27 protein-coding genes and 1 pseudogene are annotated in these 42,490 nt (G+C 49.9%); 15 read left to right on the top strand and 13 right to left on the bottom strand.

Annotated features, from left to right (window positions below; translation table 11 throughout):
• Positions 1–210 precede the first annotated feature (210 nt).
• From NT002_04195 to NT002_04175, 5 genes and pseudogenes are all read right to left on the bottom strand, one after another.
• Complete coding sequence (locus NT002_04195) at positions 211–651, bottom strand: DcrB-related protein (protein MCX6828464.1); 441 nt, start codon at positions 649–651, stop codon at positions 211–213.
• A gap of 36 nt (positions 652–687) precedes the next feature.
• Positions 688–1,485, bottom strand: a complete 798-nt coding sequence (locus NT002_04190; protein ID MCX6828463.1) for a hypothetical protein — start codon at positions 1,483–1,485, stop codon at positions 688–690.
• Positions 1,486–1,543: 58 nt separating this feature from the next.
• Positions 1,544–2,659 (bottom strand): PQQ-binding-like beta-propeller repeat protein, encoded by a 1,116-nt coding sequence (locus NT002_04185; GenBank protein ID MCX6828462.1) that lies wholly within the window; start codon positions 2,657–2,659, stop codon positions 1,544–1,546.
• Positions 2,660–2,672: 13 nt separating this feature from the next.
• Positions 2,673–6,011 (bottom strand): hypothetical protein, encoded by a 3,339-nt coding sequence (locus tag NT002_04180; protein MCX6828461.1) that lies wholly within the window; start codon positions 6,009–6,011, stop codon positions 2,673–2,675.
• Positions 6,012–6,777: 766 nt separating this feature from the next.
• Positions 6,778–7,071 (bottom strand): annotated as a pseudogene (locus tag NT002_04175) (PAAR domain-containing protein).
• 169 nt (positions 7,072–7,240) lie between these two features.
• Between NT002_04175 and NT002_04170 the strand changes: the two are divergent.
• From NT002_04170 to NT002_04140, 7 genes are all read left to right on the top strand, one after another.
• On the top strand, positions 7,241–9,526 hold the full coding sequence (locus NT002_04170) for a thiamine pyrophosphate-dependent enzyme (GenBank protein ID MCX6828460.1): 2,286 nt from the start codon (positions 7,241–7,243) through the stop codon (positions 9,524–9,526).
• A gap of 113 nt (positions 9,527–9,639) precedes the next feature.
• The gene (locus NT002_04165) at positions 9,640–9,987 is read left to right on the top strand and encodes an SH3 domain-containing protein (protein ID MCX6828459.1); all 348 of its coding nucleotides are present in this window, start codon (positions 9,640–9,642) and stop codon (positions 9,985–9,987) included.
• A 216-nt stretch (positions 9,988–10,203) separates the two neighbouring features.
• Complete coding sequence (locus NT002_04160; protein MCX6828458.1) at positions 10,204–11,142, top strand: ATP-binding cassette domain-containing protein; 939 nt, start codon at positions 10,204–10,206, stop codon at positions 11,140–11,142.
• A gap of 1 nt (position 11,143) precedes the next feature.
• Complete coding sequence (locus NT002_04155; protein ID MCX6828457.1) at positions 11,144–11,854, top strand: ABC transporter permease; 711 nt, start codon at positions 11,144–11,146, stop codon at positions 11,852–11,854.
• On the top strand, positions 11,851–13,446 hold the full coding sequence (locus NT002_04150; protein ID MCX6828456.1) for a Gldg family protein: 1,596 nt from the start codon (positions 11,851–11,853) through the stop codon (positions 13,444–13,446). Before NT002_04155 ends, NT002_04150 begins: the two co-directional genes overlap by 4 nt.
• Positions 13,443–14,372, top strand: coding sequence for a DUF4340 domain-containing protein (locus NT002_04145; protein MCX6828455.1), 930 nt, complete (start codon positions 13,443–13,445; stop codon positions 14,370–14,372). Before NT002_04150 ends, NT002_04145 begins: the two co-directional genes overlap by 4 nt.
• A 97-nt stretch (positions 14,373–14,469) precedes the next feature.
• The gene (locus NT002_04140) at positions 14,470–14,754 is read left to right on the top strand and encodes a GYD domain-containing protein (protein MCX6828454.1); all 285 of its coding nucleotides are present in this window, start codon (positions 14,470–14,472) and stop codon (positions 14,752–14,754) included.
• A gap of 145 nt (positions 14,755–14,899) precedes the next feature.
• Here NT002_04140 and NT002_04135 read toward each other — a convergent pair whose 3' ends face one another.
• A complete protein-coding gene (locus tag NT002_04135) occupies positions 14,900–16,972 on the bottom strand; it encodes a hypothetical protein (GenBank protein MCX6828453.1) in 2,073 nt (690 codons plus the stop codon).
• Between the two features lie 183 nt (positions 16,973–17,155).
• On the opposite strand from NT002_04135, the gene NT002_04130 reads away from it, so the two are divergent.
• A complete protein-coding gene (locus NT002_04130; protein ID MCX6828452.1) occupies positions 17,156–17,650 on the top strand; it encodes a DUF2250 domain-containing protein in 495 nt (164 codons plus the stop codon).
• Between the two features lie 18 nt (positions 17,651–17,668).
• Here NT002_04130 and kbl (NT002_04125) read toward each other — a convergent pair whose 3' ends face one another.
• The 5 genes from kbl (NT002_04125) to tdh form a co-directional block, all read right to left on the bottom strand.
• A complete protein-coding gene (gene kbl, locus NT002_04125; GenBank protein ID MCX6828451.1) occupies positions 17,669–18,931 on the bottom strand; it encodes a glycine C-acetyltransferase in 1,263 nt (420 codons plus the stop codon).
• Positions 18,932–19,105: 174 nt separating this feature from the next.
• Positions 19,106–20,353, bottom strand: a complete 1,248-nt coding sequence (gene kbl / locus NT002_04120) for a glycine C-acetyltransferase (protein MCX6828450.1) — start codon at positions 20,351–20,353, stop codon at positions 19,106–19,108.
• 7 nt (positions 20,354–20,360) lie between these two features.
• Complete coding sequence (locus tag NT002_04115; protein MCX6828449.1) at positions 20,361–20,612, bottom strand: acyl carrier protein; 252 nt, start codon at positions 20,610–20,612, stop codon at positions 20,361–20,363.
• A gap of 21 nt (positions 20,613–20,633) precedes the next feature.
• The gene (gene acsA, locus NT002_04110) at positions 20,634–22,337 is read right to left on the bottom strand and encodes an acetate--CoA ligase (GenBank protein MCX6828448.1); all 1,704 of its coding nucleotides are present in this window, start codon (positions 22,335–22,337) and stop codon (positions 20,634–20,636) included.
• 84 nt (positions 22,338–22,421) lie between these two features.
• A complete protein-coding gene (gene tdh, locus NT002_04105; protein MCX6828447.1) occupies positions 22,422–23,468 on the bottom strand; it encodes an L-threonine 3-dehydrogenase in 1,047 nt (348 codons plus the stop codon).
• A 341-nt stretch (positions 23,469–23,809) separates the two neighbouring features.
• Here tdh and NT002_04100 point away from each other — a divergent pair, with 341 nt between their 5' ends.
• Entirely contained in the window at positions 23,810–26,713 is a 2,904-nt protein-coding gene (locus NT002_04100) for a leucine-rich repeat domain-containing protein (GenBank protein ID MCX6828446.1), read from the top strand.
• Positions 26,714–27,632: 919 nt separating this feature from the next.
• Here the strand turns inward: NT002_04100 and NT002_04095 are convergent.
• Together NT002_04095 and pckA are read right to left on the bottom strand one after the other, a co-directional pair.
• The gene (locus tag NT002_04095; protein ID MCX6828445.1) at positions 27,633–28,763 is read right to left on the bottom strand and encodes an ATP-dependent 6-phosphofructokinase; all 1,131 of its coding nucleotides are present in this window, start codon (positions 28,761–28,763) and stop codon (positions 27,633–27,635) included.
• A gap of 24 nt (positions 28,764–28,787) precedes the next feature.
• Positions 28,788–30,359 carry a phosphoenolpyruvate carboxykinase (ATP) gene (pckA, locus tag NT002_04090; GenBank protein MCX6828444.1) on the bottom strand — a complete coding sequence of 524 codons (1,572 nt, stop codon included), beginning with the start codon at positions 30,357–30,359 and terminating at the stop codon, positions 28,788–28,790.
• A gap of 220 nt (positions 30,360–30,579) precedes the next feature.
• Here pckA and glgP point away from each other — a divergent pair, with 220 nt between their 5' ends.
• From glgP to NT002_04060, 6 genes are all read left to right on the top strand, one after another.
• On the top strand, positions 30,580–33,144 hold the full coding sequence (glgP, locus tag NT002_04085; GenBank protein MCX6828443.1) for an alpha-glucan family phosphorylase: 2,565 nt from the start codon (positions 30,580–30,582) through the stop codon (positions 33,142–33,144).
• A gap of 181 nt (positions 33,145–33,325) precedes the next feature.
• The gene (locus tag NT002_04080; GenBank protein MCX6828442.1) at positions 33,326–34,621 is read left to right on the top strand and encodes a pitrilysin family protein; all 1,296 of its coding nucleotides are present in this window, start codon (positions 33,326–33,328) and stop codon (positions 34,619–34,621) included.
• Positions 34,618–35,931 carry a pitrilysin family protein gene (locus tag NT002_04075; GenBank protein MCX6828441.1) on the top strand — a complete coding sequence of 438 codons (1,314 nt, stop codon included), beginning with the start codon at positions 34,618–34,620 and terminating at the stop codon, positions 35,929–35,931. Before NT002_04080 ends, NT002_04075 begins: the two co-directional genes overlap by 4 nt.
• Positions 35,932–36,139: 208 nt before the next feature.
• Positions 36,140–37,642, top strand: coding sequence for a pitrilysin family protein (locus NT002_04070; protein MCX6828440.1), 1,503 nt, complete (start codon positions 36,140–36,142; stop codon positions 37,640–37,642).
• An 18-nt stretch (positions 37,643–37,660) separates the two neighbouring features.
• On the top strand, positions 37,661–39,796 hold the full coding sequence (locus NT002_04065; protein ID MCX6828439.1) for a pitrilysin family protein: 2,136 nt from the start codon (positions 37,661–37,663) through the stop codon (positions 39,794–39,796).
• 252 nt (positions 39,797–40,048) lie between these two features.
• On the top strand, positions 40,049–42,490 hold a 2,442-nt coding region (locus NT002_04060), incomplete at its 3' end, for a hypothetical protein (protein ID MCX6828438.1).

The following is a 42,490-nucleotide window of genomic DNA, read 5'->3' as shown; positions in this document are numbered from 1 at the left end:
GGCAACCCACAACCCGAGTTGCCTTTATCTGTGGAACAGAATAAATATACCATTTTTCAACATTTTGTCAAGGACATTTTTGTCCAATATTGCCGACCACCTGACATCATCAATGTCGATTGAATCCCCCAAAAGCCATGGAAATTGCCGCCAAAGATATGTATACGAAGGCAATGAAATTGACGACCGGCGCACAGACGCCGCCGCCGACTAGCCCAATGTTGCCGGAATCGTCGGCTTGAAACTGCTTATCATCCGCTCGACATCGACCCCAATCGTCTTCATCGATTGCTTGCTGAACGTCCCCGAAAATATATACCCCACCCGATCAATTATCATATAATAATGCCGCTGAAATAGTACTTTCCCATCCAGTGGAACCCACTTGCAGGCCATTTCAAACACCCGCATCCCGTTATCCAGCGTCCGCTCTTCTTCTTTCAGTATCTCCATCCCTTGAAGCGTATTCGCCATGACATCTATCCGGTCGCGGGCATAAAACTTAAGATTGTCGTCCTGAATCTTGCGGTCGATCGTCAGCGTCACCAAATGCTGGACGCCGTTCTCTTCCGGCCCCATGAAAGTATACGCCGTGCGGTCATCCCAGCCGTCGGGGAGCTCCATCGTAAATTGATTATTCATCTCTGCCATATATTATCACTTTCCCTTGGAAATATTTTCATCCGTCTATTTGTGCCCCAGACCATCCATTTCACCCCAGAGTTCCTCGAAATACTTCTTTCCCTCAAAATCGCCCGGGTAAGAGAACTGAAGTACAACCTTCCCCTCTATCGCCGCTCTCAAACCGCATATCGTATCACTCGGCAAGGCCGCCGGTATTCCCGGCTCCAGCGACCCATACGAGCGATTAAATACTTTCGATTCCTGCACTCTCTGCATAAAGACCCTAAATTGTTCAGGACTAATCGTTACTCTTCCCTTCCCGCCGGATCGCATAAAGAGAATCGTATCGCTCTTTACTATTAATTGTACTCCCGCATCCACCCCTGGCCCCTTTCGCGAAAGAGCCAGTAGGAATTCATTCGGCACATACGGCTCCCGGCTCCGCTGGTCGAACTTCTTGCCGAGCAGTACCAACAGGCTGTCCAGTGCTGCGCGCACAGATTTAATCAGCCGTTTTGAGGGATACGACCATTCCGTTACACTCTGGCTGTCAATAACCAATTTTAAGTGCTCGGTATAGTTTACATCGGCGGCCGTCGCCTCCAATTGCTCATCCTTAGGTTCAATGAGGGACTCAAAGTCAATTCCCTTTATGTAACTCCACAGCTCTTCAAAATCTTTCAGACCTATGAAAACCGAACTCGGGGTTCGGTCAAAGTCCGCGCCCGCGCGGCGCTGTGCATTTGCCCAGCGCGGGGTAATCTTCAGAGCTATATAATTGTGCTCTTTATAAAGCGATGCGCTTCCGGTGAATTCATATATTAGATTCTCCGGCACTTTATCCGCCTGTGAACATGACATTTTCGCTCCCGCAAAAAAAGATAACAAAATAATCGCCACGATTACGGTCATACCCCGTTTAATCGATAGCATAAAGTGTCTCCGGGCCGGCCAGATAAATTCTCCCGTTTTTATCAATCACGGGAGCCGAAACCGGCGGTTCATCGAGCTTTATGTCGAATAATATTTCTCCCGCTTCATTGAGATGGTACAGCGTGCCGCCGCTCGTCAGAAGAAGCGTCCCATCGGCCAGTGCCGTGCAGGCTCGCAGCGCGCTTTGAGCCAAGGCAAAACGCCAGAGAACCTTACCCTGACTCAGAGCGAGAAGATATTCCCGGGTCAGGATATGCGCGCACTTCGCGGAAAGTATCGGCGGCGCAATCGGCCAGAGCGGCGGCACCGCCGGATTATCAGCCGAGCTCCAACTCCAGATTTGGTTGCCGCCGAAATCGGTGACCATCAAATGCAGACCCTGTTCATCATGGCCCACCCAGTAGAGACTTCCCTCTGCACCGCAGCTGACCCAGGCGGTTCCCTTCTTGAAAGGCAAAGGAAACCGCGCCGCCGGCTCCGGCATAGGTACCGCTGCATCGATATCCAACACGATTGCCTCCCACGGAATCGTTGTCACGAGGCGGCGATGTTCGAACGAAACCAGCGGCACCAGCGGGCTCTGGCTTCGCTGAAACCCGCGGCACCAATCATAATCAAAACCTTTTCTAGGCGAATGAAACACGACAAAGGAGGCGGTTCCCATATCGGGCTGGCTGGCGTATTGCACCTGCGCGATCAAGCCTTTCTCAGTCGGTTCGAAAAGTACAATATATGAGCGGTTCCCCACATCAGGAATCAAGAAATTTTCCAGCCGAACGCTATTATTCAAATCGACCGCCTCCATTCGGTCTTTCTTGCCGGCCGTAGTATAATAAAGCATGCCGTCCTGAAGGGCCACCTGTGTACCATAGTATTTACGCCTTCGCCACAGTCGCCGCCCATCCGGGCTGAATGCAAATATCTCATTCATGCCGTCGATGATAACAATCTCGCCCGAACTCAGTACCAGACGCGCCTCGGCCTGCCCGCCGACCTCATCGATCGGCCTTATCCAGGCCAACTCACCCGCCGCGGCCGTGGACCCGCTGATATAACCGCTATGTCGCGAATCACCGAAATATTTCGTATATAAACCAGCCATTGATAATCTTCTCTTATAAATCACTCATGACAAAGCCATTATCCCCGCACTGTGTCTTGACCCACTCAACGATCGGCCCGAAATCGGTCTTGGTCAGATCATTGGTCCCCGAAACTTTGCCAAAGCAGTATCGAATAATACGTTGCATCAGCTGTTGGCCCTTGTCGGCGCCGGCTCCCCAGTCACACTCAATATCTTTCCCCGAAACAGTAACCGTGCTGCCAATTCGATAAGTCACCTCAATATTGAAATGGGAATCTCCCGGAGCTCCGCCCGTATATACTGAAAAGTGCGGCACAAAATGTACATAGATGTTCTTGAAATCATTATTATTGGTGCAGCATATTTTGAACTTATCCTGCAGCATTGCTTTCATCTGGTTGTTCAACTTCCCTGCCCAGGCTAACGAGCGATTGAAATCCCAGACATCAGGTGCCGCGGCATCGATAAACTTCAAAGCGAATCTTGTCTTTACCGCCAGAATTCCGTTGAAAACCGTCCCTGCCTTTAGTAGATGCGCTAATTCATCGTCTCCCAGCTTGTACAGCAGCATATCCGCCCGGATATCGGGATACATCTCATAATTCGACTCCTTCTTGCCGGGAAAAGAAACTTTTTTATAGCTGTCCGCCAATTCGAAATTATGGACAAATCCCGTCGCCCGAAAGGTCAATTTAAACTTCGTGTTGCGGAAGAAGGGGTTCAGTATTCCCCCGGCTTTCGCCGCATCGTGCAGCCAACAGACATATTTCCAGTAATTGCGGAGCCGCGGAGTACGGTTGCTGTTCATGCGGGATATCTTATCGCACGTATAAGGTCCGCCCTCGGCGGTGAAAGGTTGATCATACCGAGGCAAACCGCCCCAGGTATTAGTGCCATCCTCGAAATCATACAAGTAGTCATCCCAATTGCCGGTGGCGTGTCCAAATTCATGGTGATTGGTCAGCACGCAGTAAGTATTGCCATCGGTATCCTTGAAACTATTCATCGGATCGTTATTATCGAAATACTGTGGATCATCCTCATAGTCGCGACACCGCAGCTGTGATTCGTTGGGCCTCATCCAGGCGCCCGAGTCGGCGCCGCTTATCGCGAAATCCTGCACGATATTCACCATTGCTTTGTGCTGACCGCCTCTGGTATCATTCTTGGCTTCAGTGAAAAAAATGATGCGTATGACAATATCGCAATCGCCGCTGCTTTTCTCGACCAGATAGTTCTTATTCAGACGTTCCATCGCATTCTTCATCCCCTCTTTGCGATGATTGATAACATCATTGGCCGTCCCGGGATTTATAGTCACGACCGGATTGCCGGTATTCGGATCGATCTCGGTCACATTGTTAAGGGAAAAACGACAGGACCAGTGGATAAAAAGATATCCCAGCATTTTGCCGTCCAATTCATCACAGCGGTCGAAATAGTGCATGTCATAATTGCCGCAATTATCGAGAACATAGGTGTTTGTGAGATCGGAGGCGGTTCCCTCATTGACCGACTGCTTGGCCTGAAGCAGCGGATCCTCCAATACCGCGAGCCGCGCTCCCAGCACATGTCCCTTGGCAAAATCAAAACCCATGTCGGTGAAACCGGAACGCTTGGTATAGACATCATAAAAACCGTTGCAGAAATAGACAATCCGGGTATGACCGGGAACATCGGTTATCAGATTCTGCGGAAGAGCTCCCGTTGTGAAACTGCATTCATTGGCATCCTGTTTATATATCTTCAGCCGGCGCATATTCTTCTGCACCCCGTCAATATTCTCCATGGTGTCATGATCGATATGAAACAGCGTGTGGCGCGAGTCGGCGCTGAGAGGCTTCGCGGCGTCATTCTGATCCTTGTCACCGAGCGTCTGATTACGCGCCTGATCGACCAGAACAATATCATCAAGCGAGAACACGAGCGGCTCGTTGGCCGTCGTCAGATTACCGCCGTAAGGCTTGATCCCCTTAACCGATTTCATGACCACTTCGAACCGATCCCCTTTATCCATCGATCCGCTGTGGCGCGTCCAATAGTTCTTTGAGGACCATTGAGTCGGAAGATCGTAATACTTCATCCGCTCAACCGGTGTAAGAGCGTCAATCTGATCCGGGGTCATCGTGATCAAGACCGGATCGGTGCTTGCATCCGCCGTGTAAATATACTGATTGACCGTCTCGAACGTAAAATTCAATTCTTTGCGCGCCGGATTATCCTGTATTTTCAGCGTATAGATACCGCCGCTGAAAGATTTCTGCAGCTGCACCTCCTGATTGCCGTCCTCGAAAGCCCTTATCGTGACGCCGTCGGGAACATCCCGCCACTCATTACGGATACGGTTGAAATAAGCGAACTTGAGATGATACGGTACTATAGTCAGATCCTTCGGATCGATATAAACCGGGAAATAACTGCGGCGGTTCCATATAGGGCATTCCTCCGGCTTATGTACCGTGCTTCGGGGCGACGGGCAGAGGATTATCGGAACCTCGTCCTGGTCGAAGAAAAGAAACTCCACGCGCCGGTTCGACTGTGATTTATAGTTTGATTTATCGGCTTGGTCAATCGGGAACGATTCGCCGCAGGCGACATAAAGCGAAATCGGATCGGCAAACTGCAGAAGCGAGGTCCGTTTCCCCTCCAGTTCCGCCGGAGTCAGTTTAAGAGTACTACAGATGACATCGTTATATAAATAGAATACCGCCTGCCAAGCCTCTACCGGCCACCGCTTCTTGGAATCCTTAACTACACGCCCCGCCAGATCGGGCGGCAGCAGCGGCCGTTTGTTGGCCGGCGCATACTTGGTGTTGTAAAGAGAAAAGAAATTTTCCACCGCCCTCTTGGTCTTGGGTCCCCAGGTATTATCCAGCTTGCCGGGATCGCAATCCCAAGACTTGCTGACCGCGAAATATTGCATGATTTGCTGATAGTCTTCAATCTTCTGTTTCTCAAAAGATATGTCGGCCCACAGCTCCGGCTCGCCGATCAATAGATAAAGCACACCCTGCGCCCGAAGATCCGACAGCGTAAAATTATACAGCGGATCGCCGCTGGTATCGGTATGAGCCGCTATCAATAGCCTCTTGCGCGAATCTATCTCAAATTCCCTGAAAACCACGGCGATCACTTGAAGACCATTGATTCTCTCCTGATTGGCCTGGGCGCCCCCGCCCTGCGTCGAGCTCTGCCCCTGTGGACGATCCGGCATCATCACCGCGCTGTTGTGATGAAACAACACATCCTCCATCTCCAGTATCTCAATCTTTATCGGAACAAGGTTGAAAATGGTCTCTTGGCCGCTCAGAAGGCCCGCGCCGTTAATCAGCCTATTAAATGATTCTGTGATATTATCAGGTGGCGGCATATTCCTCAATATCCAATTACTTTATATCAAAGGCAACCTTGGGACGCCCCGGCGGAATATTCTTTTCCTTGGCATATCCGTTGGCGTCCAGTTTCCCTTTGCGAATCTCACCGTTTGGCAGGTGGACCCGATAACCTACATTCCCTATTGGCTTTCCATCCTTATCTTGAAGTTTTATTTCAAGGAAATCCTTGAGCTTGAGAAGATTCGAGCGAGCCAACAGATTCCCGGCCTTGACCATAAAATAAAATGACGGCGATGAATATTTCTTCTGTTTGCTTTTGTCATCACAGACTTCCAGATAACTCTTGTCAACCTCAAAAACCCACGTCGCTTCGATCTTATCATTATCAACCTTCGATTCCAGCGTGGCTAAAGAACGATCGGCAAAATTCGTATCTTTGATAAAAATCTCAAACGTCCCCTTTTCGCCATTGTCGATATTTGAGGTATCAGCGGTTAATTTTATCTTATCGCCCACTTCCGCGCTGGTCGTTGACCACTTGGCATTGGTAATCGCTTTAAGGGTGATTTCGTAGCTGCCCTGCTCAACCCCATCCTGATATATCTGCCCCGTCAGCGTCCCTTTTTCCACCCTGCCATTCGGCCCCTTAATCGAATATTCGACTCCATAAATAGGCTTTCCCCCTTTGTCGACAAACTTGACATCAAGAAAATGCTTTTCTTTCGGCTTCGTCGCCGCCGCCTGACCCGCGGCCGCTTTGCCGCCGCCACCAGCCGCGCCGCCGCCCCCACCGCCGCCTTCACCTATGAGAACGGTGAAACAGCCGACAATAATGCTGTCCGGTGGGCCGGAGCAGGTGCACATATCACCCACCCTCGCCGCTGGTTGCCCGCCGATAAGAACCATCGGGCTTCCTTTCACTATCGCCATCCCAACATGCGGCGGCGGAGGCGTCCCGGGGTTGACCATCGGGCAGACATGCATATCACCCAGGCGCGCCGCCGGCATCCCGCCGATAAGAACCATAGGCGCCCCGGCCATAATCACGCCGCCATGAGCCGTGCTGTCACCCTGTCTGGCCGCCGGTTGTCCCATAAAGCACCTCCGAAACGGTTTAGCACAAAATAACCATTGATTATACTAAAGAAATGACTATCAATATCTTGTGTCAATAAGAATTTTTCTGTCCGCCCAATATAGACTTCTTCATAATCGTATGGTAAATTGACACATCTTCTTAATTTAAGGCAATTGGAGGTTTGTTTTGGCCTTTTATGAAATAAAAGAGTGGATCAAAGACCTGAAATTTTCCGCGAAAGAGATTTCCTCTCTTGAAGAATATGGCGGACTCGACCGCGATACCCTGCGCAAGATGTATTATACAATGGTGCTGGCGAGACGCATTGAACAGGAAGAAAAAATCCTCCTGCGCAAAGGGGTCTGCAAATTCTTCATCGGCTGCGGCGGCAAGGAATTGGTCGATGTCATTGCAGCACAGGCGCTTAAGCCCGATGATCCCTTTATCGGCTACTACCGCAACAAGGCCTTCGACCTCTATCGCGGCGTCAGCATCAGACAGAAAATCCTCGAGGCAATCGGCGATCCCCGCTCGGAATCGACCGGAGGGATGCTGCAGCCGGCCCACTCTTCCTATCCTGAACTCGGCATCATGCCTCAGGCCTCTCCCACCGGCTCGCACGCCATGGAAGCGGCCGGACTGGGTGATGCCATTAAGAATCCTCTTCCGATAAGAGGCGATATCAGCGGCCTTCCCGGCGGACGATTCAAGAAAGATTCTGTCGTTTTCTGTGCTATCGGTGAGGGCGCCACTTCCTCTCCCGAATTCGGCCGGGCTGTTTTCTACTCCACATTCGCCGGCACCCCCAATATTTTCGGCATTTACAACTGCGGCTGGGCCATCGCCACCAGCGTCCATGAACAGTTCCCCGATGGCAACCCTACTTCCTGTTATATAGGAATGCAAAAATATGGACTCAAAATTGAGGATTTCGATGGCACCGATATTAAAGAGTCGATTCTCAAATTCCGCGCGATGACCGAATATGTCCGTTCCGGTAAAGGACCGGCTATTGCCAATATCAGAGTTGTACGTATGGAGTCCCATTCCGGCTCGGATGACCAGGCCCATTACATGGAGCCGTCGGAGCGCGAATATCATATCGAAAACGACCCTCTGAGAAAAGTCGCGCGGACTTTTATAGAAGACGGCTTATTCACCCCTGAGGAACTGCTCGCCATTTTTGATGATATTGATAACGAGGTCCGCAAAGTCTCGACCGAGACCGTGGCCGATCTGCGCCCCAAAACCGCCGCTGATGTCCTGACCAAAGTCTATAGCTACCAAAAAGAAACGGCACAGGAAAAATGGAATAAATTGATTTCCGATAAAGGATCGATTCGCCGCGATAAATATATAGAATTCCACCGGAAAGGCTTTTTTGATACCGACACTCTCCCCGAAAACCAGCCGCCGATGACCATGCGCAAGGCGATCAATTATTCTCTCTTTGATCTCTTTCTCTTGTCTGATGATACCCTGCTCTTTGGCGAGGATGTCGCCGATTTCCCCATTGAGACTTTCGACAAAGGGCCCGAGGTCACCGATAAGCTTAAAGGGAAAGGTGGTGTCTTCCTCGTCACCCAGGACCTTCAGCGAGCTTTTGGCCCTAAACGGGTTTTCAACACTCCCCTTGATGAGGCCGGCATCCTCGGACGCGCCGTCGGACATGCCTTTCAGGGGCGCATTCCGTTTCCGGAAATCCAGTTTATCGATTACATGAGCCCCGGCTACCAGCAACTGAAAGATCGCATTGCCACCGCCTATCAGCGTTCCAACGCCCGGGTGCGGGTTCCTATGATTATCCGCACTTCTTACGGCGGCTATAAACAGGGAGCCGGCGCGATGTGGCATTCCGAGGCCAACCTCGGCGCTTTTATTAATATCCCCGGCCTGCATGTGGCCATCCCCTCCAATGCCGCCGATGCCGCCGCTCTGCTCCGCACCGCCTTCGTTTGCGGCGATCCGGTGCTTTTCTGTGAGGCGGTCGCGCTCTACAACCGCCGCGATTGGGAGGGATATAATATTCTCGCCAAATACCCGCCACTCGAAAAATTTCTCCCCTTCGGTCAGGCACGAATCTATAATCCCGAGGCAAAAGACCTGGCGATCATCAGCTATGGCATCACCCTTCCGATGTCTCTTCGCGCGGCGGAAATATTATCTCAAAATGGCCTTAATTGCCGGGTAATCGACTTGTGCACGGTCAAGCCGATCGACTGGGAGACAATCGGCGAGGCGGTAAAAGAATGCGCCCGCGTTCTGATTGTCTCTGAAGACCGCTTTCATGGCGGCGTGGGGCCGACCATATCCGCCTATATCGCCGACCATCTGTTTGATTATCTTGATGCTCCCGTGCGGCTTCTGACCGCTCAGGATTGCCGCGTGGCATACGGCCTTGATGGCGATTCCATCTGCTTGCCGCAGACCGAAAATGTTGTTAAAGTTGCAAAGGAATTGGCGCTTTATTAAGTTGACGCGGGTGGTAACCCGCCGGAATATATATGTAGATTTTTGGTAGGACAGGAGCCGGAGGCACGCCGCCAGGCGGCCAACAGTGCTCCTGCCAAAAAGGATACACAATTATGGAACAAAAAACCTGTAAAGTCATTAAAGCTCACATCAACACCTTCCCCGATCCTCTTAAAATCAAGATCGGCCAGTCACTCACTATTATTCCAAAAGAGAGCGAATACCCCGGATGGATCTGGTGTGTCGACCGCGATGGGAAAGATGGCTGGGTGCCCGCAAGCTATGTCAAACAATATGGCGATTACGGCATTGCCCTGTTCGACTACGATGCTACCGAATTATCGGTGCAGATCGGCGAGGAATTGACCATTCTCAAAGAAGAATCCGGCTGGTTATGGTGTCGCCGGCAGACCGGCAAGCTCGGCTGGGTGCCAAAAGAGAATTTGCAGATCGCAGAGTAATTCCTTTTGGGTCTGAAGATCAGGACTGCCATGCGGCGCAGTGGCCGAAAACGCAGGCGATAATATGCCCGGACTTCAGAGCCGGGAAAAAGGGCCAAAAATTTTTGGAACCTGCCCGCAACTCTCTGGTAAAATGAGTTTTAAAGGATATTGACAATTACGAGGAAATCCGCTTTTTTAGCGGCTGATAAATAAACCTGATAATAGATAGAGAATATGATTTCAGTCCGAAATCTTACCAAGTATTATGGACCGACTCTGGCGGTCAATAACGTCTCCTTTGAAGTCGAGAAAGGAACTGTCGTCGGTTTTCTCGGCCCCAATGGCGCCGGCAAGACCACGACCGTCAGGATCATCACCTGCTATCTCTCCCCTACCTCCGGGACCGTGCTGGTGGATAACCATGATATCCTTACCGACTCGCTGGAGGTCCGCAAGAAAATCGGGTATCTTCCCGAAAACGCCCCCCTTTATTTCGACATGAACGTGGTCGACTTCCTCAAGTTCATGCAGGGGATGCGAGCCGGGTCAGCAGCGGCCAATGGCGAAGGCATCAAGTCAGTCATGGAAAAATGCGGACTCGAGGAAGTTGCCCACAAAAATATCGGTGAACTCTCGAAAGGGTATCGCCAGCGGGTCGGCCTGGCGCAGGCGCTGGTTCACAATCCGGAAATTCTGGTTCTGGATGAACCGACCGTTGGCCTCGACCCCAATCAGATTATCGAAATCAGAAATCTGATCAGAGAGCTGGGAAAAGAGAAAACTATCATCCTCTGCTCGCATATCCTTCCCGAGGTTGAGGCCACCTGTAACCGGGTCCTGATCATAAATGAAGGTCAGATTGTGGCCGATGGTACCCCCTCGGAACTCCAGGCCTCTTTTGAAGGCAAAGGAAAGATCTTCCTTCAGATCAAGAATAATCTGCAGACTTTCACCGAAAGAGTCGTGCAGATCTCCGGTGTGGAAAGAATGGTTTCGGGCAGCCGCCTCAATGATAACCTCCTGCAAATCGAGATCGAAACGGTAAAAGGAGCCGACCCCCGCGAGGATATTTTCAACCTCTGCAAAGACAGCGGCTCGGTTCTGCTTGAATTGAAACGTGAGGAGACCTCGCTTGAGGATGTCTTCCGTAAACTGACCGGGAAGGAGGATTGAAATGCATCAGGTACTCGTCTTGGCCAAAAAAGAATTTCGCTCATATTTCGATTCCCCGGTGGCCTATGTCGTTATTACCCTGTTCCTGCTGATCGCCGGCTGGCAATTCTCCACATCCCTGTTCCTGAGCAATTCCCCCGACTTGCGCACCCTGTTCAGCATTATCAGATTCATCCTCCTTTTCTTCATCCCGGCGGTATCGATGCGCCTCATATCCGAAGAACGCAGGCTGGGGACAATCGAATTGCTGATGACTCTGCCGGTCAAGGAATGGCAGCTGGTGATGGGGAAATTCCTTTCCGCCTATCTATTGATAATAGTCACCCTCTTTCTGACCATTATTCATTATATGACCATAGCGTTGCTCGGGCGCCCCGACCTGGGCGCCACCGTCGGCGGCTATATCGGTCTTGTCCTCATCGTCGGTTTCTACCTTTCCATTGGAATTTTCACTTCCAGCCTGAGTCAGAACCAGATCATCTCTTTCATTTTGTCTTTTGTCATAATCTTCGCCTTTTATATCCTCGACAAAATCGTCTTCTTCTTTCCCGGTTTCCTGGCCACAGTCCTTGAATACCTCTCCACCGATTACCATTTCAACAACATCGCCCGTGGTGTTCTCGACAGTCGGGATGTCATATACTATCTGTCAATGATGTTTTTATTCCTCTTCTTAACCGTGCAAACTCTTGAAAGCAGGAAGTGGAAATGAAAGCGAAAATAATAAAGACCAAGTCCAGCGCCACCGTTCTGATCGCCATCGTGGCCGCCATACTGCTGATAATAAATCTGATTTCTCTGAATATTTTCAGCCGGGCCGACCTGACCGACAACAATATTTATTCCCTTTCCCCGGTTTCAAAAGAACTGGCGGGCAGCCTTAATGACCGCCTCAATGTCAAAGCCTTCATAACCGATGACCTTCCCGCTCCTCATAATAATCATGCCCGATACCTGAAAGATATTCTTGATGATTATCGGGCCTATTCTCACGGCTACCTGCATTACGAATTTATCGATCCGCTCAAAACCGATAAGGAACAAGAGGCCGAGGGTTACCGCATCCCTCCCCTTCAGTTCAATGTCTTTCGGAATGATAAGACCGAATTCATAAAAGGCTACAAAGGGGTCGCCATACTATATGGCGACAAGCAGGAAATCATCCCTTTCATAGAAAATACTGATAACCTTGAGTATGACCTCTCGCAGGCCATAAAGAAACTCACATCGACGAAAACCTCGACTGTTGCTTTTACGACCGGTCACGGCGAGCCGGAGATGTCTAGAGGGCTGCAGTGGGCTTCCCAGCTTCTTCAAAGAGAATATGGCGTGCAGTTCCTTGACTTAAACAACCTGCACACAATCCCTCCTCAGATTGATGTCCTCTTTGTTGTCTCCCCCAGATCACCTTTCAGTGAGTGGGAGAAATATCTCATCGACCAGTTCCTCATGCGCGGTGGCCGGGCCGCTTTTCTGCTCGACAAATTTAATATCGATATCGCCAAGGCTCAGGTCACTCCCATCGATAACGGTTTGGACAGCCTTCTCAATTTCTACGGCGTCGGCCTCAGAGATAAATTGGTTATCGATGTCCAGTGCAATATGGTCCCGGTGATGCGCAGCATGGGCCAGTACCAGATGCAGAGCGTCGTCAAATACCCCTTCTATATCGCCATCTCCAACTTCAATCAGGAAAATCCGGCCGTCAAGGAATTCAAATCGCTGAATATGATTTTTGCCAGTCCTGTTGATCTATCATTTCCCATCGTTTCCGGGAGGAATCGCGCCCCCCTTTTTACTACTTCCGAGCAATCGGGAGCCCTCGGCGCCCCCATTGACATATCGCCGGAACGGCAGTATCAGCAAACCGACTTTTTGATTCCGCAGCAACCTCTGGCCGCCTTTTTAAGCGGGAGCTTTGTCAGTTATTACAAGGACCGCAGTGTACCGGCCTATTTCGGCACCGACACCGTCGCCGCCACTCCCACCCCGGCCGGAATCGATTCCACCGGCGATGCCCGCGTAATCGTCATCGGCAATGGTCTTTTTGCCCAGGATGACAACAAAAGAAATGAGGCCGCATTCGCCCTTCTTCTAAATATCGCCGATTGGCTGACACAGGACAGAGGCCTGATCTCCATTCGCTCCAAACAGGTGGGAGCGCCGGTCCTGAAAGAGACCTCTGATGCTGCCAAGAAAATGGTCAAATATGTCAATATGTTTGTCATGCCCCTTATCGTCATTGTCTTTGGTTTGATTCGCTGGCAACTCAAGAGATCTGTCAGACGGAGGATGGCATCATGAAACGAGTGCTCATTCCGGCCATTATTTTGATAATCATTCTGGCCCTTTGGTACGTGCAGAACAAGATGGAGTCACGGCAGATGTCGGCCAAAACCATCGATAATTTCCTTGCCCTCAATCCGGCCGAGATAAATAAGGTTCTTGTCAGAACCGCACGCGACACCCTGACTTTTACTCTGGAGAATGGCCGATGGATGCTGCAGGGACGAGTGCCCCGTCTTACCGACAGTATGGCGGTCGAAAACACGATCTCAACCGCCGTTGGTATCAAAGTTGGCAGCGTCATCTCCGAAAACCCTGATCGCCAAAAGGATTTCATGGTTGACACCGTCTCCGGCAATCTGATCCAGTTTTATAGCGGTGACCGCCTCCTCAACTCCATTTTTGTCGGGAAAATGACTCCCGATTATACCCATACCTATCTGCGAAAACCGGGCTCAAACGAGGTTTTTGAGGGCGAGGGAATGCTGACTTACGTTTTCAGCCGCGCCCGCAATCAATGGCTTGATCGTTCCATATTTGCCTTCAATCCCGGAAGTATCAGGCAGATCGAACTGGAATATCCGGATAAAGCCTACCGGCTCAATTTCTCCGGGTCAAAATGGTATATCGCCAAGCAACCTTACCGCGACAGTGTTCAGGCCGATAGCCTTAAAGTGGCTTCTTACCTCGCTCGCATCAGTAATATTAATGGCAGCGATTTTGCCGATATTACCGACACCGGCAAGGTCAATTTTGACCGGATTTCTCTTTCGTTGAAAATTACCCCGGAGGGTGAGACCATCCCTCATGTCGTCGATTTCGCCGATACCATTCCAGATGCCAGTCGCTTCTATTGCCGCGTCCCCGGCCGGGAAGACACCCTTGTGGTTTATAGAAGCACTTATGAAAGCATAAGGAAAGCATTCGCCGATTTTCTCCCCTGATGAGGATAAGGGGTTCTTCCGGCTTTCTGATTTTATTTGATTGTTCGCCGCAAAACAACTATTTTCTTGCTATGATCTCTAAGAAGGAGGAATGATTATGGCTACCTTCATCATGGCTATGACAATCAATCCCAGCGCAAAGAAGCTTCATGCCGATTTGTCAAATCAGGTCAATGACTCGCTGGAAATCTTCACTCTGAATAATGTCAAAGTCACCCACCTTTATGCGACTCTGGGAAGATATGATTATCTGGCCATTTTTGATGCTGTCGATCAGACTTTGGCTTTCCGGGTTGCCTCGGCAATCAACAGTAAGGGTATCCTTGAAACCGAAACCTGGCCGGTCATTTCATATGAGGATTTCCTGAAACTGCTTCCCTGAACCGCAGCTTCTCATCTGTGCTCTCAGCATCACTTTGGGCGATCATCTTGGAAAAAGAGATGCTGTCCGACAATTCTATCTCGCGAAGCCTGTAAAATCGGGTTTTTCGACGATAGATTGTTAAACTCTGGGTTTGAATTGGAGCCTACCGGGTCGCCTCATCCGCCTGCTTCCTGGCCAGAGCAATGTCCTCTCCCAGGTATGGATTCAAATCAAGAGCCCGGTTGAACAGCCGCTCGGACTCCGCCAGCATGGCGGCATCATGATTTGTACGGTACAGCTTATAACAGTACACCGCCTTGTCAAACCAAAGTGCAAAATCATCCGGGTAATATTCGAGCAATCTATCGCAAATCGCCAGACCTTCCTTGAACCGGGCCGCCCGAAAATATGCCCCGGCCAGTGTCGATAGACCCGATTTGCTGTGCGGATATACCGTCAGAAAGCGGTTTAAATATATTCCCACACTATCCAACTGGTTTCGGGCATAATAGTATGCCCCAATTTCGAAATCGGAGGGTCGATACGCCCGCCCGTATTTCTTCAAAATCAAATCATCCAGTTTGAGCACTCTTATTCCGATATCCCTTACCCGGTAACGCCCCACCTCAATAACATTCTTGCTCTGTGGATAATCCTTCACCGCCGCGCCCCAGTTGGTGACATCCAGTGCCAGGTGCGTAATCGGGAACTGCTGCAAGAGTGCCGGTTCTTTCCGGGCCAGACCGAACATATAAATGAACGACTTGAGCTTATTATCAATCGTGAGCGCCTGAGCATATGGCCCTATAATGACCGCCTCCGGATTGACAATCTGCGCCAGGTCTTCACCGGTTCTCTTCAGGTCATAAGTTCCTTTATCAAACCAATTGAAAATCAAATATGATTGACTCAACACATAAAGAACGATCAGAACCGTCAAAATTATCTGTTTCTGCTGCATTACCTTCATAAAAGCCTTTCGCAACCAATAAAGAACACCGGTCAGAACCGCCGCCGGAGCCAGTACATACCAGACAGTCTTGTAAGGGGCTTCTGGATTGAGACTCGCCGCAAATACTGTCTGGGTGCAAAAATACCAGCAGACCAGGAAGAAAATAAGAATATGCCATAGCCCCGGTTTCTTCTTCTCTGCCCCCTTTCCCGGAGTAAGTAATACCGCCGAAATAATCCCCGAAAGCGGCGGCAATAGAAACAACTGATACCTCAACGGACGATAGTTGAACAACATTAGAAGCAGGCATCCGGCGGCCAGCCAGCCGATATTGAAGGCCAGCATCCGGTCGTTTTTCAATATTTCGGCGGAGATCTTCGGCCTAAAGACAAGCATTGCCGCCGTCGCGAAAAAAAGCAGAAGCAGAAACGGCGCAAAATGAAATAAGCGCGACTGCCCTGCAAATGTCATCACCCATTCAATAAACTTGATCGGTGAGGTGAAAGCAATCGGCGCTCCATACATCCCCACCGTCTGCTCGCTCAAATAATCATAGACCCGCCCGAAATCCTTACCGTATAAAATCAAAATAAACAGCAGCGCCGATAGAAACGCCGACCCCAGGACAATCCCGAACCGCCGGACAAAACTCCGCCGATCATCGCTCCAGATTACCAGCGCCGGAGGAGCAATCATGACCACACCGAACATCTTGCCGGAAAGGGCGCTTAGTGCAACCAGGACGCCGGAGACGATCAACACCCAGGTCCGGGGATAGTATCTGATAAACAGAAAAAACATAAGCCCGCAGATAAATATCAATCCGTTCTCCAGAAAAGGATAACGGCCGTACACCAGCAGTGTCATGTTGGTGAAAAGCAGCGTTCCGGATATCAGCGCCGCCCGACGCGAATATTTCCACATCCCGGCCGTAAATAACATCAGCCCCCCCAGATTCAATAATATTGCCGAAAGGTTGGCTGTCACCCTGGAGACACCAAAAAACAAGAACACTATGTATGAAAATCCCGAAACCAGCGAATTGCGAAAGACTTCCCACCGATGATAGTCAAACAGATTCCAATCGCCAAAAAGAATCGCATTGCGGGCGGCAAACGTGTATTGGTAGGGGTCGGTCAGAAGGTCCTGCCCGGTGGCGGTGAAAAAAAGAGGCGGATCAATGCCAATGCGAAAGAAACGTACGATAATCCCCGCCGCCATAACAAGCAAGGCGGCGATATAGCCATTCCTGGGAATTATGTCGTCTTGGGTATGGTCGGTCATATTTGGCTTATCGCAATATGATTATCTCAATTGATGGAAGATATTTAAATCGATCGAAAATGTCAAAATTATTTCCGCCGCGTCAGCTCTTTCCAGCCTTGAAATCCTTGGTACAACACGCTATATTGATAATATCAGTGCCGAAATTGCGATTTAAAGGATTATGCCGGTTATGAGACATCAATGAAGCTTAGAGAAAGCTACATCCTCGCCAATTGCTGTCGCCCCGGGACGGATGATGCCATCGTCGGGTACTACAGCCATGACAATTTCATCAAAGTCCACAAATTTGGCCGCGGCAATCTGGACAAAGCTGAAAAGGAAAGGCTGGTCAAATTGGAATGGCCTGATATAACGGCCGTTGACGCTTTCACCCCGGGTCCGGATTATGCTCTTCTGGATGACCTCGACTTCCGGATCCTTAATCACCATCGGCAACTCGGCATCGACTATTCCCTGATGGTGGCGGCGACACTTCAAATACACCGGGAAACCGTTTTTGAAAGACATTCCCGGCTTTTGGAAATGGGTCTATTACAGCGGGTTTCTGCGGTAATGGTGCAATACCGCAGGAATATTGTCAAAGGGAAATGGATAAAGCACCGCAACCACACCTATTATGATTTGACCGAAAAAGGGAGCAAATATCTGGATCACTATCTGAAAAGCAGGCCCTGAGCCCCTATATATCCCGCTCTAAATAACCTTATACTTCTTCCCCACTTTGGCGAAAGCCGCGATCGCCCGGTCCAGATGCTCCTTTGTATGCGCGGCGGAAATCTGCACCCTGATACGCGATTGGCCTTTGGGCACCACCGGGAAGAAGAATCCGACAACATAAATCCCCTCGGCATACAGATCCCTGGAAATATCGCGCGCCAGTTGAATATCATTACCGAACTTCTGGAAAAGCACCGGCACGATCGGATGCTCGCCCGGTACAATATCAAAGCCGAGACGGCTCATCTCGGCCCGGAAATAGATGGTATTCTCCGTCAGCTTCTCTCTTAATTCCCCCTCCCGCTCAAGCAGCTCAAAAGCTGCTATCCCGGCCGCAACCACCACCGGCGGAACGGAATTCGAGAAAATGTACGGCCGTGATTTCTGACGCAGGATTTCAATTATTTCGCGGCGCCCCGCGGTAAAGCCACCCGTGGCGCCCCCCATCGCCTTGCCCAGTGTGGATGTGATTATATCAACTTTCCCAAAGACATCATGATACTCTATTGAGCCTCTTCCTGTCTTGCCCACAATACCGGTGGCATGAGAATCATCAACCATCACCAGAGCGCAGTAATATGACGCCAGGTTGGTAATCTCTTTGAGTTTGGCGATGTCGCCGTCCATCGAAAATACCCCATCGGTGGCGATCAGGATGTTCCTGACCGGCACCGGCTCCTTGTCCAGGCCGGGACTCTCCCACACATCAATCCCCTCGCGCGCTTTTTTGAGCACCGCTTCCAGAGAATTCATATCGGCATGATCATAAATAAACCGTTTCGCCTTGCAGAGACGGATCCCGTCAATTATGCTCGCATGGTTGAGCGAATCGGTGATAATGGCATCCTCCGGCCCCAGAAGCGATTCGAAAAGTCCGCCGTTGGCGTCGAAACATGAGGAGTACAAAATGGCCTCCTCGGTGCGATAAAACTCCGCAATCTTCCGCTCCAATTCCTTATGCAAATCCTGTGTCCCGCAGATAAACCTTACCGAGGAAAGACCGTAACCGTATTTGTCCAGCGCCTTATGCGCCGCTTCGACGATGCGCGGGTGATTGGCCAGCCCCAGGTAGTTATTGGCGCAGAAATTCAGCACCTCCCGAGGCTCGGCGCCGGCGGGAAACGAAACCATGATATTCGGCTTCTGGTCGGATAGAATAATCCTTTCCTCCTTCAGAAGCCCGGCATCCCGTATTTTAATCAATTCCTGATTCAAATCATATTTCACTCTTTGATACATATCATCTCCTTAACTTCCCTCAAATTTAATTCACATTTCGTCCGTAGCAAAGAACTAATTAAATGCATAAACCGGCCCCAATTGCTTTCTATCATTAATTCACCGCAATAGTATCAAATAAAAACCGGCGGGTCACACGACGACGCCGGTAACTGGTTGATTGTGTTGCGATGTTTACATCCCGAACCGGTCGATAATATCCTGTTTCGTCTTATGCAATATATCAAACTTCTTTCCCACCTTGGTGAAAGCCGCCAGCGCCTTCTCCAGATGGTGCATCTCGTGCGCCGCCGAAAGCTGCGTGCGGATTCGTGCCTGCCCTTTGGGTACCACCGGGAAGAAGAATCCCACTGCATAAATCCCCTCATCATATAAAGCCATGGCAACATCCTGGGACAACTTGGCGTTGAACAACATCACCGGAACAATCGGCGTCTCCCCTTCCTTTATAATCAATCCCGCCTCGGTCAGCCCTTTCCGCCAGAAAATCGTATTCCGCTCCAGTTTGTCGCGCCGCTCGGTGGTGCGGCTGATAATATCGAGTACGGCATTCGCGCCTGAAACCACCACCGGAGGGATAGTATTCGAAAATAGATACGGCCTTGCCTTCTGCCGGCATATTTCCACAATCTCTCTTCTCCCCGAGACACAGCCGCCCGAAGCCCCGCCCAGCGCCTTGCCCAGCGTCGTCGTGATAATATCGATCTTGCCGACCACGCCGCAATGCTCATGAGTCCCTCTTCCCGTCTTTCCGATAAAACCCGAGGCATGCGAATCATCGACAAATACCATGGCGCCGTATTTCTCCGCCAGTGCCACAATCTGATCCAGCTTGGCCAGATCGCCGTCCATCGAAAACGCTCCGTCGGTGATAATCAATTTTATCCGCATCTTCTGATGCAACTGCAGCTTCTCCTCCAGATGCGCCATATCGGAGTGCTTGAAAGTATCCGTCTGCGCCTTGCAAAGCCTCATCCCGTCCACAATCGAGGCGTGCACGAGACGATCGGCAATCATCACATCCTGATCGGTCAGGACCGCTTCGAACACCCCCGCGTTGGCATCCATGCAGGAAGGAAAGAGAATGGTATCTTCCGTTCCCAGGAATTTCGTCAGCTTCCCTTCCAGTTCCTTGTGAATATCCTGCGTCCCGCAGATGAAACGCACCGAGGACATCCCGTATCCGCGACGGTCCAGCCCCTTGTGGGCCGCATCGATCACCTCCGGATGCGATGAAAGACCGAGATAATTGTTGGCGCACATGTTGATTACATGCTTCATGGCCGCGCCCACCGGAAATTCCACTTCAATCTCCGAACTCTGCGGCGCACAGATTATCCTTTCCTCTTTGAATATCCCCCCTTGACGAATATTCTCCAATTCCGTCCTGAAAATATCTCTGACACTGTCTTGAAAGGCCATATTTCACCTACTGCACGTTGAAATCTTTTAGAAGTGCATAAATATTATCCACCGTATCAAATGCCTCGGGAGTCGCTTTGGCATCCGGTATCTGAATGTTGTAATTATTCTCCAGAAACCGCTTCAGCGAAACCATGGAAAAGGAATCGACGATACCGCCCGAGATGAGCGGCGTGCTGAATGTTATCTCGCGGTCATCTCCTTCTTCGAGATATTCGTTCTTTACATAAGTTAAAACGATTTTTTTGACGTCCGACATATCTATCTCCTTGGTACAGTTTTAATCGTTCTCCAGCGTCGAAATGTCGCCGATTTCCTCGCCCCATTCCTGGGCCCGCAATACCCGTCGCATAATCTTCCCACTTCTGGTTTTCGGAAGCGAGGCGACAAATTCAATTTCCTGCGGCATGGCCAGCGGCGAGAGTTTCTTGCGGATAAAATTCATTATCTCCAGATCCAGCGACTTGGACGGCTCAAAGCCGGGCTTGAGAGCGATAAAAGCTTTGACTACTTCCATATTGACCGGATCCGGTTTTCCCACCACTGCTGACTCCGCCACCGCCTCATGCTCCAGAAGAGCCGACTCTATTTCAAACGGCCCGACCAGGTGCCCGGCCGTATTTATGACATCATCATCACGTCCCACAAACCAGAAATACCCCTCCTCATCGATACTCGCTCTGTCCCCGCAAATGTACCATCCCTTTTTGAATTTGCTCTTATAGGTCACTTCATTGTTCCAGTACGTCCGGAGCATCGAGGGCCAGCCCGGTTTGAGGGCAATCAATCCCACCACACCCGCTTTCTTTATCGGTTCATGAGTGTTCAAATCGACCACCGTGGCGGTGATACCCGGAAATGCCTTTCCCATCGAACCCGGTTTTACCTTCATCCCGGGATAGTTGGAAATTACTATGGAACCCGTCTCCGTTTGCCAGTACGTATCATAGAAAGGAATACCGAACACCTTTTTCGACCAGTGCACCGCCTCGGCGTTGAGCGGTTCGCCGACCGAGCAAAGATGGCGCAGTGACGAAAGATCATGCTTCCGCACCAGTTCATCCCCTTCCTTCATCAGCGACCGTATCGCCGTCGGCGCCGAATACCAAACCGTGATTTTGTACTTTTCTATGAACTTATACCAGCTTTCCGCCTTGAAACCGCTGTCGAGCACGCATTGTGTGACACCATTGACCCAGGGGCCGATAATGCCGTAGGAGGTGCCGGTCACCCAGCCGGGATCCGCTGTGCACCAGTACAGGTCATCATCTTTCAAATCCAGTACATACTTGGTCGTGATATACTGGGAAATAAGGGAGTAATGGACATGCTGCGCGCCTTTCGGCTTGCCGGTGGTGCCGGATGTATAGTGCAGCACCGAAGGAGTCTCACCCTTTGAAGGAAAAATATCGAACTTATCGATCCGCTCTTCCTTTTCCATGAAGAACGCAATTTCCTTTTCCCGCAACGGCTTGCTTCCGTCATCATCAATAACCAGAATATGTCTCAGATATGGCATCTGCGGTACAATATTGCGCACCTTGGCGAGATGCTTCTTCTGAGTGATAATGGCCGCCGTCTGAGCATCTTCCAGACGAGTGATAAGTGATTCGGAACCGAAAGCCGAATAGAGTGGTTGCGCGATACCGCCCATTTTCAATATCCCTAAGAATCCCAGATACAATTCGGGCACCCGATCCATAAACAGGCAGATTCGCTCTCCGCTCTGAAGGTCCAGCTCTTTCAGGTAATGGGCGATCGTATTGGTGAGAACCCGCAAATCGTCGAAAGTGTACTTCTTGACCGTCCCATCATACCCTTCCCAAATGAAAGCCAACTTGTCCTTCTTCCCCATCCGGCAGATCCGGTCGGTGCAATACTCGCCGATATTGATTATATCCCCCGGTTTGTACCCGAGCTCTTTCTCGGATACCTCCCATGTAAAGTCCTTTACTCTTTCCTCATAACTACCCAGATTATACATGATGCTTCTACCTCTTTGGTTGATCCACTCTATAAGCGAAAATCAAATATTCATAACTCCGGCATGCCGGATTATTCCATTCCCCTACATCATCAAAACCACTTTTGATGCCGGGATCTCCATCGATACCGCCGTTTCCATCGCCTTGATAAAGTCCTTGAACGGAAAATGATGACTTATTACCGGACGGACATCGACCTTGCCGTTGTCTAGAAGGTTCCGCAGTTGATACCAGGTCTCGAACATCTTTCGACCGTTGATACCGATCACCGTCGCCCCCTTGAAAACGATACTGTTGGCAAAATCGAACTCAAACGGCGCCGGGGCGATACCGAACGATGTGAATGTCCCCATCCGCCGCAGAATCGAAAACCCGTCTTGCACGGCATTCTTGTTTCCGGCCATGTCGAGCACTACATCCACTCCCCCGCCGGTTTCTTCCACCACCCGCTTGACATAATCCTTTTCGGTGGTGACATTGATACTGATATCCGCCCCCATTTTGCGGCAGATATCCAGATTGAACGGCATCATTCCCAAATTGTAAATCCTGGCCGCGCCCACCGCCCGCGCGATTCCGCAGGCAAAAGCGGCAATCGGGCCGTCGCCGATAATGGCAATCTTCTTGGCCGCCACATGGCTCTCCATAACGGTATAGGTGGCGTTCCCAAACGGCTCCTGCACCGAGGCGATATCCGCCGGCAGTGACGGATCGTTCTTCCAGCAGCAAATTTCAGGAATGACCGCATACTCCGCAAAAATGCCGTTCACATCGACCCCCAGTATGGAAAGATTCCGGCAGAGGTGCATACTCCCGGTGCGGCATTGATAACAATGGCGGCACGGTATATGCGTTTCCGCCGAGATAAAATCCCCTACTTTGACACTCTTCACGAACGCGCCGACCTCGACCACCTCGCCGCAGCATTCATGCCCGAACACCATCGGCGGTTTGATACGCCCCTGCGCCCAGAGATCCCAGGTATAGATATGCTTATCTGTCCCGCAGATAGAACAGGCCTTTATCTTAATCAGCACTTCATCCGGTTTGGGCCGGGGGATATCTATTTCGGCCAGTTCGGCTCCGGGGGCTGCCCGCATTTTCATGGCCGCTATCATTTTTCCCGACATTTATGTTCCTTTCTCAAGCAAAGTCATAACATCGTTCAAGCTTGTGAAAATAATAATTTGCCGCCCAAAAGTCAATCTGAATAGCCCGCTCTTTTTCTCCCCCTTTCCCGTCAAACCGACAAGAATCCAACCCAAATGCCGCCACATTTCTCCACAGTCCCAGCCCCACTTTTCCAATATTTCACATTGACCTTCAAATATGAACATAATATTTTACAGCCGGGAAATGGTCAAATTGGCAAGAAACGTCCGTCGTGCGATAGGCGATAGGTCACTTGCTTCATTGCCCAAAAATGTTATGGGAGAATAGGCGCGACAAAAATCGGGAGCAACATAAAACTATGTCTGAACTTGATATTATAAAGCAAATCGAAAAAAAGCTCGATATAGAACTGAAGGAACTACATAGCATAGAATGGGGCGGTAAAGGCTATACCATAGACCATGAGAAGCACATAACAAGCTTAACTCTACGTTCATGTGTGATAAAGGATCTAGATTCCATTGTCGCCCCTCTCACCGCATTGACCAATTTGACCGAATTAAGGTTGGTGAATGATCGACTCAGCGATCTTTCCCCGCTTGCTGCGCTGATCAATTTGACCGATTTAGACGTAAGCTCTAATCAACTCAGCGATCTTTCCCCGCTTGCTGCGCTGTGCAATCTAACCCGATTGGATTTACGTTTCAGTCAAATCACCGATCTTTCCCCGCTTGTTGCCCAACGCAATCTGACCCAATTAATTGTAAGCTTTAATAAGATCAACGAACTCTCCCCGCTTGCTGCGCTAGCCAATTTGACGCAATTGGATGTAAGCTCCAATCTTATTACCGATCTTTCCCCGCTCGCTACGCTCAGCAATTTGACCCACTTATATGTATTTAACAATAAAATCACAGATCTTTCCCCGCTTGCCGCGCTGGGCAATTTGACCCAGTTATATATATTTTCCAATAGAATCGCCAATCTTTCCCCGCTTACTGCATTGAGAAATTTGACCGCATTATATACAAGCGATAATGAAATCACCGACCTTACCCCGCTGAAGCGCCTTAAAAATTTAAGACAATTGCAACTGCAAAGAAATCCCATTACCCAACTGCCGTCTTGGATTACAGAGTTTGACATGGATATCGGATGGATGGAATATGGTTCGGAAGGAAATTACATAGCTTTCTACGATAATCCATTGATTACCCCGCCGCCCGAAATCGTCAAACAGGGGAAAGAACCTGTCAGAAATTATTTTGAGCAATTGAAGGAGCAGGAAGAAGATTATTTATTTGAAGCAAAAATATTGATCCTCGGTGAGCCGGGGGCAGGCAAAACCTCTATGGCACGCAAAATGCAGAATCCCGACTGCGATTTGCCCAAGGTGGATGAAACCACCAAGGGTGTCGTCGTTAATCAATACCATTTCCCCCTGCACGAAGAAGACTTTAAGGCATTTAAACACCCCGATAAATTGCAGGATCGCAAATTCCGCCTTAACCTGTGGGATTTTGGGGGTCAGGAAATCTACAGGGCCACGCACCGTTTTTTTCTCTCCAAACGAGCCATCTACGCGCTGGTAGCCGACAGCCGCAATGAAGATACCGACTTTAATTACTGGCTCCATATTGTAGAAATATTCGGTGGCGATAGTCCCTTGCTCATTGTCCTCAATGAAAAATATCAACGCAAGCGGAACCTCGATATTACCGCTATGAGGAAAAGGTTTTCCAATGTTCGCGAAGTACTGGATGTTGATTTTGCCGAAACCGACAAAACCCGTCTGAGTAAGCTAGAGCGGGCAGTCAAATATCTTGCTTCCCAACTGCCGCATGTCGGCAGCCCTGTTCCTTCCAGATGGACGGTGGTGCGCGAGGCTTTGGAAGACGATAAGCGCAATACCATCACTCTGCAGGATTACTTAAAGATCTGCCAGTACAACGGGATCACAAAATCCAAAGATGCCTTGGTCCTTAGCCAGTATTTCCACGATATCGGTGTCTTTCTTCATTTCCAGGACGATCTTTTGCTCAATAACACTATTTTTCTAAAACCTAATTGGGCAACTACCGCCGTCTATAAAGTGCTCGATGACCCCCTGCTCAACCAACAGCATGGTCGTTTTAATAAGAAAGATGCCAAAACGATATGGTGCGAGGAGGAATATGCCCTTGTCTGCAGTGAACTGCTGAAATTGATGCAGAAGTTCTTCCTCACTTACGAGATCGGCAATACCGGCGAGTATATCGTACCCGAACGTCTTATTGCCGTTCAGCCGCAGTATCCCTGGGATGACAGCGACAATCTCCTCCTGCAATATAAATACGATTTTTTCATGCCCCGCGGTATTCTGTCCCAATTCACCGTTCAAATGCACCGTTATATCACCAATCATGATTACGTCTGGAAACGGGGTGTTGTAATTATGCGCGATAACGCCACCGCCGAGATTACCGAAAGCTACGATACCCGTTCTATCAATATCAGAATTGCCGGTAAGAACAAGCGCGATTTCATGACGATTATCACCGAACAAATGGACCAGATCAATGCACAATACGAAAAAATGCCGGTCGAGAAGATGATTCCCTGCAATTGCTCGGAATGCAAGAGCGCGAAGAAACCTTATTTCTTTGAGCAAAAAAAATTGAAGCGCCGTCTTGAGAATAATATATTTGATGTACAGTGCGAAATCAGTTTTCAAAACGTTAGCATCCGTAATCTTATTGATGAGACCTTTATCGAAGAAAGACGTCGGCATTTGGGGGAAGAAATGTCGGTTAAGTCGGGAATAATCAAACGGAACAAAGTGTTCATATCCTATTCCCATAAAGATGAAAAATGGCTTAGACGTGTGCAGACACATTTGAAAGCATTGGATAATCTGGGCATTGTGGTCAATTTATGGGATGACACCAAAATCAAGAGCGGAACGAGATGGCGGCCGGAAATCGAAAAGGCTTTATCCGAGACGAAAGTTGCGATCTTACTGGTCAGTACCGATTTCTTGGCCTCAGATTTTATCCAAGAAGATGAACTTCCTCCATTACTTAAGGCCGCCGAGAATGAAGGCGCTACCATCCTTTCGGTTATTATTGAGCCATGTCTATTCGACAAAGCATCGAAACTCGCAGAGTTTCAAGCGGTAAATGAACCCTCAAAGCCGTTATCCGGTTTGAAGAAAAACGAACAAGAAGAAATATTGGTGTCTCTGGCAAAAAGAATTGCTGAATTGATGAATGAAGATGCATGACGCGCTATAAAGGTGGCCTATAGAAAAGGCGGCCCCAAAAGCCGCCTTTCATACCTGAGTCCGACAAATTCTATATATCCGCACTGGATAGAACAACTTCACCCAGGTTTAACCGGGTAACCCTCAGCTTGCTGAGGGAATTTTGTTTCAAGTTGCATATGTCGCAACCCCCGCGCCTGTCCCGTACCCTTGGTCGGGGGTTTCGACCATTCCTATTTCTCCTCTGCTGCATTCCCTTGGTCATATGATATAAATATCAACTATTTTAATTGTCAAGCTATCACATTAAGTCGCCATGTGCCCCTCTCCCCTGGGAGAGGGATCAAGGGTGAGGGCAAACAAAAACACTACAGCTTCGATGGTAAATTGGCCACTCCCCCCTATTATAAAGAGCAGAGTGATTTATATGTATGCTGAAGAAAAACTATTTATTGCCAATTCCACTGTCAAAAACTGTCACTCCGGAGGCCTATACGCTCCAAAATCGCTACAAGATCACTACAACAGAATACAAAAATGAAGAAACGAACTCCCCCCGGGCGTGGGGCCATCGGGCTCCATCCCGCAAAATCAATGCAACCTCGAAAGATCCCGGAAATGAAGAACAAAGCCAAATTTGTTGCCCTAAAACGGACCTCCCAAAACCTATGCAACTCTTGCTCCGATAATAATATGGCAAAGCATTACCATTTCCATCCGAATTATGCGGAAAATTCAAAATACGAACCCAAATATCGACATCTGATTGTCATGCAACCGCTTCACTGTAAATATTCTGGCTTCGCTCCCTTTCCGGCACCTACCCGGAACAACCAAATACTTGGGACACAACATCATAACACGAACGCGCCAATCCGTATCTCATCCATAAAAAAAGGCCCCACCGGGGCCTCTTATATTCATGAGTCGGATGCTCTTTCTAAGCCGTCACCACCTGCTCTTTTGACACTTCCAGATTCTCCACCCCCATGCAGGTTCCGAGCGACAACGCCGTCTGAAGAAGCGGCGAGTTGTGCTCGATCTTGCGCACCCGGCCCGCCACCTCGCTTATCGGAACATGCTTTATTTCATTCCCGCGCAATCCCACCATATTCCCGAATTTCTTCTGATGCGCCAGATGCACCGCCGCTGTCCCAAACTGGCTGGCCAGAATCCTGTCGAATGCCGTCGGCGTCCCGCCGCGCAGAAGATGCCCCAGTATCGTCACTCTTGTCTCCAGTTTGGTCAGTCCTTCAATTTGCGCCGCCAACTGGTTCGATACCCCGCCCAGACGAATCTTATCGGGGCTGTTGTCGACCACCCGTTTCACCACCATCTCGCCCCCCTCCACCTTGGCTCCCTCGCCGATGACGATGATACTGAAATTCCGCCCATCCCGATTCCTCTTGCGGATTTCATCGCAGATAACATCGATATGGTACGGCAGCTCCGGTATCAGGACTATGTCGCCGCCGCTGGCCACCCCCGAGGCGAGCGCCAGCCATCCGGCGTACCGCCCCATCACCTCGACAATCATCACCCGATGATGCGCCTGCGCCGTGGAATGCAATTTATCAATCGCGTCCGCCGCAGTCGTCATCGCCGAGTCGAATCCGAATGTCTGGTCGGTACCGTACAGGTCATTGTCGATCGTCTTGGGCACACCGATAATATTGATCCCCTTCTTGGTCATACCGTCGGAGGCCGCCATAGTGCCGTCACCGCCGATGGCGATAAGGGCATCCAACCCCAGGCGCTCGAAATTCTGCACCCCCTGCGAGGAACGATCAAGATAGATATAATCCTCACCCTGCAGAACCGGGAAATGAAACGGGTCGGCCCGGTTGGATGTCCCCAGTATCGTACCTCCCAGGGTCAGGATACCCGAAACATCGGAGGACTGCAGTTTCCGGTAGCGGTTCTCTATCAAACCTTCATAACCATCGAGGAACCCGACTATCTCCATGTCATAATCATGCACGGCAGTTTTCACCACCGCTCTCAGAACAGCATTAAGCCCGGGGCAATCGCCGCCGCCGGTCAGGACCCCCAGTTTCATTCTATCTGGCATAACTCCCTCGTTTCTCCCTCTTCCCTAAGAGGAAACCTCCTGCATCTCTTTTTCCTTCACCAGAGCAAGATATGTCTTTTCAAAGGATGTGGCAAGCTTTGCCGCGGCCTCAGCATACTGTGCCTTATCCCCCCACCCGGCCGAGGGGTCGAGAATGTAAGCCGGAACGTTGGGACATTCCTCGGGGACCTCGAAACCGAATATATTATCCTTTCGATATCCGACATTTTTCAACCTGCCCTCAAGGATGGCCGTTATTACGGTGCGAGTCAGTTGAATGCTGATTCTTTCGCCGGTTCCGTAGGGGCCGTTGATCCAGCCGGTATTGACCAGCCAGCAGTCGGCCTGATGCCGTTTCATTTTCTCGGCCAGAAGATTGGCATAGACAGCCGGTTCCAGCGCCATGAATGGCGCCCCAAAACAGGGGCTGAAAGTCGCTTTCGGTTCGGCGACCCCCTGCTCGGTCCCCGGTATCTTGGCGGTATATCCGATCAGGAAATATTTGCGGGCCATCTCGGGGGTCAGCCTTGCCACCGGCGGCAGGACGCCAAAAGCATCGGCGGTCAGAAATATGATATTATTCGGGTGCCCGCCGACACCGCTGGGGACAATGTTTTCTATGTGCGTGATCGGATAGGCGGCGCGGGTATTCTCGGTCAGCGAGGAATCGTTGAGATCAACCCGCCGCGTCTCAATATCGATCGCAACATTTTCGAGCACCGTGCCGAACTTGCGGGTGCATTCGAATATTTCCGGCTCGCCCTCCGGCGAAAGGCGGATTACTTTGGCATAGCATCCCCCCTCGAAATTGAATATCCCCTCCTCGCTCCAGCCATGCTCGTCATCGCCGATAAGCCGCCGCCCCGGTTCGGTCGAGAGCGTCGTCTTGCCGGTGCCGGAAAGACCAAAGAAAATAGCTGTATCGCCGGCGGCGCCCATATTGGCCGAACAATGCATCGAAAGAATATTTTTCTGAGGCAGAAAGAAATTTTCCACCGTGAAAATAGCCTTCTTGATTTCCCCCGCATAGCTGGTGCCGCCAATAAGGACCATTTTCTTCTCGAAATTGAGGATAATGAAGGACTCTGAATTAGTGCCATCCAATTCCGGCAGGGCATGGAAATGGGGCAGATTGATAACGGTAAATTCCGGCTGGAAACAGGCCAATTCATTTTTATCAAGCACCCGGATAAACATGTTGCGGACAAATAAGTTATGCCACGCGGTCTCATTTATTACTCTAATCGGAAGACGGTATTTGAGAGACGCCCCGGCATAGCAATCCTGGACATAAAGCTGTTTCCCCTGCAGATAGGCCAGTACCCTATAATAGAGGGCGTTGAACTTCTCCCGATCAAATGGCCGGTTCCCCTCCCCCCACCATATCCGCTTCTCCGTCCCCGGTTCTTTGACGATGAATTTATCCTTGGGCGAGCGACCAGTGTGGTGTCCCGTGCGAACCACCAGCGGCCCCAAATGCCCGACAAATCCCTCGCGGTTGCGAACCGCCTCTTCATAAAGAGCGGGGGTCGACAGATTCCAATAGACCGGCCCGGTATTGGTCAGGCCATACATGGCAAGGTTCTTTTCCGACATATCAAATACTCCCTTCCTTTTTTTCAAGACACATATGCTTGTTTTCGACAAATTCGGCCATACATTGATGGCTCAGAAATTATATAATCGTCTGTTTTATATTGAATATGAAATCTTCAAAGCATAAATTCTTTCTTTATAATGACGATTTTAATATAGATAGCCACAACTTTTTATGCAGGAATAGAAATTCGACAACATTGCCTTCAGGGATGAAAATATGAAAGTTAAGCAATTCCTTGTTTTACCCAACCTTCCAGAACGTATCCAGAGGCTTCGCGAGTTGGCCATGAACCTCTGGTTTTCCTGGAACTGGAATATTGTCAAGCTGTTCATCCGCATTGACTCCGAAATGTGGGAGAAGGCTAATCAAAACCCTATCGAGATGCTGGCCTATCTCCCGCAGTCGAAACTTGAGGAGGTCGCCAATGATGAGGCCTTTCTGGCCAATCTCGATAGAGTATACGCCGATTTTCAGGAATATCTAACTGCCAAACGTTGGTATGACAAGACTTTTCCCGACCGGAAAGATGCACAAATTGCCTACTTTTCCTGTGAATATGGAATTGATACCGGCCTGCCGATTTATTCCGGCGGCCTCGGCCTCCTATCGGGGGACCACCTGAAGGCGGCCAGCGATCTGGGTGTCCCGCTGGTGGCAATCGGGCTTCTTTATCGTTACGGTTATTTCCGGCAATTCCTTTCCTCTGATGGCTGGCAGCAGGAGCGGTACGAGGAGAATGACTGGTATCACATGCCGGTCACTCTGGAAAAAGATGAAAAGGGAAATCCCATAAAATTCACCGTCGATTTTTCCGGAACGCCGGTTTATGTCCAGATATGGAAAGTAATGGTGGGGATAATTCCCCTCTACCTTCTCGACACCAACATCCCTGACAACTCCAGCAAATATCGCGAGATAACCTCCGTGCTCTATAGCGGCGACAAAGACACCCGCCTTCGCCAGGAAATCCTTCTCGGTATTGGCGGGGTTAAAGCGCTGAAGACGCTTGGTATTAAGCCGGCGGCTTATCATCTTAATGAGGGACATTCAATGTTCCTTCTGCTGGAGCGGATTCGCTCTTTGATTGAAACGGAGAAACTGACTTCTCAGGAAGCGCTTCAGGTGGTCTGGTCATCGACGATATTCACTTCCCACACGCCCGTTCCGGCCGGAAATGAGAGTTTCGACCCCAAGCTTTTGGAGAGGTATCTCAAGGATTATGTCGAAAATATCGGTATTACCTGGAACCAATTCCTCGCCATCGGGCGGGTTTTTCCGGCCGATGAGAACGAGCAGTTCGGCATGACCGTGGCGGCTCTGCGACTCTCCGCTTTCAATAACGGTGTCTCCAAATTGCACGGCCGGGTGACCCGCAGCATGTGGCATAATATCTGGCCCAACCTGCCGGTCGAGGAAATTCCAATCAGTTCCATCACCAACGGGGTGCATCTTCGCTCCTGGCTTAGCCACGATATGGTCGACCTCTTTGATACATATTTCGGCCCCAAGTTCACCAAACAGCCGGCGACCTTCGAGAACTGGGAATTCATCCATAAGATACCCGATGCTGAACTCTGGCGAGTACACCAGCGGCGGCGCGAGCGGCTGGTCTTTTTTGCCCGCAAGCGGCTCAGAATGCAGTTGACCCGCCGCGGCGCATCTTCCCTGGACATCAAGTTGTCCGAGGAAGTACTTGATCCGCAAATCATGACGATCGGATTCGCCCGACGGTTTTCATCTTATAAGCGGGCTTTCCTGCTGTTTAAGGATGCCGCCCGCCTCAAAAAGCTGATTAATAATCCCGAGATGCCGGTACAGATTATTATTGCCGGCAAGGCGCATCCGCTCGATAATCCCGGCAAGGAAATCATCAAACAGATTCTTCAGGTTTCTTCGCAGGAGGAATTCCGCCGCCGGATCGTCTTCCTCGAGGATTATGATATTAATATCGCGCGTTATCTTGTGCAGGGCGTTGATGTCTGGCTCAACAATCCGCGGCGGCCGCAGGAGGCCTCCGGCACCAGCGGCATGAAAGCGGCCATCAACGGGGCGGTCAATGTCTCGATTCTTGACGGCTGGTGGTGTGAGGGATATACGCCGGAAACCGGCTTTAAAATCGGCAACGGCGAGGAATATGACAACGCCGATTACCAGGATAATCTCGAAAATCAATTTCTCTATGATGTTCTCGAACGCGAGGTCGTCCCCTTATTTTATAAGCGGAACGGCATCAGTCTTCCCTACAAATGGGTCACCATGATGAAGAATTCCATTGCCATGGCCGGGAAAGATTTCAGTTCGCATCGGATGGTTGAGGACTATGCCCGCCGCGCTTATATCCCTGCCATAAATGCAGCCGCCCTGCTTTCGGGAAATAACTTCGAGCCGACCCGAAAACTGGCCGCCTGGCAGGCGGGGATCACCTCGAAATGGGACCAGATCATTGTCGATAATATTGAGACGCCGGCCATGGAAACCTCTCCCAAAGTAGGTGACCGAATTCCGGTGACTGTGAGAATCGTTCTGGGAGAAATAAATCCTGCCGATGTCGTGGTTCAGATTATTGCGGGAAATCTCAATTCCCTTGAACAAATGAATAATTATGAGTCGGTCATAGCCACCAGATTGGAGGCGGGAATCGCACTTCCACCCGGACAATTTGTCTATCAGGCCGAGGTCATTTGCAAGGAATCGGGGCGGTTCGGGATCGCCGCCCGTGTCATTCCACACCATGAGAATCTGGTGCATAACAAAATACCGCGCCTGATTAAGTGGTGGTGACAAAAGAAAATAGTCCCTGATACTCATTTCTTTCTCTTCCCGAAACGGCATTTGCTGTGTCAGGATGATTTGATTGCGGCTGACATTACTCTTTTTCCCGGGGCGCTTGCCAAACCGTAACAATTCTATTAGATTCTTCGTCTAAAAATAAAATTGAATGATTTTTAACTGGAGTTGAATAATGATAAGACTATTCCTGACCATCCTCGGCCTGCTGATGCTGCTCACATCCAGCCTCTTATCCGCCGAATGGCAGATCACCAACCTTGATAACGGCCTGAAAGTGATGATTCTGGAAGCACATCAGGTTCCTCAGGTCAACATCTCGACAACCGTCAAAGTCGGCGCCAAGAATGAAACCGATTTCTATGACGGGGCCACGCATCTTCTGGAACATCTCATCCTCTTTCGGGGCACCGAAAAAATGACCGGTGAAAAAGTGGGGGAAGAAATGCGCAGACATGGCGCTTATTTCAACGGAAGTACTTCACAGGATTGGACCGACTTTGAGATCTCCCTCCCGGCCGAATATCTCGAATTCGCCCTGCAGATACATTCCGACATGCTCTTCCGCTCCAATTTCGGTCCCGAGGCCATGAATGAGGAACGTCAGGCAGTGATGGAGGAAATTAACATAAATGAGGATAATCCGGGGGCGAAGGTGTACTATTCCAGTCTAAAAAGCCTGTATAAGGGTCATCCTTACGAAAAGGATGTTCTCGGAACCAAGGGAAATATCGGCAACATCCCTCGTGATTCGGTTTATGCTTATTATAAAAGATATTATGCCCCCAATAATATGACATTGGCAATTGTGGGCGATATCGACGCCGCCACCGCTCTGGACTTGGTCAAGAAGTACTTCGCCGATATAAAATCAGGAACGGCGCCGTTGGATCAGTACAATCCACCCCCCAAATACTCTCAGGTCACCAAAATTGAAATAAAGAAGGATATCGCCCAGGCCTATCTGATGATGGGCATGGTCGGGCCTAAAGCCGACAGCCCCGATCAGTACGCTCTCGATTTGCTCTCAAACATTATCGGCGGAGGCCAATCCAGCCGTTTATGGAAAAGGCTCAAAGACCAGCTCGGTATAGTCAATTCAATTTATTTCGCTTTCAGCACTTCAAAATATGAGGGACCTATTTATGCCTCGGCCGTTCTGGAACCCGCCAAAATTCCCGAGGCCGAGACGGCTATCAGAGAAATACTTGCCGATGCAAAAAAAGGAGACTTCACCGAAAACGAATTGCGGAAAGCAAAGAATTCGCTTCTGACCGCTTTCTATATTTCTCATGAAGTGGGGCTCGATATTGCCGACAGTTATGCCCAATATGATTCTTTTATCGGATACAAATACCTCGAGGACTATCCGGGAAAGATCGAAAAGGTGACGCTGGCCGATTTGACGGCGGTGGCGCAGAAATATCTCAATACCGATTCATATATCCTAACCACGGTGGTGCCGAAATGAGGAAAAATACCATACTTATTGTACTATTGCTCACCTTTGGCTGGTGGGTCAACAGCTGTGCCCGGAAAGAAACTATCGCCATTGATCCCGATGGTTTCGGCATTACAACTCTGGACAACAACATAAAGATTCTATTCAACACCGACAAGACCACCTCGCTGACCGGCGCCCGAATATTGATCGGCGGCGGGATCCTCACCGAGACATCCGAAAATAACGGCATCTCCAATCTGACCATAAAAATGCTTTTGAAGGGCAACGATCGGATGAACGCCGACCAGATTACCGAAAAATTAGATTTTCTTGGAGCGCAGGTCGCGGCCGATTGCTTTCGTGATTTTACGACCATCAACATTGTCTGCCTGTCTAAGAATTTCGAGGAGGCGTTCAATATTATCAGTCGCTCTTTGATTGCGCCGACTTTCCCTGAAACGGAATTGGAAAAGCTGAAAATTGAAATCGAAGGAACCATCAGGGCCGAGAGCGACGATCAGGAGAGATCTTCAGCCAAACTCTTCTGGAAAACTATTTATGGCGATAATGCTTATGGCCTGCCTTTGTATGGTACGGTTGAGAATATCAGGAAAATCGACGCGGCGGCTATCAAGGGACATTGCCGGAAATATATGGGCGGCAATAATATCATCGTTGCCTTTTCCAGCGACCTTCCCCCCGAAAAGCTCATGACTATAGTCTCGACATTACGAGAATTGCCGTCCGGCGCCGAGACTATCCCCACTCCCAACCTGCAGTTGCAAACCGGGAAGGAGGGATTTATTAATTATGACCGCAATCAATCCTTCATATTTTACGGCTATCCTCTGAAACACCTTTCGGCGGCTGACGTCCCGCTTCTAATGTCTGCCAATGAGGTTATGGGAAGGGGTATCGGCTCACGGCTCTGGGGATTGCGTCAGAAAGAGCAACTGGCTTACACGGTTTATTCGCAATTCGGTCTTAATAAGTACGACGCCATTTTCCGGGCCGGCATTGGAACCGATACGTCTAAAGTCGCGATCGCGCTGGCTTCATTGAATCGTGAAATGAAGAAGCTTTATGACGATGGGATTACGGAAGGGGAACTCGCCGACGCCAGGGTCAGAATAAAAAACAGCCTTATCTATCAGATCGACCAGAAGGAAAAACGCGCGATCAATATGGCCTATTACGAGTTTATTGGATACGGCTATAAATTCATAAATGAGCTTATCGCCGGGGTCGACAAGGTGACCGTCGCAGAGGCCAATCGCTTCATCAAAGAAAATTTTGCGCCTGACAAATTATATCTGGCTGTAGTCGGGAAAAAATGATCTAACATTGCCGCCCTGGTTTCATAAGCTTCTGACGCGTCTGCTCTCGAAAAGTTGCCCGGCGGGGCGTGTGCATTTTTGCCGACGGCTCTTGACAGAAGCCGGATTATTTCCGAAATTGACCGGGGATGAAACGGCGTGGAAAGAAATTTCATGGATGGGTGATTAAATTAAAGCTGTATTACAATTTACTTCAAGGAGGAGTGTTATGAATCACAGGCACCAAATCAGATTACTACTATTGATTCTGATCCTGGCCGCCGTCTCCACCGCTTTTGCTTTTGACTTTTCCCAATTCGAGAAAAAGGTCGTGGAGTACAATCTTGACAATGGACTTAAGATTCTCGTTCTCCCGAGGCATGACGCCCCCGTCGTATCGTTCATTACGATGGTCAATGCGGGCGGCGCGGATGATCCCAAGGGGGGAGGCGGAACGGCTCACCTGTTCGAGCATATGGCTTTTAAGGGAACCAAAGATATCGGCACCACCAACCTGCAGAAGGAACTGAAATGGATGGATGAGGAAGATCGTATCGACGCCCTCCTCCGCGCCGAGAAAGCCAAACGGGATCTGGCCGATACGATCAGGATTGCCTCCCTGCAGGCCGAACTGCAGAAGGCCATCGATTCCGCCGTCCAGTTTGTCAAAGCCAATGAATTCATGGAGATTGCCGAGCGCGAGGGCGGTACCGGTCTGAACGCCGGCACCGGCTATGACATAACCGCCTATATGGGCAATTACCCGGCCAATCGCCTGGAACTCTGGATGGCGCTGGAATCAGACCGGTTCATTAATCCGGTCCTGAGAGAATTATATAAGGAAAGAGATGTTATTGGCGAAGAGCGCCGCATGACCAGGGAATCATCTCCCCAGGGGAAGCTGCGGGATGAACTTTTCGCGACGGCCTTTGTCGCTCATCCCTACCATAATTCCCTTATTGGTCCAATGTCCGATATTCAAAACTTCAATCGCGCCTCGGCCATGGCTTTCTACAAGAAATATTATGTTCCCAGCAATATGGTTGTCGTTATTGTCGGAGATGTCAATCCCGAGGAAGTGCTTGCTCTGGCTAAGAAGTATCTCGGAAAAATCCCGGCCGGTCCTAAGCCGGAGCCGATTTTGACCGTGGAACCGCCTCAGGTTGCCGAAAAGCGGGTTACGCTTAACGAAAAGACCCAGCCCGTTTATTTCAAGGCCTTTCATATTCCCGATGCCAACCATCCCGATCGCCCTGCTCTCGATGCGCTGGCAGATTATCTCGGCCAGGGTCGTACCTCCCTCCTTTATAGGACGCTGGTAAAGGATTTGAAGATAGCCACCACGACCGTGGCTTTTGCAGGTTTTCCCGGGAATAAGTACCCCAGCCTTTTTGCCATCGTGGCCTTGCCCTCAAAAGACCGTACCAATGCCGAAAACGACGCCGAAATTTTGAAAATAATTGAAAAAGTGAAAACGGAAACGATCTCACAGGAAGAGGTCGACAAGATAAAAGCCCGCTCCAAAGCATCCTTGATAAACAATCTCTCCTCCAACGAAGGACTGGCGATGCAACTGGCCATGTATCAGACTATCGCCGGCGATTGGCGCCGTCTGTACCGCGAAATGCAGTTGGTTGAGGCCATCACACCGGAAGATATAAACCGGGTGGCCAATAAGTATCTCGATACCAAGGCCAGTACAACTGTCACCCTGGAATCCGAAGAAAAGTAAGCTGAGAGGAGTTATGTTATGAATGGACTAATGAAAGTATTTGTTACTGTTACCCTTTTCCTTGTCTTCTGTTGCGGGACAGGCCTGGGAGGTCAGAAGGCCACTGATAAGCTCAAATATCCTCCCTTAAGAAGCCAGGAACCGCCCAGGATTGAGAAAATCGCCCTGAATAACGGGCTGACCTTATATTTGCTGGAAGACCACGAGCTTCCTATTATAAATGCCGCTGTCCGGCTGGGGGCAGGCGAATACCTCGTCCGTGAGGACAAAGTCGGCCTGGCCGCGATAGCCGGCGCGGTGATGCGGACCGGCGGAACTGAAAAAATGACCGGTGACCAGATTGACTCGGCTCTGGAAGCCATCGGCGCTTCTATCGAAGTCAATGTCAGTCGAACCAGCGGTTCGGCCCGAATGAACATTCTTTCTGATTATGCTGATATCGGGCTATCTATTCTTGCCGATATTTTACGCCGGCCGGTTTTCAGCCAGGATAAAATCGACCTCCAGAAAACCTCCGAGCGGTCAGCCATTGCCCGCCGTAACGACGAACCAGCCGGGATCTGCGGCCGTGAGTTCCGTAAGGTCATTTATGGACTCAAATCACCCTACGCCTTTCACACCGAATACAGCACGATTGATAATATTTCCCGGGAGGATTTGATTGCTTTCCATAAGCAATGTATCACCCCCGAAAACACCATGATTGCCGTCTGGGGTGATTTCAACAAGGATGAAATGGCCGCCAAGCTGAGGAAATATTTTGAGGAGTGGCCGACCGGTCCCGGCAAGGTGCCCAGACTTCCTGAGATGAAGTATGAATTTAAGCCCGGCGTTCATTATATCGCCAAGGACAATATCAATCAGACCAGCATCTACATGGGACATATCGGCGGCTTAACCGGCGACCCCGATTATTTCGCCATGGTGGTCATGAACAATATCCTGGGAGGAGCTTTCAGCAGCCGTCTATTCAATAATGTTCGGAGCAAGCTTGGCCTGGCATATACGGTTGCGGGATACTATTCTTCAAATATCGCCTATCCGGGTATTTATTATAATTATTGCTTTACAAAATCGGAATCCACTGTCAAGGCCATCCGCAGCATGATCGCCGAAATAAAGCGGATGCAGACGGATCCGCCGACACCGGAGGAAATGAGACTCGGTAAAGACGGCTATCTCAATTCCTTTGTTTTCAATTTTGAAGATAAGGGTGAAGTCATCACGAGAATGATGGAATATGACTATTTCGGATTCCCCAGCGACTTCCTCTACAAGGTAAAAGATAACATCGAAAAAGTTACTCCGGCTGATGTTATCGCGGTTGCCCAGAAACGGCTGCACCCCGATGCCCTGCATATAGTGGTCGTCGGCAAAGGGTCTGATTTTGACGAACCCCTCAGTGCCCTGGGGAAAGTTGATACCATCGATGTCACAATTCCGTCCGGCGCCGCCAAAGAGGAAATTGCCGTTACCCCCGAAACACTTGCCAGAGGTAAAGAGCTTTTCAATCTGGCGGTTAAGGCCTGCGGTGGAAAAGAGAATTTCAAAAAGATAAAGGCTGTCTCCTCAAAAGGATCGCTTTCTCTTGTCACTCCGCAGGGGGAATTCGCCCTGCAGACAACTTCCCTTTTCTCTTTTCCGGATAAAACGCGTGAGGTCATTATCACGCCTATGGGTGAGATGATTTCGGTCAGCAACGGCAAAGAGGGCTGGACCAAACAGGGTTCCAATATCATCCCCTCGACCGAGGAACAAATGAAAGAAGCAAAGAAGGAGTCATTCCGAAACACAATTCTCGCTTTCAAAAATGTTGATGATACTGGCTATCAGGTCGTCTTTGTGACAGCCGACAAAGTGGGCGATAAGCCGGTCAATATCATACAGATAGGCACAACCGACGGTCAGACCACTTTCAAGCTGGCGCTGGATGCCCAAACCGGCGTCCCGGTGGCAAAGATCTATTTTGGTCAGACAATGCTGGGACCGGGGAATCTGACCGAGATTTATTCGGATTATAGAGATATTTCCGGGGTGAAGATTCCTTTTGTTGTGCGGATTGAATCCGATGGTCAGAAAGTGGCCGAGGCCAGCCTAACCGATTACCAAATTAATCCGAACATACCGGATGGTTCATTTGACAAGCCGAAATGACATTGGCTTAATTTAAGATTAGCGACTTCTCTGAGAAACGGTCGGCCGGCGATTTCCCGGCCGGCCGTTTCCGTTTGCATCCGTCTCGACTCCCGTCATCCCCCATAATGGCTATGAATTTGGTGAAATCTTATGACGGCCGGATTTTTATTAAATTTTTTGCGATTTTCAGGCTTGATTATTCGTCCCTGATATAGTAAATTCGATATCTGTAAAAATGTTAATTATTTTCTTAAATAATATGAGGGATATATGAAATTACCGAGAATTCCGGCATTTGTGGCGTTTGTGACCATCATGTTGTTGCCGGTGATTGGGGCTGAAACGGGAGCATCCCGGACACTCAGAGAAATCGACCCCCTCCCTACGGCCGGGAAGATATCAGCCAATCTGCCCAATGTGGCGGGTGCCGTTCACAGCGTTGGCAAGATTGGGCTTGCGGTGACCAATCAGGGAAATTTCGGCACCGGTTTTATCGGCAATTTCGTTGACGAAGTGACCGGTCAGCCGGCCCCCTCTTGCCAATACCCTTATCCCAGCCGACTTGAATACCTTTTCGCAGGTGCTTTCTGGATCGGGGCCGTCGTCGGGCGCGATACGCTTGTATCAGTCGGAGCCGATGGGTGGTATGGAACCAGAGAAATGTGGCCCGATCCCATTACCGGATATGCTGACCAGGGGCTGGTGATCCGGCGCTCGATCAGCAATGGCGATTCCGGGGCGGTTTCCGAACAGGATGTCGTCTGTCTTTATACCGATACTTTGACCAGTCCCTCTTTGGTAACCATCGACCCCAGGGATGGGCGGCCTCACATGCCTCTCAATATTGAGGTTGTTCAGCGCAGCTATGCCTGGAGTTATTCCTACGCCGCTGATTTTGTGTTGTTCGACTACGCTATCAAGAATATCGGGCGGAAAAAACTCAACCAGGTCTATATGGGACTCTATGTCGACGGCGATGTCCAGACCATGGGCAGCGCCGCCGGCTTTGCCGATGACATCTGTGGATTTAAGCGGGAAATTGCATCGCCTTTTGGATGCGGTTTTGTCGACACCATTAATATTGCCTGGATTGCCGATAATGACGGTAGAGACAAGGTCGAAGATATCTGCCCTTTCTCGGAAGGGGGCTCTTTGACCAGTGTCACCGGTTCGCGCGTGGTTCGGACTCCTTCGGATTCGCTGAAATATTCCTTTAACTGGTGGGTTTCCAATGGCGATCCCTCCCTTGATTTTGGGCCGCGGAAAGCCGGGACTCCCGAAGACCCCTTCCGGGATTTTGGCGGATTTCTGGGGACTCCGGAGGGCGACCTGAATAAATATTATATCATGCGTCATGAGGAATTTGACTACGACCAGCTCTTCTCGGCTCAGGATCATACCGCCGAGGGATGGCTGCCGCCGGGGCCACAGGCGGCGGATTTTGCCGACGGTTTTGACACCCGGTATCTCCTTTCTTTTGGCCCGTTTGACGTCTCGCCGGGTGAGGTGTTGCCGATCAGTTTTGCTTATGTCGCCGGCGCCAATTTTCATACCAATTGTGATGCCTTCAAGAATATTTTTAATCCCCAGTTCCCTGATGCTTACAATAATTACCTCAATTTTGAGGAGTTCGGGAAAAATGCTCTCTGGGCTTCCTGGATTTATGATAATCCGGGATTCGACACCGATGGCGACGGTGACAAAGGGAAATATCGGATTTGCGTTTATGATTCCACGGTGACTATTGACACCACGGGCGATCCCCCGGTCATTGATACAACTGTCACCTATCTTAAAGCCGATACCATGTATTACGAAGGTGATGGGGTCCCCGATTTTCTGGGCGCCTCCCCGCCACCCCCACCGGTACTGAGAGTCTACCCGAGCGTGAATAAATTCAACGAAGGGGAATTGCGTGTCCGGTGGAACGGGCTGCGTTCCGAGACGGAAAAAGATGTTTTCAGTAACCGGGTCGACTTTGAGGGATATCGGGTCTATCAATCACTCTCTCCAAAGGGTACAGATTTTGTCATGGTCAATTCTTTTGACAAGGATGATTATAACAAATATATCTGGAATCGCGACCGCGGCATATATGAGTTAAAGGATGCTCCTTATACACGGGATTCTCTGAAAACCCTGTATGGTGAATCCTTTGATCCCATGAGATTTAATCGAGACAACCCGTTCTATTGGATAGACTCCGCCTTCTACTTCAATCCCCAGGATTGGAATCAGTCGAATCTGACCGATACCAACTCCATCCATAAGCTTTATCCGGACGCTTCATATCCATCGACTCTCAATCCCGACACGGCCAAGATTCATTATCCGGAAGAACTCACCGAAGAAGGGTATTTCAAGTATTTTGAATATGAATATTCCCTGAAACACATGCTGCCGTCCCAATTGAATTATGTTGCGGTCACGGCCTTTGATTATGGTTCGCCGGGAAGCGGCCTGGAGTCACTGGAAAGCCCGCCTTCGGCCAATATGGTGGCCGAGTATCCGCAGAATCAAACCAGCGTTGTGGAATCAAAGGGTCTGAATGTCGTCGTTTATCCCAACCCCTATCGCATAGATGCCCGATACCGGAGCATTGAGGGAGGCGGATTTGAAGGACGCGACCCCAATCAGGAAAGCCTCTCTGATGAACGTGTTCGACGAATTCATTTCACCAATCTGCCCCACAAATGCAAGATAAGGATATTC

This window comes from Candidatus Zixiibacteriota bacterium, from assembly GCA_026397505.1.
In the GTDB taxonomy this organism is placed as follows: Bacteria; Zixibacteria; MSB-5A5; order GN15; family PGXB01; genus JAPLUR01.
This window is presented reverse-complemented; position numbering and strand designations above follow the sequence as displayed.

Coding starts and splice junctions, on each gene's coding strand:
- NT002_04195 (MCX6828464.1), bottom strand. CDS start 651: ATGGCAGAGATGAATAATCAATTTACGATGGAGCTCCCCGACGGCTGG.
- NT002_04190 (MCX6828463.1), bottom strand. CDS start 1,485: ATGTCATGTTCACAGGCGGATAAAGTGCCGGAGAATCTAATATATGAA.
- NT002_04185 (MCX6828462.1), bottom strand. CDS start 2,659: ATGGCTGGTTTATATACGAAATATTTCGGTGATTCGCGACATAGCGGT.
- NT002_04180 (MCX6828461.1), bottom strand. CDS start 6,011: ATGCCGCCACCTGATAATATCACAGAATCATTTAATAGGCTGATTAAC.
- NT002_04165 (MCX6828459.1), top strand. CDS start 9,640: ATGGAACAAAAAACCTGTAAAGTCATTAAAGCTCACATCAACACCTTC.
- NT002_04160 (MCX6828458.1), top strand. CDS start 10,204: ATGATTTCAGTCCGAAATCTTACCAAGTATTATGGACCGACTCTGGCG.
- NT002_04155 (MCX6828457.1), top strand. CDS start 11,144: ATGCATCAGGTACTCGTCTTGGCCAAAAAAGAATTTCGCTCATATTTC.
- NT002_04150 (MCX6828456.1), top strand. CDS start 11,851: ATGAAAGCGAAAATAATAAAGACCAAGTCCAGCGCCACCGTTCTGATC.
- NT002_04145 (MCX6828455.1), top strand. CDS start 13,443: ATGAAACGAGTGCTCATTCCGGCCATTATTTTGATAATCATTCTGGCC.
- NT002_04140 (MCX6828454.1), top strand. CDS start 14,470: ATGGCTACCTTCATCATGGCTATGACAATCAATCCCAGCGCAAAGAAG.
- NT002_04135 (MCX6828453.1), bottom strand. CDS start 16,972: ATGACCGACCATACCCAAGACGACATAATTCCCAGGAATGGCTATATC.
- NT002_04130 (MCX6828452.1), top strand. CDS start 17,156: ATGAAGCTTAGAGAAAGCTACATCCTCGCCAATTGCTGTCGCCCCGGG.
- kbl (MCX6828451.1), bottom strand. CDS start 18,931: ATGTATCAAAGAGTGAAATATGATTTGAATCAGGAATTGATTAAAATA.
- kbl (MCX6828450.1), bottom strand. CDS start 20,353: ATGGCCTTTCAAGACAGTGTCAGAGATATTTTCAGGACGGAATTGGAG.
- NT002_04115 (MCX6828449.1), bottom strand. CDS start 20,612: ATGTCGGACGTCAAAAAAATCGTTTTAACTTATGTAAAGAACGAATAT.
- acsA (MCX6828448.1), bottom strand. CDS start 22,337: ATGTATAATCTGGGTAGTTATGAGGAAAGAGTAAAGGACTTTACATGG.
- tdh (MCX6828447.1), bottom strand. CDS start 23,468: ATGTCGGGAAAAATGATAGCGGCCATGAAAATGCGGGCAGCCCCCGGA.
- NT002_04100 (MCX6828446.1), top strand. CDS start 23,810: ATGTCTGAACTTGATATTATAAAGCAAATCGAAAAAAAGCTCGATATA.
- NT002_04095 (MCX6828445.1), bottom strand. CDS start 28,763: ATGCCAGATAGAATGAAACTGGGGGTCCTGACCGGCGGCGGCGATTGC.
- pckA (MCX6828444.1), bottom strand. CDS start 30,359: ATGTCGGAAAAGAACCTTGCCATGTATGGCCTGACCAATACCGGGCCG.
- glgP (MCX6828443.1), top strand. CDS start 30,580: ATGAAAGTTAAGCAATTCCTTGTTTTACCCAACCTTCCAGAACGTATC.
- NT002_04080 (MCX6828442.1), top strand. CDS start 33,326: ATGATAAGACTATTCCTGACCATCCTCGGCCTGCTGATGCTGCTCACA.
- NT002_04075 (MCX6828441.1), top strand. CDS start 34,618: ATGAGGAAAAATACCATACTTATTGTACTATTGCTCACCTTTGGCTGG.
- NT002_04070 (MCX6828440.1), top strand. CDS start 36,140: ATGAATCACAGGCACCAAATCAGATTACTACTATTGATTCTGATCCTG.
- NT002_04065 (MCX6828439.1), top strand. CDS start 37,661: ATGAATGGACTAATGAAAGTATTTGTTACTGTTACCCTTTTCCTTGTC.